This is a genomic window from Xylophilus sp., from assembly GCA_009914555.1.
Lineage (GTDB): Bacteria > Pseudomonadota > Gammaproteobacteria > Burkholderiales > Burkholderiaceae_C > WNDY01.
In genome coordinates this window covers 1-56,306 of sequence record WNDY01000001.1, presented here as the reverse complement: position 1 = coordinate 56,306, position 56,306 = coordinate 1, and the positions used below count along the sequence as shown (strand labels likewise).

Below are 56,306 nucleotides of genomic sequence, written 5' to 3'. Positions count from 1 at the left end.
CCAGCCTCGCGTTCGACACGCTCTATGCCGAGGGCCAGCGCCGCTACGTCGAGAGCCTGTCGGCCTATGCGCGGCAGTTCCTCCAGTTGATGGACAAGCCCGACGTCGACGTGATCGAGGGCCTGTCGCCGGCGATCAGCATCGAGCAGAAGGCCACCAGCCACAACCCGCGCTCCACCGTCGGCACGGTCACCGAGATCCACGACTACCTGCGCCTGCTCTACGCCCGCGCCGGCACGCCGCACTGCCCCGAGCACGGCGTGCCGCTGGCGGCGCAGACCGTCAGCCAGATGGTGGACGCCGTGCTCGCGCTGCCCGAGGACACGCGCCTCATGGTGCTGTGCCCGCTGGCGCGCGAGCGCAAGGGCGAGTTCGTCGACACCTTCGCCGACATGCAGGCGCGCGGCTACGTGCGCTTCCGCGTCGACGGCCAGACCTATGCGTTCGACGAACTGCCCGCGCTGAAGAAGAACGAGAAGCACGACATCGACGTGGTGATCGACCGTGTGAAGGTGCGGCCCGACCTGCAGCAGCGCTTGGCCGAGAGCTTCGAGGCGGCGCTGCGCCTGGGCGGCGACGAGTCTGGCGGCCGCGTGATCGCGCTGGAGATGGACACCGGCGTCGAGCATGCGTTCAACGCCCGCTTCGCCTGCCCGGTCTGCGGCTGGTCGATCAGCGAGCTGGAGCCGCGCCTCTTTTCGTTCAACTCGCCCGTAGGCGCCTGCCCGACCTGCGACGGCCTCGGCGTGCAGGAGGTGTTCGACCCCGAGCGCGTCGTCGCCTTCCCCACGCTGAGCCTCGCGGCCGGCGCCATTCCCGGCTGGGACCGGCGCAACGCGACCGCCTTCGCGCTGGTCGAGAGCCTGGCGAAGCACTATGGCTTCGACGCCGACACGCCGTTCGAATCGCTGCCAGCCAAGGTGCGCGACGTGCTGCTGCGCGGCTCGGGCGACGAGGAGATCGCCTTCCGCTACGCGCTCGACGGCAAGGGCCGCAAGCCGGTCGTCAAGCAGCATCCGTTCGAGGGCATCCTGCCGAACCTGGAGCGCCGCTGGCGCGACACCGACTCGCCCGCGGTGCGCGAGGAACTGTCGCGGCTGCGCGCCACCCATGTCTGCCCCGATTGCGGCGGCGCCCGGCTGCGGGCCGAGGCGCGCGCGGTGCTGGTGGGCGAGGGCGCGCAGGCCCGCTCCATCCATGCGGTCAGTCATGCCACGCTGCGCGAGAGCCGCGCGTACTTCGACGGCCTGCAGCTGCGCGGCGCCAAGGCCGAGATTGCCAGCAAGATCGTGCGCGAGATCGGGCTGCGGCTGAAGTTCCTCAACGACGTGGGGCTCGACAACCTGAGCCTCGACCGCAGCGCCGAGACGCTCTCGGGCGGCGAGGCCCAGCGCATCCGGCTCGCGAGCCAGATCGGCTCGGGGCTGACGGGCGTGATGTACGTGCTCGACGAGCCCAGCATCGGCCTGCACCAGCGCGACAACGACCGCCTCATCGGCACCCTGCAGCACCTGCGCGACCTCGGCAACAGCGTGCTCGTCGTGGAGCACGACGAGGACATGATCCGCGCGGCCGACCACGTGATCGACATGGGCCCGGGCGCCGGCGTGCACGGCGGGCAGGTGATGGCCCAGGGTACCTGCGACGAGGTGGCCGCCACGCCCGGCTCACCGACCGGCCGCTACCTCAGCGGGGTGGAGAGTATCACCGTGCCGCGCATGCGCCATGCGCGTTCGGAGAACATACTCCGCATCGTCGGTGCGCGCGGCAACAACCTGAAGAACGTCACGGTCGAGATCCCGGTCGGCCTGCTGACCTGCGTGACCGGCGTCTCCGGCTCGGGCAAGAGCACGCTGGTCAACGACACGCTGCATGCCGCCGCGGCCCGCCAGATCCACCGCGCCCATGCCGAGCCCGCGCCGTTCGACGCGATCGAGGGGCTGGAGCAGTTCGACAAGGTCATCAACGTCGACCAGTCGCCGATCGGCCGCACGCCGCGCAGCAATCCGGCGACCTACACGGGCCTGTTCACGCCGATCCGCGAGCTGATGGCCGAGGTGCCGATGGCGCGCGAGCGCGGCTATGGCCCCGGCCGCTTCTCGTTCAACGTGGCCGGCGGGCGCTGCGAGGCCTGCCAGGGCGATGGCGTGGTCAAGGTCGAGATGCACTTCCTGCCCGACGTCTACGTGCCCTGCGACGTCTGCCGCGGCCAGCGCTACAACCGCGAGACGCTCGAAGTGCAGTGGAAGGGCCGCAACATCGCCGAGATCCTCGACATGACGGTCGAGGACGCCGCCGCCTTCTTCGCGCCGGTGCCGGCGATCGCGCGCAAGCTGCAGACGCTGCTGGACGTGGGGCTGTCCTACATCCGCCTCGGCCAGGCCGCGACCACGCTGTCGGGCGGCGAGGCGCAGCGCGTCAAGCTCGCGCTGGAGTTGAGCAAGCGCGACACCGGCCGCACGCTCTACATCCTCGACGAACCGACGACCGGCCTGCACTTCGCCGACATCGCGCTGCTGCTCGACGTGCTGGCGCAGCTGCGCGAGGCCGGCAACACCATCGTCGTGATCGAGCACAACCTCGACGTCATCAAGACCGCCGACTGGCTCATCGACATGGGCCCCGAGGGCGGCGCCGGCGGCGGCACCGTGGTGGGGGCGGGCACGCCCGAGCAGCTGGCCGCCAACCCGGCGAGCCACACCGGGCGCTACCTGCGCAGGTACCTGGCGGCAACGGCGCAGGAGGAAGACGCTCAGGCCGCCAGCGCGGCCGGCGCGAACACCGAGTCATCGGTGCGCAGCAGGTCCAGCGGGAAGCGGCGGTCGGCGCGGTAGTCGTCGATGCCGCGCAGCAGCAGCGGGCTGCGGTGGCGCTCCACGCTGGCGCGGATCTCGTCGTAGCTCATCCAGAGCGTGCGCACGATGCCCTCGTCGAGCACGCGCGCGCCATGGAACCGGCCCACGCTGCCCGCGAAGCTGAAGCGCACATACGTCGTGTCGTGGCCGGTGCGGGTCTGGGTGAAGCGCGTCATGTACACGCCCACCAGCGACTGCGGCGCGAAGTCGTGGGCTGTTTCCTCCAGCACCTCGCGCACGCAGGCCTGCTCCAGCGACTCGCCCGGGTCGAGATGGCCGGCCGGGTTGTTCAGGCGCAGGCCGTCGGACGTGGCCTCCTCGACCAGCAGGAAGCGCCCGTCGCGCTCGATGATGGCCACCACGGTGACGTTGGGTTGCCAGCGGTTTGGCATGGCGCGCATTATCGCCATGCGCGGTGACGATGTGCAGGCGTGGTGTTTGCCCAGGGGTACATGCCCCAAACGACCGAAAGTGAAGCGTCTAACGAGCCTGTCTGCCGGGGTATGCGCATGCGCCGTCGGCCGCAGCCTGTGCATGGCTGGCATCGCGCGCCAGCCGCCCGGGCGCCGCCGGCTCCAAAACGTTGCCGATGTAATCGAAGCCTTCGTTCGCGCACCGCCCGCGGCGGCGGCGATAAGGTGGCTGCTTTCTCCCCCGCCGCCAGCAGCACCTTCGCCCACCGCACCGAGGCCGGCCAGCGCCTTGCCCGGCTGCTGCGTGCCTGGCGCGGCGCGCCCGGCGCCCTCGTGCTCGCGCTGCCGCGCGGCGGCGTGCCGGTGGCCGCCGAGGTGGCGCGCGCGCTCGGGCTGCCGCTCGACGTGCTCGTCGTGCGCAAGCTCGGCTTTCCGCAGCAGGAAGAGGTGGCCATGGGTGCCATCGCCAGCGGCGGCGTGAGCCTGCTGCTGGACGACGAGATCGCCGCCGCCGGCGTGCCGCCCGCCGCCGTCGAGGCCGTGGCGCGGCGCGAGGAGGCCGAACTCGCGCGCCGCGAGGCCGCCTACCGCGGCGGCCTGCCGCCGCTGGACCTGGCCGGGCGCACGGTGATCGTGGTGGACGACGGCCTGGCCACCGGCGCCACGCTGCGCGCCGCGGTGGCTGCCATCCGGCGGCGCGGCGCGGCGCGCATCGTCGCGGCCGTGCCGGTCGGCGACCCGGCCACCTGCGCGGCGCTGGAGCGCGAGGCCGACGAGGTGGTCTGCACCATCGCGCCGCGCCAGCTCATCGCCGTCGGCGCCTGGTACGACGACTTCCCCCAGCTCGACGACGACGAGGTCCGGCGCCTGCTGGCCGAGGCCCCGCGCCCTGTGCAGCAGGAGACCCTGCCATGACCCTCACGCTGCCCGGCGTGCCCGGCGCCGGATCCGCCACGGACGACGCCGAGGCGCTGGCCGCCATCGCCCGCCATGGCCGGCCGCTGGCCGCGCCCGAGGACGCGCTCGACGCGCTGGCCGCGCGGATCGGCGGCGCCGGCACCCGCTTCGCGCTGCTCGGCGAAGCCTCGCACGGCACGCACGAGTTCTACGCGCTGCGCGCCGACCTCACGCGCCGCCTGATCGAGGACGGCGCCCTGGATGCCGTCGCCATCGAGGGCGACTGGCCCGACGCCTGGCGCGTCAACCGCTACGTGCGCGGCCTCGGCGGCGACACCAGCGCCACCGCCGCGCTCGGCGGCTTCGAGCGCTTTCCGACCTGGATGTGGCGCAACACCGTGGTGCTCGAATTCGTCGAATGGCTGCGTGCGTTCAACGCCGCGCGGCCGCCGGGCACGCGCGTCGGCTTCTACGGGCTCGACCTCTACAGCCTGTTCGGCTTCATCGCCGCGGTGCTGCGCTACCTCGACCGCAGCGACCCGCAGGCGGCCGCCCGCGCGCGCGATCGCTATGCCTGCTTCGACCGCTTCCGCGACGACAGCCACGCCTACGGCCAGGCCGCGGCCTACGGCTGGCTCGACCCGCACTGCGAGGACGCCGTCGTGGCCCAGCTCGTGGAGCTGCAGCGCCAGGGCGAAGGCGCGCCCGCGGCCGGCGAGGACGACCCCGACGCCCATTTCCAGGCCGCGCAGAACGCGCGCCTGGTGCGCAACGCCGAGCGCTACTACCGTTCCATGTTCCGCGGCCGCGTCTCGTCATGGAACCTGCGCGACGGACACATGGCCGAAACGCTCGAGGCGCTCGACGGCCACCTGCGCCAGCGCCTGGGCCGCCCGCCGCGCTTCGCCGTCTGGGCCCACAACTCGCACCTCGGCGACGCGCGCGCCACCGAGATGGGCACGGGCCAGGGCGAGCTCAACCTCGGCCAGTTGGTGCGCGAGCGCCACGACGGCGAGGCGTTCGCACTGGGCTTCTCGACCTACACCGGCCACGTGACCGCCGCGTCCGCCTGGGACGCGCCGGGCGCCACCGAGCGCGTGCGCCCCGGCCTGCCCGACAGCTGGGAGGCGCTGCTGCACGAGGCCCTGCGCCGCCAGGGCGGCGCGCCCGCGCTGTGGCTGCCGCTGCGCGACGCGCCCGCGCTGGCCGAGGCGCTGGCCGAAGCCCGGCTCCAGCGCGCCATCGGCGTAGTCTACGCACCGCAGACCGAACGCTGGAGCCACTACTACCACGCGCGGCTGCCCGCGCAGTTCGACGCGCTCTGGCACATCGATGCCACCCATGCGCTGCAGCCGCTGGCCGATCCGCCGGGCGCGCAACCCGCCGGCGCGTCGCCGGAGCCACCGGCCACCTTCCCCGAGGCGGTATAGAAAAGAAAAGAGAAAAAGGCCCGCGCGCCTCTGCACTTTTGCTCCCTTCCAAGCGAAGAATTCTCGCTTCGCGCCCGCGTAACCCGTCGATACGATCCGCGCCTGTTTTCTCCCAACAGGCACTGGACGACGACGATGGCGCCACGACCACCGCATGACGACGATGCTCCCGCACGGCCCGGGCCGCGCCGCCGCGCCTTCGTGGCTGCCGCGGGCGGCGGCGCGGCGCTCGCGCTGGCCTGGCCGGGCGTGCCGCACGCGCAGGCCGCCGCCGGGGCGCGGCAACTGGTCATCGCGCAGGAGCGCGAGCCCACGGGCCTGGCCGGCGCGCTGATCGTCTCAGGCGCCACAGCCTCGATCTCGTCGAAGATCTTCGACACCCTGGTCGGCTACGACGCCGAGCTGCGCCCCGTGCCGCGGCTGGCACAGCGCTGGCAGGCCAGCCGTGACGGCCTCGCGGTCACCTTCTGGCTCCAGCCGGCCGCGCGCTGGCACGACGGCCGGCCGGTGCAGGCGCAGGACGTGGCCTTCTCGGCGCTGGAGATCTGGCGCAAGTACCACGCCCGCGGCCGCGTGGTCTTCGCGGACCTGGCCGCCGCCGACACGCCCGACGCGCAGACCGTGCGGCTGCGCTTTGCGCGGCCCGTGCCCTACCTGCTGGCCGCGCTGGCCGATGCCGAGGTGCTGCCGCGCCATCGCTACGAAAAGGCCGGCGACCCGCTTGCCAACCCGGCCAACAGCCAGCCCGTCGGATCGGGCCCGTGGCGCTTTGTGCGCTGGGACCGCGGCAGCCACGTGCTGCTGGAGCGCAACCCGGCCTACTGGGCCGCCGGCCGGCCCCGGCTCGACAAGCTGTTCTTCCGCTTCTTCCCCGACCCGGCCGCGGCGGCCGCCGCGCTGGAGACCCGCGGCGTGCAGCTGAGCTACGCGAGCCTCTCGCCCACCGACGTGACGCGGCTCCAGCAGGTGCCGGCGCTGGAGGTCGAGAAGACGGCCGACCTGTTCAACACCGTGGTCGCGTTCGAGTTCAACCTCGACCGGCCGGCGCTGCGCGACCTGCGGGTGCGCCAGGCGTTCGCGCATGCGATCGACCGGAGCTTCCTGCACAGGCACGTCTGGCAGGGCTGGGCCGACCTGGCCGAGGCGCCGGTGCCGCCGGCGCTCGCCGCCTTCCAGGCCGACGCAGTGCCGCGCTATGCCTTCGATCTCCAACGCGCCGAGGCGCTGCTGGAGGCGGCCGGCCTCCAGCGCGATGCCCGGGGCGTGCGGCTGTCGCTCGTCCATGTGGTGCACCCGGCGCGGGAGTTCGTGCAAGCGTCGGAGTACCTGCGCGGCGTGCTCGCGCGCATCGGCGTGCGGCTGAAGCTGCGCTCGCCCGAATGGGGCGCCTACATCCACCAGCTCTACACGCGCCGCGACTTCGACACCGCCACCATCATGACCAGCGTCGGGCCCGACCCGGCCATCGGGCTGCAGCGGCTCTACTGGTCGAAGAACTTCCAGCCCGGCGTGGCCTTTTCCAACGCCACCCACTACGCGAGCCCCGAGGCCGACGCGCTGCTGGAGCAGGCCCAGGCCGAAGCCGACACGGCGAAGCGCCGCGCGCTCTACGCGCGCTTCCAGGTGCTGGCCATGACCGACCTGCCGCGCATCCCGCTGGTCGCGCCGCGCATGCCGGTGGTGCACGCCCGCAGCCTGCGCGACGCGGCGCCCGGCCCCGAAAGCCTGCCGGCCAACCTCGCCAGCGCGGGTTTTGCGGCCGCCGGCTGACTTTCGCTGCTTCTGCCCCCATCAGAACACCGTCCCCGCGAGGAACCCTGTCCATGACCCGCCGCTTTCGGCCGTGCCACGCGCTGGCACCGCTCACCCTTGCCCTGCTCGCAGCCCACGCCGCCGCGCAGCAGCCGCCCACCGCCGCCGGCGACCCGGCGGTGACGCTCGACCGGCTGGTGGTCACCGGCGTGCGCGGCACCGCGCGCTCGGCCACCGAGACGCTGGCGCCGGTCGAGGTCATCGGTGCCGACGAGATCGCGCGCACCGGCCAGCAAAACCTGCGCGAGGCGCTGTCGGCGCTGATGCCTTCGTACACCGACTATGCAGGCTTCCAGAACCAGCACGGCCTAGCGGTCAAGACCGCGGGCCTGCGCGGGCTCAGCGGCACCAAGGTGCTGGTGCTGGTCAACGGCCGCAGGCGCCATGCCTCGGCGCTGATCAACTCGCGCACCGGCCCGGTCGGCGCCGACCTCGACCTGATCCCCACGAGCGCGGTCAAGCGCATCGAAGTGCTGCGCGACGGCGCGGCCGCGCAGTACGGCTCCGATGCCATCGCCGGCGTCATTAACATCATCCTCAAGGACGCCGGCGACGGCGGCAGCGCCAGCCTGGTCTACGGCCAGCAGGGCTCGCGCGTGGGCGATATCGGCAACTACCGCCGCACCTGGCAGGGCTTCTTCAACAAGGGCCTGAAGCTCGGCGAGGACGGCGGCTTCCTCAACCTCAGCGCCGACCTCTCGGACCGCGGCTGGACGGCGGTGACCGGCGCGATCCCGCTGTCCACGCGCCTGTATCCGCTGTTCAACGGCCAGCCCGATGCGCGCGAGACCAGCCTTAGCCGCTACCGCTACAAGTCCACCGGCCTGCCCGAGTCGACCACCTACAACCTCGGCTACAACGCCGAGCTGCCGCTGGGTGGCGGCACCGTGCTGTATTCGCACGGCACGGTCAGCAACCGCTTCTCGCAGGGCTGGGGCGGCTTCCGCTCGGCGATCTCGTCGGCCAACAACCCGGCGGTCTATCCGGACGGCTATTCGATCGGCTACGTCGTCAAGGAGGACGACTGGCAGCTCGTCGGCGGCGCGCGCGGCGAGGACCTGGCGGGCTGGAAGTGGGACGCGAGCGCGAGCTGGGGCCGCAACACCGCCGAGATCCAGAACCGCAATTCGCTGAACCTGTCGCTGGGCCCGACGACGCCGCGCGACTTCGTGATCGGCCACCAGGTCTACGACGAGGCCGCGGTCAACCTCGACCTGACGCGCGAAGTGCAGACGGGCTGGTTTTCTACGCCGCTGCGCATCGCCGCCGGCGCCGAGCTGCGCAGCAGCACCTGGAAGCAGACGCCGGGCGATCCGGCGGCCTATGCCGACGGCGGCTACATCCTCAACGGATCGCCCGCCACGCCCGGCGCCCAGGGCACCTACGGGTATTCGCCCGACGTGACCGGCAGCTACTCGCGCCGCAGCCAGGCGCTCTATGGCGAGCTTGGCCAGCTGGTCACCGACCGGCTCGAACTCAGCGCCGCCGCGCGCTACGAGCATTACGACGATGTCAGCAGCGTCTGGAGCGGCAAGCTCGCCGGCCGCTACGAGCTGTCGTCCACGCTGGCGCTGCGCGGCGCGGTCAACAACGGCTTCGCCGCGCCGGCGCTCTCGCAGCAGCATTACAAGCTCATCACCCGCGCCTACGGCGTCAATCCGCTCACGGGTGTCACCGGCTCGTCCGTGCAGGTGAGCGCCCCCGCCAACGATCCGGCGGCCATCGCGCTCGGCGCCACGGCGCTGCGGCCCGAGAAGTCCCGCAACGTCAGCGCCGGCATCGTGTTCACGCCTGCGCGCGACACCACGCTGACGGTGGACGCCTACCGCATCGACATCCGCGACCGCATCCTGCAGTCCACCACGCTGCAGGGCGCGGCGGTGTCCCGCATCCTCGCGGCCGCCGGGCTGGACTCCAACCAGACAGTCAACTACTACACCAACGCCGGCCGGACCCAGACCACCGGCCTCGACCTGGTGGCCGAGCACCGCAGCAACTACGGAGAATACGGCAACGTGCGCTGGCGCCTGGCCAGCAACCAGCGCCTGGACAGGATCAAGCAGCTCTACGCGGCGCCCAAGGTGCTGGCGGACGCGGGCGTGGCGCTCATCGGCCGCGACGTGATCGGCGACCTGACCGACGCCTATCCGAAGAATGTGACCTCGCTGGCCGCGCAGTGGACCCGCGGCGCCTGGGAGGTCAATGCCAAGGCCACGCGCTATTCGTCGGTCGTCGGCCGCAACGCCCAGTCGGCCGCGCGCGACCAGTACGTCAAGCCCGCGGTCATCTTCGACCTGGCGGTGACCTATGCCCTCACGCCCAAGGCGCGCTTCACCGTCGGCGCCCAGAATCTGTTCGACAAGAAGCCGGACAGCCTGACCGGCGACGCGCTCACCTATGCCACCAACAGCAGCGGCGGCGGGCCGTACTACAGCGTCTACACGCCCTATGGCGTCAACGGCGGCTACTACTTCGCCCGCCTGGACGTCCAGTGGTGAGCCCGCGATGACCGACAAGACCACTCCCGAGACGCCGGCCGAGGTCTTCGCCCGCGCCCGCCCGCTGCTGGCCGGGATCGCCGCCGGCGCCGCCCGGCGCGAGGCCGAGCGCACCATGCCCTACGCCGAGATCCGCCGCCTGGCCGAGGCCGGCCTCATGGCGGTGCGCGTGCCGCGCGAGCACGGTGGGCCGGGCTTCTCGCTGCGCGAGGCCTACCAGCTCGTGATCGACACGGCCGCGGCCGACTCCAACATCGCGCAGGCGCTGCGCTCGCACTTCGGCTTCGTCGAAGGCGTGGTCGCCAGCCGCGATCCGGCCTACCGCGCACGCTGGTTCCCGCGGATCCTCGCGGGCGAGATCGCCGGTCTTGCCCGCGGCGAGCTCGGCGCGCCCAACGGCGTGCACCGCACCCGGCTCACGCGCGATGGCGAGAACTGGCGCATCAACGGCCGCAAGTTCTACACCACCGGCACGCTGTTCGCGCAGTGGGTCACGGTGTCGGTGCGCGACGCGCGCGACGAGGAATATTCCGCCTTCATTCCCACCGACCGTGAAGGCGTGCAGGTGCTCGACGACTGGGACGGCGCCGGCCAGCGGCTCACCGCCAGCGGCACCGCGATCTTCGACAACGTGCTGGTCCATCCGCACGAACTGTCCTGGGTGGACCTCAAGGCACCCCGCAGGGCGCCGGGGCTGCTGCAGCTGATCCTCGCGGCCACGCAAGCCGGCATCGTGCGCAATGCGCTGGCCGATGCGGTCGACTATGCGAAGACCCGCGCGCGCCCCATCAAGCATGCGCTGGCGCAGCAGTCGGTGGACGACCCGTTCATCCAGCGCACCGTGGGCGAGCTCTCGTCGCTGGCCTGGGTGAGCGAGCAGACGGTGCTCGCCACCGCCGACGCGGTGGACCGCGCGCTGCAGGCCGAGGACGACGGCCGCCAGGACCTCGTGACCGAGGGCACGCTGGCCATCGCCCGCACCCAGTTCTTCACCACCGACGCCGCGCTGCGCGCCGGCCAGATCCTGTTCGACGTGGCCGGCGCCAGCGCCACCCAGCGCCAGTTCAACCTGGACCGCCACTGGCGCAACGCCCGCACGCTCGCGAGCCACAACCCGATGGACTACAAGGCCCAGGTGCTGGGTGCGAACCTGCTCACCGGCGCGGAACCCCCGCGGAACTTTTTCTGACAACCCCCCGAGCGGCATTGCCGCTCCCCCCTTCTCTCTTCGCGCTGCGGGCAGGGGGGCGACGCCGACGCTGCGGGGCGGCCCTTGCGCGGCGTCCGCTGGGCTGGGCCATGCTGACTCGCACGCCGTCGGCAATGCGCAACGCCATGAGAGAACCGATATGACCTCCTCTTCGTTTGTCACTTCCTCAGAACTGCACGCGCGGCTCACCGGCTGCGGCGAGTTCGCCCTGCTCGACGTGCGCGACACCACCGACCTGGTGGACGAGGGCGCGCTGCTGCTGGCCATCCACGTGCCGCTGTCCGAGCTGCCGCGCCAGGCGCCGCTGCTGGTGCCGCGCCGCGGCACGCCGGTGGCCGTGCTCGACCGCGACGGCGGCGCGCTGGCCGAGCGCGGGCGCCGCATCCTCGTGCGGCTGGGCTACGGCGACGTGCGGGTCGTGCAGGGCGGCGTGCGCGCCTGGCAGGCCGCGGGCCATGCCACCTATGCCAGCTCCTACATCTTCGGCCTCGCGTTCGCCACGTTCCTGGAGCGGGTCCGCCCCACGCCCCACGTGAACGCGCCGGAACTCGACGCCTGGCTGAAGCGCGCCGATGCGCCGCTCGTCCTCGACACCCGCGCGCCGTCCGAGGCCGCGGTGCGCAGCCTGCCCGGCGCGGTGCAGGCCACCGGCGCCGACACGGTGCGGCTGGCCCTGGCCCATGTGGCCGACCCGCAGCGCGCCATCGTCGTGCACTGCGCCGGCTACACCCGCAGCATCACCGCGGCGCAGGGCCTGCGCGACGCCGGCCTGCCCAACCCGGTCCACCTCCTGCGCGACGGCACCAAGGCCTGGCAGCTCGCCGGCCTGCCGTTCGTGCAGGGCGGCCACGAGCCGCTGCCCGCCGCGCATCCGCGCCTGCCGCAGGCCGACGCGCAGGAGGCCGCCGCGGCCCGGGCGCTGCGCGCGCGCTTCGGCGTGGAGGCCGTCGACACCGAAGCGCTCGCCCGCCTGGACGCCGAGGCGCCGCAGCGCAGCACCTTCTTCCTCGACATCCGCTCGGCGGAGGAGGCCGCCATCGCGCCGCTCGCGGGCTTCCGCAGCGTGCCGCACGAGGGCATCTGGCCCTGGACGCCGCGCCACGTCGGCGTGCTGCGCGCGCGCATCGTGCTCGGCGACAGCGCGCCGGGCCTGCGCGCCGCCTCCATCGCGGCCTGGCTGCGCCGCCAGGGCTGGGACGAGGTGTTCGTCCACCTGCGCGGCCCGGCGCCGGCGGCGTCGGTGCGGGCGGCACCGGCAGAGGCTGCGTATACTCCAGGGACCACCGTCGTAGTGCGCAATGAAGACCTGCGCTCTGACGATGTACTGGCTGATGTATCCCCCAGCGCCCAGTACGCGCGCGGCCATGTGCCGGGCGCGCGGCTGGTGACGCAGGCCCGCCTGCCCGAGCTGGCGGCGGCCTTCCCGGGCCGGCGCCTCGTGCTCACCGCGCCGACGCAGCGGCAGGCCGAGGAGGCGGTGCTCGACTTCGGCGCGACCGCCGGCGCGCCGCCGCTGGCCGTGCTGGCCGGCGGCAACGCCGGCTGGGCGGCCGCGGGCCGGCTGCAGGAGCGCGGCACGCTCGGCGCCTTCGGCCCGGTGCGCGATGCCGTGGCCGAGAAATGGGACGCGCCGGACTGGCGCGAGCGCTTCCTCGCGCTCATGGCATGGGAGCACACGCTGCCGCAGCAGATCGCGGCCGACGACACGCTGCCCTTCCGCGACTTCCCATGACGCAGCGCCAGCTCCACCTGCTGCTCAACGTCCAGAGCGCCGGCATCCATCCGGCCGCCTGGCGCATGCCCGAAGGCCGGCCGCACGGCTTCCTCGACCCGGCCTACTACCGCGAGATCGGCGCGCTGGCCGAGCGCGGGCTGTTCGACGCCGTCTTCCTGGCCGACCATTCCACGCTCTGGCAGAACCCGGCGGCCGGCCCGGGCTGGGCGCTCGACCCGCTGGTCACGCTGGCCGGGCTCGCGGCGCACACCACGCGCATCGGGCTGGTGGCCAGCATCTCCACCACCTTCTCGCAGCCCTACCCGGTGGCCCGCGCGATCGCCTCGCTCGACCATGCGAGCGCGGGCCGCGCCGGCTGGAACGTGGTCACCTCGTGGGACGAGCGCGCCGCGCGCAACTTCGACATCCAGGCCCTGCCCCCGCGCGAAGACCGCTACCGCCGCGCCGCCGAGTTCGTCGGCGTGGTGCGGCGCCTGTGGGACAGCTGGGAGCCCGGCGCACTGGTGGCCGATGCCGCCTGCGGCCTGTTCGCCGACCCGGCGCGCATCCATGCGATCGACCATGCGGGCGCGTTCCACACGGTGCGCGGGCCGCTGCAGCTGCCGCGCACGCCGCAGGGCCGCCCGGCGATCTTCCAAGCCGGCGGCTCCGAAGGCGGCCGCGACCTCGCGGCCCGCCATGCCGATGCGGTCTTCACCGCCCAGGCCGACCGCGAGGCGTCGCGCGCCTACCGGGCCGACCTGCAGTCGCGCGCCGCGGCGCTGGGCCGCACCGACGGCGGGCCGCGCGTCTTCCCCGGCGTCATCGTCGTCACCGGCCGTACCGAGGCCGAGGCCCGGGGCAAGCGCGCCCGGCTCGACGCGCTGCTCGGCGGCGAGCCGGCGCTGCTCGCGCGCTTCGCCCGCGCGCTCGGCGTGCCGGTGCAACGGCTCGCGCTGGAGCGGCCCTTCCCCGAGGACCTGATCGCCCCGGCCGTCGCCGCCAACCCGCGCCAGGGATTCGCCGACGCGCTCGCCGCCCAGCTGGCCGACCGCGGGCGCACCGTGCGCGACCACCTGGAGCAGGGCGCCATCGGCCAGCGCTCGCTGGTCGGCAGCGCCGACGCGGTGGCCGATGCGCTGCAGCAGTGGTTCGAGGGCGGCGCGGCCGACGGCTTCGTCGTCATGTGCGACATCCTGCCCGGCGGGCTGGCCGACGTGGTCGAGCTGGTCGTGCCGCGGCTGCAGGAGCGCGGGATCTACCCGCGCGAATACGCCGCGGCGACGCTGCGCGAACGGCTGGCGCATTAGTTTCGACGAAATGCGTCGTTGCCGGCCGCCCGGGGCCGGCATAGCCTCGCAGGCTGGCCCGAGGTGTGCGGGCCCCACAGCCCCCGTCCCGCCAATGAACTTCCAGCAGCTGCGCATCCTCCGCGAGACCACCCGGTGGTCGTTCAACCTCACCGAGGTGTCGGAGGCGCTGCACACGTCGCCCTCGGGCGTGAGCAAGCACATCCGCGACCTGGAGGACGAGCTGGGCATCCAGCTCTTCGTGCGCCACGGCAAGCGGCTGCTGGGGCTGACCGAGCCGGGCCGCGAGATGCTGCGCATCGTCGAGCGCATCCTGCGCGACCTCGACAACGTCAAGCAGCTCGCGCGCGACTTCACCGGCCGCGACAGCGGCGCGATCTGCATCGCCACCACCCACACGCTGGCGCGCTACCGGCTGTCGGACACCACCGGCCGTTTCAACGCGCTGTTCCCGCAGGTGCAGATCGACCTGTTTCCCACCAGCCCGACCGACATCGTCGAGCGCCTGCGCGCCGGCACCGCCGACGTGGCCGTGGGCGGGCTGGAAACGCTCGAAGGCCACGACGACCTCGCCGCCTTCGTGCTGGAGCGCTGGCACCATGCCGTGGTCGTGCCGCACGGCCATCCGCTGCTCGCGCGCCAGCTGGTCACGCTGGCCGACCTGGCGGCCTACCCGCTCATCATCGGCACCTTCGCCCGCCACAAGATCAGCCAGGCCTTCGAGGCCGCGCGCCTGGCGCCCAACATCGCCCTCACGGCCATCGACTCCGACATCATCAAGGCCTACACCGAACGCGGCATGGGCGTGGGCATCGTCGCGCCCCATGCGGTCGACCCGCAGCGCGACGCGGCGCTCACCGTGATTCCGGGCGAGACGCTGTTCCCCGAATACCGCACGCTGATCGCGGTGAAGAAGGGCCGCCACCTGCGCTCCTTCGACTACCGCTTCATCGAACTCTGCCAGCCGCTGCTCGACGAGGCGCAGGTGCGCCGGCATGCCTTCGCGACAGCGGGCTGAACGAAACTCCCTGTCCATCCTCTGCGAAATCCACCCATGACCACCCTCAACGACTACCTGGCCGAGAAGCGCCAGGCCGTGCTCGCCCGCGACGCACGCGTGGCCGACGGCAGCGCCGGGCCTGCCCGGCTGCAGGCCCATGTGCGGGCCGAAGGCCGCAGCGGCATCCGGCGCATCCGCATCCGCGGACACGAAGTCATCAGCGACAGCCCGCCCGACTTCGCCGGCTACGACCTCGGCCCCAGCTCGCCCGAGCTGCAGCTCGGCGTGCTCGGCAGCTGCGTGACCCACATCTTCCTGATCCAGGCCGCCACGCTGCAGGTGCCGCTCACCAGCCTGGAGGTCGAGGTCAACGGCGTGATCGACCCGCGCGCCGGCAAGCCGGGTCACGAATCCACGCCGATCTGGCCGCACGACATCGGCTACGTGGTGCACATCGATTCGCCCGCGCCGCAGGCCGAGATCGACGCACTGTTCGAGGCGGTGGAGCGCACCTGCCCGATCCTCAACCTGCTGTGCAATCCGCAGCAGATCCGGTCGGAAGTGCGGCTGACCGACTCGCATGCGGCTGGCTGACGGCTGGCACATACTCCCCCACTGATGCCGCGAAGGCGACCGCACATCGTGCGCTACACAATGGTACCCAATGGAGTATTTGGCCGCTGCTGCCTTGCCGCCGGTCTCCTGCTGGCCGCCCTGGCGCCGGTCGTACAGGCGGCCGACTGGACCGCCGTCACCTCCGACCGCGCCGCGGTCGCCGGCAGCCCGGTCCGCGAAACCGCCTGGACACTGCCCCGCCCGCCCGGCGGCCCGTTCGACCGCATCGGCCTGCACCGCTACCGCGGCCCGGGCGCGCCCATCGCCACCCTGCTCTACCTGCCGGGCACCAACATGAACGGCGAAGTCGCGCTGGCCGACGAGCGGCACAACCTCTGGCTCTACCTGGCCGCGCGCGGCGTGGAAGTCTTCACGCTCGACTACCGCACCCATGCCGTGCCGGCCGATGCTCCGCCCGCCGCGCTCGCAGCCCTGCGCGGCTGGGACACGCCGGCCTTCCTCGGCGACATCGCCGCCGCGTCGGCCGAGGCGCGGCGGCTCGCCGGGCGCGAGCGGCTCTTCGTCGCCGGCTTCAGCCGCGGCGGCGTGCTGGCCTACGCGCATGCGCTGACGTCGCCCGAGGCGGTCGCCGGCGTGGTCGTGCTCGATGCGCCGTTCAAGAACCGCGTGCCCGGCGAGAAGTTCGACGCCGCGGCGGCGCTGGCCCGGCTCGACGCCTCGGGCGCCTGGGCGAGCGACGTGGCCGGCTCGCGCGGCTGGGAATGGCGCCAGCGGCTGATGCAGGCCGTGGTGCGCGACCCCGCCGCGCCCTCGTCCGACGCGCGCTTCGCCACGGTCGGCGAGGAACTGGCCGAGGTGCTGCAGACCGCCTGGACGCCCGGCGGCCTGGCCAACCTGCACGGCGGCTTCTCGCAGGCGCGGGTGCTGGCCCGGCTGCTGGCGGACTACGACCGCTGGTACCCGGCGGTGCAGGACGTGGACCAGCGCTCCATCGCCGACCATGCCGACGATCCGCGCACGCCCATCGACGACCGCTGGGGCCGGCTCGACGCGCCGGTGCTGGCCTTCGTCTCCACCGGCCTGGGGCCGGACTGGGTGGCCAACGCGCGCCATTCGGCCGAGGCCAGCGGCTCGCGCGACGTGACGGTGCAGGTGCTCGACGGCTGGGGCCACCTCGACGTGGTGGCCGGCGAACAGGCGGCCGAGCGGGTCTATGCGCCGGTGCTCGCCTGGCTGCGCGAGCGCGCCAGGTAGGTCGTCGGAAAACAGCTTCTCACAACCGGCCCGGCCGGCGCGCGCAAGCTCGCCGCCATGACGGCCACCCCCGCTTCCATCCGCATCGGCATCTCGGGCTGGCGCTATGCGCCCTGGCGCGGCGGCGCCTTCTACCCCCAGGGGTTGACGCAGGCGCGCGAGCTGGCCTATGCCTCGCGGCAGTTCCGCGCGATCGAGCTCAACGGCTCGTTCTACGCGCTGCAAAAGCCCGAGAGCTATGCGCGCTGGGCGTCGGAGACGCCGGACGGCTTCGCCTTCACCGTCAAGGCACCGCGCTACATCACCCACATCCTGCGGCTGGAGAAGCCGGAGCTGCCGATCGCCAACTTCCTGGCCTCTGGCCTGTTCGCGCTCGGACCCAAGCTCGGGCCGATCCTCTGGCAGTTCCCGCCCAGCATGGCCTTCGATGCCGACCGCTTCGAAGCCTTCCTCGCGCTGCTGCCGCACGATGCGGACGCCGCCGTGCGGCTGGCCCGCCGGCACGAGCCGCGCATGAAGGGCCGGGCGCTGGTCGTAGCCGGCGGCGTGGGCGCCGTGCGCCATGCGGTCGAGGTGCGGCACGCCAGCTTCGCCGACGCTGCCTTCGTGCGCCTGCTGCGCCGGTACAAGGTGGCCTGGGTGATCGCCGACACCGGCGGCCGCTGGCCGGAGTTCGAGGACATCACGGCCGACTTCGCCTACCTGCGGCTGCACGGCGCCGACCAGCTCTATGCGACCGGCTATTCCGACGCGCAGATCGACCGCTGGGCCGACCGCATCCGCCACTGGTCGCAGGGCGGCGAGCCTGCGGATGCGAAGCGCATCGCCGACCTGCGGCCGCCGCGGCGCGCCCACCGCGACGTGTTCTGCTTCTTCGACAACACGATGAAGACCGAGGCGCCGACCAATGCACGGCGGCTCGCCAGCCTGCTCGGCGCGGCGCCCACCGATAATGCGGGGCTCTTCTGAAGCCCTTGCCCCATGCCCATCGACGAAGCCGCCATCGACCGCGCCGCGCTCGCGCTGCTCTATCTCACGCTGCACGACGGCGACCGCGCCTGGAAGGCGATCTGCTGGGACGTGATGGACCGTCTGCATGCCCAGGGCTTCATCGACAACCCGGTCAACCGCGGCAAGTCGGTCGTTTTCACGCCCGAGGGCCTGGCGCGGGCGCGCGAACTGTTCGCCCAGCAGTTCGGCACCGACGGCCCCGAAGACGGCAAATAAACTAATCCGGATTCCGCATGAGGCCGTGCGGAACCCGCGCCCTACCATTGTCGGGCGCCGCCTGCGGCGAGAGTGAAAGAGAACCACCACATCTTCCAGGGGAACACACACCATGATCCGATTCCAGCGCAACGCGCTGCTGCTCGCCGGCCTCGCACTCGTCTCCACCCTGTCGTGGGCCGACCGGCTCGACGACATCAAGAAGGCCGGCGTCGTGCGCGTCGCGGCCTTCGACGCCAACCCGCCGTTCGGCTTCGTCGACGCCAAGACCAAGAAGATCACCGGCCTCGACGTCGACTACGCCAGCGCGCTCGCCAGGAAGCTCGGCGTGAAGCTGGAACTGGTGCCGACCAACCCGGCCAACCGCATCCCGCTGCTGACCTCGGGCAAGGTGGACCTGGTGTTCGCCAACTTCACGATCACCGAGGAGCGCAGGCAGGTCGTCAACTTCAGCATTCCGTACTTCGCCTCGGGCACGCAGTTCATCGCGAAGAAGGGCTTCCTGAAGTCGCCGGAGCAGCTGAACAGCCTGCGCATCGGCGTGGACAAGGGCACGACCAACGAGATCCAGCTGCGCGAGAAGTACCCCAAGGCCACGCTCGTGGCCTACGACGACACGCCGTTCGCCTTCACCGCGCTGCGCAACGGCCAGGTGCAGGCCATCTCGCAGGACGGCCCCAAGCTCATCGGCCTGCTGGCCGAGCTGCCGGCCGCCGAGCGCGCCAAGTGGGAGGTGCCGCCCTTCGCCATCTCGCAGGACTACATCGGCGTGGGCGCGCCCAAGGGCGAGACGGCGCTGACCGAGTTCGTCAACACCACGCTGCGCGAGCTCGAAGCCGACGGCAGCGCGCAGAAGATCTACGACGCTTGGTTCGGCCCGAAGACGAAGACCCCGCTCAAGCGCATCTTCAAGATCGGAGACCAGACCTGAGCCTCGGCACGCGCCGACCCTGACGCACCCGCCTGACGGCGGGTGTCGCGTTTCATGAGCCCCCCTTCGCTGCTGTCCTCCCTGCTGCCGGAGCCGTTCCTCGCGCCCAAGTACCTCGGCTGGCTGGCCGACGGCTTTCTCACCACGCTCTGGGCGTCGCTGCTGGTGGTCGCCGCGTCGACCGCGCTGGGCATCGTCTTCGCCGCCGCGCGCGAGAGCGGGCGGCCCGCGCTGGTGCGGGCCACCGGCGCCTATCTCTCGGCATTGCGCAACACGCCGCTGCTGGTGCAGCTGTTCTTCTGGTACTTCGGCCTGCCGGCGCTGCTGCCCGATGCGCTGCTCGAATGGCTCAACACGGTGCATGCGCTCGCCATCGGGGGCGTGGAGCTGGCGCGCTGGCCGTCGTTCGAATTCCTCGCGGCCGTCGTCGGTCTCGTGTTCTATTCGACCGCCTACGTGGGCGAGGACATCCGCTCGGGCCTGCGCGGCGTGCCGGCCAGCCAGCGCGCGGCGGCCACGGCGCTGGGCCTGACGACAGCGCAGGCGCTGCGCCACGTGGTGCTGCCGCAGGCGCTGCGCATCGCCACGCCGCCGCTGCTGGGCCAGTACATGAACATCCTCAAGAACACCTCGCTCGGCATGGCAGTGGGGCTCATGGAGCTGTCGTACCGCGCCCGCCAGGCCGAGGCCGAGAGCTGGCGCACCTTCCAGGTCTACGGCGTGGCGACGCTGCTCTACATCCTGGCGATCGCGGCCATCGAGGTCGCGGGCCAGCTTCTCGAGCGCCGCCGGGCCCGGCAGCCGTTCTGACATGGATTTCTCCTTCCTCCGGGACGACCTCGGCTACCTGCTCTGGGGCACCTTCCCCGACGGCCCGCCGGGCGGCGCGCTGCTCACGCTGCTGCTGTCGGCGGGCTCCGGCGGCGCCTCGGCCGCGCTCGGCCTGGGCCTGGGCGTGCTGCTGGTGCTGCTGCGCGGCCCGGCGCTCGCGCTGCTGACGGCGGTGCTCGGCTTCCTGCGCGCGATTCCCGTGCTGATGCTGATCTTCTGGACCTACTTCCTGCTGCCCATCGTCGCCGGCGTGGCCGTGCCCGGCGTGGTGTCGGTGATGGCCGCGCTGGCGCTGGTGGGCGGCGCCTACTTGGCCCACGGCGTGGCTGCCGGCATCCGCGGCGTGAGCGCACAGCAGTGGGCGACCGCGCTCGCGCTGGGCTTCACGCGCTGGGGCGCGCTGCGCCACGTGGTGCTGCCGCAGGCGCTGCGCATGATGCTGCCCTCGTTCGTCAACCAGTGGGTCACGCTGGTCAAGGACAGCGCGCTGGCCTACATCGTCGGCGTGCAGGAGCTGTCGTTCCTGGCCACCCAGGTCAATGCGCGGGTCATGGTGCATCCGACCGAGGTGTTCCTCTTCGTCGGCGCGCTCTACTGGCTGCTGTGCAGCGCCCTCGACCTCGCCGCGCGTACGGCGGCGCGCCCACGACCGCTGACCGGCTGAGGCCATCGCGGGCCCGGCCGCGCAGGTGTCTTCATGTAAGCTATCCGTCAGTTACAACATCCCAAAAAGGGGGGAGACACCATGCTGATCGGAGTTCCATCCGAGACGGCTGCGGGCGAAACACGGGTGGCCGTGACGCCCGAGACGGCGCGCAAGCTCGTGGCGCAGGGCCACGTGCTGCAGATCGAGTCAGGCGCCGGCCGGGCCGCGAGCGCGACGGACGAAGCCTATGCGGCCGCTGGCGCGCAGCTCACCGACGCCGCCGGCGCCTGGGCCGCGGGCCTGGTGCTCAAGGTGCGCGGGCCCACCGCGGCCGAGGCCGCGCGCCTGCGACCGGGCCAGGCCGTGGCCGGCATGCTCGACCCGTTCGACGCCGCCGGCCTGCGACGCATCGCCGATGCCGGCGCCACCGGCTTCGCGCTGGAGGCCGCGCCGCGCACGACACGCGCGCAGAGCATGGACGTGCTTTCCTCCCAGGCCAACATCGCCGGCTACAAGGCGGTGATCGTCGCGGCCGACCGCTACCGGCGCTTCTTCCCGATGCTGATGACGGCCGCCGGCACGGTCAAGGCTGCGCGCGTGGTCGTGCTCGGCGTGGGCGTGGCCGGCCTGCAGGCCATCGCCACGGCCAAGCGGCTTGGCGCGGTGATCGAAGCCAGCGACGTGCGGCCCGCGGTGAAGGAACAGGTCGAGTCCCTGGGCGGCAGGTTCATCGACGTGCCCTACGAGACCGACGAGGAGCGCGAGGCCGCCGCCGGCACCGGCGGCTATGCCCGCCCCATGCCCGCGGGCTGGCTCGCGCGCCAGCAGGTGGAGGTCGCCAAGCGCGTGGCCCAGGCCGACGTGGTCATCGGCACCGCGCTGATCCCGGGCCGCCCGGCGCCCACGCTCGTCACCGAGGACATGGTGAAGTCGATGAAGCCGGGCTCGGTCATCGTCGACATCGCCGCCGGCAAGGGGCCGGGCGGCGAGGGCGGCAACTGCCCGCTGACGGTGGCCGGCCGGACGGTGGAGCGCCACGGCGTGACCCTCGTGGGCGAGACCAACCTGCCCGCTCTCGTTGCGGCCGATGCCTCGGCGCTCTATGCGCGCAACGTGCTCGACTTCCTCAAGCTGGTGCTGGACAAGGGCGCGGACGCCCTGCGCATCGACCTCGACGACGACATCGTCGCCGCCTGCCTCGTGGTGCACGAAGGCCAACTCCGGAGGGCCTGAGCATGGATGCGGTATCCCCCACCCTCGTCAACCTGACCATCTTCGTGCTGGCCATCTACGTGGGCTACCACGTGGTGTGGACGGTCACGCCCGCGCTGCACACGCCGCTGATGGCGGTGACCAACGCCATCTCGGCCATCGTCATCGTCGGCGCCATGCTGGCCGCCGCGCTCACCGAAACCGCGCTCGGCCGCACCATGGGCGTGCTGACCGTGGCGCTGGCGGCGGTCAACGTGTTCGGCGGCTTCCTCGTCACCCGGCGCATGCTGGAGATGTTCAGGAAGAAGGACAACAAGAAGGCCGGAGGCACCCGGCCATGAGCATGAACCTCGTCACGCTGCTCTACCTGGTCGCCAGCGTCTGCTTCATCCAGGCGCTGAAGGGCCTGAGCCATCCCACCACCTCGATCCGCGGCAACCTGTTCGGCATGGCCGGCATGGCGATCGCGGTGGCCACCACCGCGGCGCTGATCGTCACGCTGGACAGCGGCGCGCTCGGCCTGGGCTGGGTGCTGCTGGGCCTGCTGGCCGGCGGCACGGCCGGCGCCGTGATGGCGCAGCGGGTGGAGATGACCAAGATGCCCGAGCTGGTCGCCTTCATGCACAGCATGATCGGCCTGGCCGCGGTGTTCATCGCCGTGGCCGCCGTGGCCGAGCCCTGGGCCTTCGGCATCGCGGCGCACGGCCAGCCGATCCCGGGCGGCAACCGCATCGAGCTGGCGCTCGGCGCCTTCATCGGCGCGGTCACTTTCACCGGCTCGGTCATCGCGTTCGGCAAGCTCTCGGGCAAGTACAAATTCCGCCTGTTTCAGGGCGCGCCGGTGCGCTTTGCCCGCCAGCACACGCTCAACCTGCTGCTCGGGCTGGCCGCGGTGTTCTTCGTGTTCGGCTTCTGGCATTCGCAGAGCTGGGTCGACGTGCTGCTGGTGATCGCGCTGGGCCTGGCGCTGGGCGTGCTGCTCATCATCCCGATCGGCGGGGCCGACATGCCGGTGGTGGTGTCGATGCTCAACAGCTATTCGGGCTGGGCGGCCGCGGGCATCGGCTTCAGCCTGAACAACAGCATGCTGATCATCGCAGGCTCGCTGGTGGGCAGCTCGGGCGCGATCCTGAGCTACATCATGTGCAAAGCCATGAACCGCTCGTTCTTCAATGTGATTCTGGGCGGTTTTGGAGGCGACGCCGCGGCCGCGGCGTCGGGCGGCGGCGCTCAACGTTCGGTCAAGAGCGGCAGCGCCGACGACGCAGCCTTCGTGCTCGGCAACGCCGAGACGGTGGTCATCGTGCCCGGCTACGGCCTGGCCGTGGCGCGCGCGCAGCATGCGGTCAAGGAGCTGGCGGCCAAGCTGGTGGAGAAGGGCGTGACCGTCAAGTACGCCATCCACCCGGTGGCCGGCCGCATGCCCGGCCACATGAACGTGCTGCTGGCCGAGGCCGAGGTGCCCTACGACCAGGTGTTCGAGATGGAGGACATCAACGGCGAGTTCGGCCAGGCCGACGTGGCCATCGTCCTCGGCGCCAACGACGTGGTGAATCCGGCCGCACACACCAGGGGCAGCCCGATCTACGGCATGCCGATCCTGGAGGCGTACAAGGCCAAGACGGTGATCGTCAACAAGCGTTCGATGGCCGCCGGCTACGCGGGGCTGGACAACGAGCTGTTCTACCTCGACAAGACCATGATGGTCTTCGGCGACGCCAAGAAGGTCGTCGAGGACATGGCCAAGGCCATCGAGTAGCGGCCGGCACCCGCGGCGCGGGCGGGAAACCCCGCTCGTGCCGGTGTCCCCGCGGCCGCGACAATGCGCGTCCGCCTTCCCGTCGTGTACTCCCCAGGAGATGCCCCGACATGACCGACCGCCCCTGGCTCGGCAGCTATCCCGCCGGCGTGCCGGCCGACATCGACCCCACCGCCTATCCCTCGCTCGTGGCGCTGATGGAGGAGAGCTTCGCGCGCTATGCCGACCAGCCGGCCTTCAGCTTCATGGGGCGCGACCTGCGCTATGCCGAGGTGGACCGCGACAGCCGCGCCTTCGCGGCCTACCTCCAGGGGCTGGGCCTGGCGCGCGGCGACCGCGTGGCCATCATGATGCCCAACGTGCCGCAGTACCCGGTGGCGGTCGCGGCCATCCTGCGGGCCGGCTTCGTCGTGGTCAACGTCAACCCGCTCTACACCCCGCGCGAGCTGGAGCACCAGCTCAGGGACGCCGGCGCCAGGGCCATCGTCATCATCGAGAACTTTGCCGCCACGCTGGAGCAGTGCCTGGCTTCCACGCCGGTGAAGCACGTGGTGCTGGCCTCGCTGGGCGACCGGCTCGGCTGGCTCCAGGGCTCCCTCGTCAACGCGGCGGTGCGCCACGTGAAGAAGCTGGTGCCGCCCTACCGCCTGCCGGGCGCGGTCCGCTTCAACGACGCGCTGGCCGCCGGCGCGCGCCGCGCGCTGGCGCCCGCAGCCATCGGCCCCGACGACATTGCGCTGCTGCAATACACCGGCGGCACCACCGGCGTGAGCAAGGGCGCCGTGCTGCTGCACCGCAACGTGATCGCCAACGTCCTGCAGTCCGAGGCCTGGTACGAGCCGGCGCTGGCCAAGGTGCCGGCTGGTGAGCAACGCACCTGCATCTGCGCGCTGCCGCTTTACCACATCTTCGCGTTCACCGTGAACATGATGCTGTCCCTGCGCGTCGGCGCGAAGACCGTCCTCATCCCCAACCCGCGCGACCTCAAGGCCACGCTGGCCGAGCTGGCCCGGCACCGATTCCACAGCCTGCCCGCGGTCAACACGCTCTTCAACGGCCTGGTCAACCACCCGGACTTCGATACGGTGGACTGGAGCCACCTGAAGATCGCCGTCGGCGGCGGCATGGCGGTGCAGGCCGCCGTCGCCCAGCGCTGGCTGGAGAAGACCGGCTGCCCCATCGTCGAAGGCTACGGCCTGTCGGAGACCAGCCCCTCGGCCAGCTGCAACCCGACCGACAGCACCACCTTCACCGGCACCATCGGCCTGCCGCTGCCCTCCACCTGGATGAAGCTGGTGGACGACGAGGGCCGCGACGTCGCCCTGCCCGGCGAGCGCGGCGAGATCGTCATCAAGGGCCCGCAGGTCATGGCCGGCTACTGGCAGCGCCCCGACGAGACCGCGCGCGCCATGACGCCCGACGGCTACTTCCGCACCGGCGACATCGGCACCATGGACGCGCGCGGCTACTTCCGCATCGTCGACCGCAAGAAGGACATGATCCTCGTCAGCGGCTTCAACGTGTACCCCAACGAGGTCGAGGACGTGGTCGCCGCCCTGCCCGGCGTGCTCGAATGCGCGGCCGTCGGCGTGCCGGACGACAAGACCGGCGAGGCGGTCAAGCTGGTCATCGTGAAGAAGGACCCGGCGCTGACCGAGACCCAGGTCCATGCCTGGTGCAAGGAGGAACTTACCGGCTACAAGCGGCCGCGCACCATCGAGTTCCGCGACAGCCTGCCCAAGACGCCGGTCGGCAAGATCCTGCGGCGCGAACTGCGCGGGAAGGCCGCGGGTAGGTGAATATACCCCAGCCAGGTAGGGTGTTCAGGCGGGCAGCCAGTAACCGCATTCGGCCTATACCCCGGCCATGATAAGGGCGATGAGCGGATCGCAGGGCGGAAGATGCGTACCATTCTCATCCTTTCCCGTTGCCCGCCGTGCCCGCCATGCCTTCTGCTTCGCCGCTCCTGCGCCGCCGCCCGGTGCTGGTCGCTCCGCTCTCCCTGGCCTCCCTCGCCCTTGGCGCCGGCTGTGCCCAGACCGCGCCGGCGGCCGATGGCGCGCCCTGGCGCCTCGACGCATTCCATCTCGCCTCGGCCGACGGCCGGCGGCGCTACCGCATCCAGCTCGCCATCCCCCCCGGCGCTGCGCCTGCCGCCGGCCGGCCGGTCATCTACCTGCTCGACGGCGACGCGACCTTCGCCGAGATCACGCCGGCCGAGCGGGCCCGCCTGGCCGCTCTGCCGGACGGCGACGCGCCGGTCATCGCCGCCATCGGCTACGACACGGCCGCGCCGCTGCCGACCGACGGCGCCGCGCCCGCGCTGTCGCCGGTGCGCGCCTCCGGCATCGACGTGGCGGCCCGCGCCTACGACTACACACCGCGCGCCGTGGCCGACGGCCCGACGGCCGACGAGGCCGGCCGGCCCGGCGGCGGCGCCGATGCCTTCCTCGACCTCATCGAGCAGCGCATCCGCCCCGAGGTCGCGCGCCGCGTGCCCGCTGCGCTCGACCCGGCGCGGCAGACGTTCTGGGGCCACTCCTACGGCGGGCTGCTGACGGTCTATGCCTTCCTGACGCGCCCGGCGATGTTCACGCGCTTCGCCGCGGCCGACCCGTCGCTCTGGTGGCACGGCGGCTACGTGCTCCAGGTCGAGCGCCGGGCCGCGCCCCCGCCGGCCGGCCGCACGACCGAGCTGCTGGTGATGGCCGGCACCGGCGCAGCCGGTGGCGCCGCGCGGCCTGGCGTGGATGCCACGGCCGCCAGCCGCGCCCGCGCCGCCCGCGGCAGCCTGCCGCCGGACGCGGTTGCGCAGTTCGCCGCCCGCCAGGCGCAGCGCGGCGGTGTGCGGGGGAGCTTCCGCAGCTTCCCCGGCGTCAGCCACGGGCCGCTGCGGGCGGCGTCGCTGCCGCTGGCGCTGGAACTCGCGGCGAAAAGGTAAGGATCAGCGGACGGACCCGAGCGCCATGCACAGATCCGCCCAGGCCCGCCCCTTGTCGGCCGGGTTGCGCAGCAGATAGGGGGCATCGAAGGTGGCCACCGCCGGCACGCCGCCCACCTGGTGCACCTGCGCCCGCAGCCGGCCCAGCGGCTCGGTGCTGCGCAGCGCGGCCTGGGCGGCCACGCGGCCCATCAGCAGCACCATCGACGGCCGGAGCTGCGCGACCTGGGCTTGCAGTGCGGCATCGATGCCGCTGCCCGCTCCACCGGCGCCCGCCGCGGCCTCGCGGTGGATGCGCGCCAGGTGCACCCGCGGATGGCGGTGCAGCCGCAGCGCGCGCAGCATGTTGTCGAGCAGCCTGCCGGCGTCGCCGGCGAAGGCGCCGTCGGCCGCGCCCGGCAGCGCCTCGGCCACCACCAGCCAGCCGGCGCCCAGGTCGGCCGGCGCGGCGGCCGGGTCGACGTTCGCGTAGAGCAGCACGGGCTCGTGCAGCACCAGGCCGGGCGTGGCACCCGCGGGGGCGGCAGCGGGTGCAGCGGGGCGCTCCACCACGGCCGGCACAGCCGGTGCGCGGGCTGTCACGGCGGCCGACTCCGCTGCCACCCCAGGCGCTGGAGCCGGCGTAGCCATACCCTCGCGCGGCTGTGGCAGCCAGACGGTCACGCCCATCTCGCGCAGCATCGCGCGGTGGCGCCGGTCGAGGGAAAGCGAAGGGGAAGTCATCGGGCGATTGTCCACGCTCTAGAGCTTCAGGCTCATCACCACCGCATCCTCGCGCTGCCCCTCCAGCGAGGGGTAGTAGCGCTTCCTCTCGCCCACGCGGCGGTAGCCATGGGCCAGGTACACCTTCTGGGCGCGCAGGTTGCTCCTGCGCACCTCCAGCCACAGCCACTGCGCGCCCTCGCTGCGCGACCACAGCGCCAGCGCGTCGAGCCAGGCCTCGGTCAGCGGCTCGAAGCGGGCGTCGTCGGGGGAGTGGAAAAGGGCGCTCATGGCAAAGCTCCTGGCAGAGCGGTCGAGTGTGCCACCGGCGCGACTCTTTGCCCCTGGTCTCAGCCCAGCAGCCGTTCCGTATAGAAGCGCCCGCCGTGGTAGAGCAGCGGCGCGGCGCCGGCGCGGTGGCTGCAGCGCTCCACCTCGCCGACGAAGATCACATGGTCGCCCTCGTCGTAGCGGCTGCGGCTGAAGCATTCGAAGGTGGCCGCGGCGCCGGCCAGCAGCGGCGCGCCGGCCACGCCTTCGGTGAACGCGACGCCGGCGAAGCGGTCCACGCCGCGCGCGGCGAACTGCAGTGCCAGTTCGCGCTGGTCGGCCGCCAGCACGTTGATCGCGTAGTGGCTGCCGGCCTGGAGCGCCGGCATCGACGACGAGCTGTGCGCCAGGCTCCAGAGCACCAGCGGCGGATCGAGCGAGACCGAGTTGAACGAGCTGGCCGTCAGCCCGACCAGGCGGCCGTCGGCCGCGCGCAGCGTGACCACGGTGATGCCGGTGACGAACATGCCGAGGGCGTCGCGGAATTCGCGCGGGGAAAAGCCCGGCGGGCGGGCCTGCGAAGGCGTTGGAGGGACGGAAGGCACAGGAAGCGGGCTCGGATGCTGCGATGGATCATCGCCGGGTTCCGCGCGCGCCGGCGTCGGACCGGGACGGGCGGATCGGTCGGATATTATGGGCGGCCCGTTTCTCCCCGGCCGGCACGGGCCGCATTGCCCCCGTTGCGCCCCGGCGCGGCGGCTGCGCCGCCCGCCTTCCATGACCGCGCTCCCCACCTTCACCATCCTCGGCTCCGGCCCCACCGTGCTGCTGCTGCACGACGCCGATGGCGGCCACCTCACGTTCGCCCCCCAGGTCGAGACCCTGGCTGCCGCCGGCTACCGCGCCGTGGCCTGGAACATGCCGGGCTACGGCGCCAGCCCGCCGATCGAGCCCTATGGCTTCAAGGGCCTGGCCGAGCGCTGCACCACGCTGGTCCGGGCGCTGGCCGCGGCGCAGGGCGGCCCGGGCGGGCTCGCCGTCGTCGGCCACGGCATGGGCGCCATGGTGGCGCTGGAGCTGGCCGTGCGGCAGCCGGCGCTGGTCGAGCGCATGGTGTTCTGCGGCGGCCTGCCGGCCTGGTCGGCCGATGCGGCGCGCGACTGGGCCGGCCCGCGGCTGGCCGCGCTCGACAGCGGCATCGGCATGACCGCCCTGGCCGAGCGCCTGGTGCCGCAGCAGATCGGCCCCGGCGCGCTGCCCGAGGGCGTGCGCCTGGCCCAGCACGCGCTGGCCCAGGCGCACGAGGCGACCTACCGGCGCGCGCTGGCCGCGCTCGCGTCCTTCGACCGCCGCGCCGTGCTGCCGCAGCTGCACCTGCCGGCGCTGTTCGTCGCCGGCGGCCACGACCGCTGCGCGCCACCGGTCGTGCTGCGCGAGGCCGCGGCCGCCCTGCCGGGCGCGCGCTTGCACGCGCTGCCGGGCGTGGGCCACTGGCCGCAGCTGGAGGCGCCGGAAGAGTTCGACGCGCTGGTCCTCGACTTCCTCGCCGAGAAGCCGGTATGGCACTGACGGTGCGGAGTATGGTCTTGTAGCACTCGTCAGCCAAGCACCATGGAGGTGTAGAGCGGGGTGTATCCAGGCCGCTGCGGCCGCCGGCGGCGCTGCTACGATCCTGCGCGGCGCCGGCTCCTTCGGCGCGCCACGGAGACACGCCGCCATGCCCTCGAACCTTCTTCTGTCCGCCCGCCGCCGCCAGCTGCTGTTGGGTGCCCTCGCCGCCTCTGCCGTCGGCGGCGCAGCCCGCGCCCAGCCGGCCGCCTACCCGGCGCACCCGGTCACCGTCGTCGTGCCCCAGGGCGCCGGCGGCGCCAACGACGCGATCGCCCGCATCGTGCTGCAGCGCGTCTCGGAGCTGCTGGGCCAGCCCTTCGTGGTCGACAACCGCGTGGGCGCCGGCGGCAACATCGGCACCGCCTACACGGCCAAGGCCCGGCCCGACGGCCACACGCTGCTGCTCACCAGCGACAGCGCCCAGGTCATCGCGCCGGCGCTCTACAAGGCCCCGGGCTTCGACCCGGTGAAGGATTTCGTGCCGGTCGCGGCCATCGCCACCGCGGGCTACGTGCTGGTGGCCAACCCCTCGTTCCCGCCCAACAACGTGGCCGAACTCATCGCGCTGGCGAAACAGCGCCCCGGCGGGATCAGCTACGCCTCGGCCGGCAACGGCACGCTCAACCATCTGATCGTCGAGGTGCTGCGCAAGCAGGCCGGCATCGCGCTGCAGCACGTGCCCTACAAGTCCTCCGCCGCCGCCGCAGCGACCGACGTGGTCAGCGGCCAGGTTCCGCTGTCGGTGCAGAGCCTGCCGTCGTGCATCGGCTTCATCCACGCCGGCAAGCTCAAGGTGCTCGGCGTGGTCAACCCGCAGCGCGTGGCCGCGCTGCCGCAGTCGCCCACCATCGCCGAGACGCTGCCGGGCTTCGGCTTCACGCCGTGGTACGGTCTGTTCGCGCCCGCCGGCACGCCGGGCGACGTGGTCGCCAAACTGCACACGGCCGTCGGCCGGACGCTCGACGCGCGCGACGTGCAGGAGCGCCTGGCCCAGCAGGGCGCGCAGCCGTGGAAGCTCTCCTCGGCCGACTTCGGCGACGCGGTGGCGGCCGACCTGCCGCGCTGGGTCCGGATCGTCAAGGACTCCGGCGCCAAGGTGGAGTGATCTGAATACACTGTACTGTACCTGCCTGAGGCGTTCGTGGATCGGGCGCTGTACGAGGTTCCTCCCACCTGTATGAGTCCATTGCCATGACCGACCCGCTCGCTCCCTTCGCCCGCTTCCCCCTGGCCCACCAACCCACGCCGCTGGAGCCGCTGCCGCGCCTGTCGGCCCTGCTCGGCGGCCCGCGGCTGCACGTCAAGCGCGACGACTGCACCGGCCTCGCCTTCGGCGGCAACAAGGCGCGCAAGCTCGAATTCCTCGTGGCCGATGCGCTGGCGCAAGGCGCCGACATGCTCGTGACCGTCGGCGCGCTGCAGTCCAACCATGCCCGCATGACGGCCGCCGCCGCGGCCCGGGCCGGCCTGCGCTGCGGCCTGGTGCTGGAGGACCGCCAGCCGGACGCGCCCGAAGACTACCGCGCCTCGGGCAATGCCTGGCTCAACGGCTTCTTCGGTGCCGAGGTGGTCGCCTGGCGCGCGCCGCAGGCCGGCGACGCGGTGCTCGGCGCGTACCTCGACGGCCAGCGCGCGCAGGGCCGCAAGCCGTATGCGATCCCGGGCGGCGGCTCCTCGCCGCTGGGCGCGCTGGGCTATGCGGTGGCCGGGCGCGAACTGGCAACGCAGGCGCGCGACGTGGGGCTGGACCTGCGCGCCGTGGCGCTCGCCACCGGCAGCGGCGGCACCCAGGCCGGCCTGCTGGCGGGGCTCGCGCTGGCGGGTGCGCTGCCCCGGGTGGCGGTCACCGGCCACTGCGTGAGTCGCGCGGCCGATGTGCAGGCCGCCAAGGTGCGTGCGCTCGTGCGCGAGACATGCGGCCTGCTCGGCCTCGACGCGGCGGCCGCCGAGGCGGCTGTCCGCGCTGACGACCGCCAGGTTGGCCCCGGCTACGCCGCGCCTACCGACGCGATGCGCGAGGCCGTGCGCCTGCTCGCCGAGACCGAGGGCATCCTGCTCGACCCGGTCTACACCGGCAAGGCCTTCGCCGGCCTCGTGGCCGACGTGCGCGCGGGCCGCTGGCCGCGCGATGCCGACGTGGTGTTCCTGCACACCGGCGGCGCGCCAGGGCTGTTCGGGCATCGGTGGGTGTTCGGCCAAGCCCATTGAGGGCGGCCGGCGCTCGGGCGCTGTTCCTACGTACCGGCGCCGGGCCGTCGGGGTAAAGTGGTCCGTCCAACCCATCCAAGGAAAGGACCCCAACCATGCGCGTGGACATCTACCGCCGAGCCGAAGCCGATGGCAAGTTCTCCCACCTCGCCGTGCCCGAAGGCAAGCCGATTCCGCAGGAGGCGATCAACACCGACTGGGAAAGCGAGGCTCGCGGCAAGGAACTGGATGACGAGGCCGCGCGCTGGCCCGACTACGGCATCGAGCAGCCCGGCGCGCAGTTGCGCGAGAAGGGCTATGCCATCACCTCGCTGAAGGAACAGACGCCCGAGTAAGCAGGCAGGCGCCGGGGCGCAGCGCCCCTTGCGATCGCATGCGACGGCCTGCACAAGGAATACGCCATGCGTCCTCGCCATCTCCTGCGCTTCCGATCCGTCGCCGCCGCCCTGTTGGCCGGCGGTGCCAGGCCTACCTCGTGTGGGAGCACCTGCATAGCTATGGCGCGCCGTCGCACCTGGCGGACATCGACCTGGCCTACTTCGATGCATTGGAGCCGCTGGGGATGGAGCAGGGGTACCAGCAGCGGATCGTGCGGGCATGCCCGCAACGGCCCTGGAAGGTGACCAACCAGGCACATGTGCACCGGTGGTTCGAACGCCATTTCGGCCATGCGGTGCGCCCCCTGCGGTCGTTGGAAGACGCGGTCGCCTCCTGGTCCGAATTATTTCGCCACGTCCGTGGGGGTCAGGCTGTCGGACGCCGATGCGCTCGAGGTCATCGAACCGCTGGGGCTGGACGATTTGTTCGGCGTGCGCGTCCGGCGCAACCCGGCGCGGGTGAGCGTCGAGACCTTTCGCAGCCGTATCGCCCAGAAGAGGTATGCAGAGCGCCGTCCGAACGTCAAGGTCCAGTAAGCGTGACGGGCGCGGGTGGTCGAACCCTCATCCCGCCGATACGAGAGGTACCGATTCGAGCGTATGGGGCCAATAGGCTGGCGGTCGCCGAAAGTCGCATATCGCAGCAGCTCTTTCTGCGATCGCGGTCAATGCGGGGTTGAAAGGATCCGGCCACCAAATCGCGCTGAACCCCATCGTCGGCGGAGAGGGATCGCTCTCGATGACCCGGATCAAGCCGGCAGCAATATCTTCCAGGACATAGGCGAGAGGCAACTGCGTCACCCCCATACCGGCAATCGTCAGATCTCTGAGGACGGTTAGGCTATTGGTCTCCAAAGTGGTTTTGAAATTGAAGCCATTTTCCGCGCGCCAAGCAGCATAAAAAAGGCTCTTTGCCGAGCCGGCAGACTGCTCCAGCGCGGTCAGTCCCGCGAACTCGCCGGGTTTGAGCGGGCGCGATGGGATATCCAGCCGCGGGCTGGCCATCCAGGGGTCTTCGACGCGACCCACCTCGATGATACAGAAGCCTTCGCCCCATCCTCCGCCAGGTAGCAAGGCCATGTCGATGCGGTGTGCCCGCAGCGCATCGAAGAGCCTGAGGCCCGCATCAATAACCGGTTCTACCCGCAACTCCGGATGGTCGGCCTGGAGCAATTGGAGAAGTCGGGTAAGCCATGTCAGCGCGGTCAACTCGGTCGCTCCAAGCTTGACAGTTCCACGCAACTGCCGTGTGGGCCGAAGCTCATGCGCGATCCGTTCGCGCAGGTTCAGCGTTTGCTTGGCCAGTGGCAGCAGGTGCTGGCCGGCGGCAGTGGGCACTAGGCCCTGTGGCACGCGGTGCAGCAACCGCTCGGCCAGGTCGGATTCCAGTTCGGCTACGCGCTTGGAAATGGCCGACTGCGTGGTGTGCAGGCGCAGTGCCGCTGCGCTGAAGCTGCCGAGCGTGGCCGCGAAGTAAAAAGCTTCGAGTTGCTTGAAAGTGAAGTTCATGCCCAGGCTCGATTGATCCAGAGAGGAAACGCGGCAAGTTGGATGCCAGGAAATTTCGGAATGGAGCGGCACGCGGATTAATCGTTTTCAGAAGTTTGGGGTGCGCCGGACACTGCGCTGCACAGCCCCTTTCAACACCAGAACGAAGGCACCGCTCGCAATGCCACACGCTATCCAGATCGCCGACCGCCTCCAACGGATCAAACCCTCACCCAGTTCCATGGCAGGGCAGCGCGCCCGTGCTTTGCGCGCCCAAGGCCGAGACATCATCTCGCTAACCACGGGTGAGCCCGACTTTCCCACCCCGCCACACATCATCGAGGCTGCCTACCGAGCCATGCTGGCCGGCCAGACGCGCTACACCGACGTGGGCGGCACGCCTGCACTGCGGGAGGCCGTTGCAGGGAAGTTTCGGCGCGAGAACGGTTTGGACTGCAGTCCTGGGGAGACCATCGTCAGCACGGGAGCCAAGCAGGTGGTCTTCAGTGCGCTACTGTGTACTGTGCAGTCTGGCGACGAGGTCATCGTGCCGACGCCTTATTGGGTGTCCTACCCGGACATCGTGCTGCTGGCCGAAGGCCGGCCGGTCTTCGTGAACTGCCCGGCCGCGCGTGGCTTCAAGCTGCAGCCCGAAGACCTGGAGCAGGCCATCACGCCGCGCACCAAATGGCTGGTGCTGAACTCGCCCAACAATCCCAGCGGCGCCGCTTATACCACCCAGGAACTGGTCGCTCTGGCCCAGGTGCTGAAGCGCCATCCTCATGTATGGGTGATGACCGACGACATCTACGAGCACCTGATCTACGACGGTCAGGTCTTCGCCACTATGGCGCAGGCCGCACCCTTCATGCGCGACCGCACGCTCACCATCAACGGTACTTCCAAGGCCTATGCCATGACCGGCTGGCGTATCGGCTATGCCGCAGCCCCTCAGGCACTCATCAAGGCCATGGTGAAGCTGCAGTCGCAAAGCACTTCCAATCCCAGTTCGGTGGGGCAGGCCGCGGCGCTGGCAGCGCTGACCGGGCCGCAGGAGTTCATCGGAGTCCACTGCCAGCTGTTCGAGCGCCGGCGCAACCTAGTCGCCGATGGGCTGGATGCCATCGATGGCATCGCATGTCCCCGTCCGAACGGCGCCTTCTACACCTTTGCTTCCTGCGAAGGGCTGTTTGGCCGTCGTACGCCGCAGGGCAAGGCGATTACCTCCAGCGAGGAATTCACCGAATATCTGCTGCCAAGCCAGAACGTAGCCACCCTGCATGGAGGAGCCTATGGCATGCCAAGCCACTTCCGCATTTCCTTCGCCACCACCAAGGAATGTTTGGCCGAGAGTATTCGCCGCATCGCCGTAGCGGTCGCCTCGCTGGACGCTTGAGGTCGGCGCACGGTTTCCCCCCCTGTTTCCTCCTGCCCCTGTACTGCCGAGAACCACCATGAGCTACTCACCTCTCCTGTCCCGGCTGCGTCTGGCCGCGGCCGCCATGCTCCTGTCGGCCCTGGTTGCGCCGCCGATCCTGGCCCAGGTCCACTTCCCCAGTCGCCAGGTGCGCATGCTGGTCGGCTTCTCGCCAGGCGGCTCCAATGACATCATCGCGCGCTTGGTGGCTCCAGGCATGGCCGAGGTACTGGGTCAGTCGGTGGTGATCGAAAATCGGCCCGGTGCAGGCGGCAACATCGCGGCGGACCAGATGGTAAAGTCGACCGACGGCCATACGGTGTTGATTTGTACGACAGGCTCGCTGTCCATCCTCCCGCACCTGCAGCCTTACCCCACCTTCAACCCCGAGACCGATATCCAGCCGGTTTCGCTGATAGCCAATACGCCGCTGTTCCTGGCTATCAATCCCAAGATTCCAGCCACCAATGTTACCGAGTTGATCGCCTACGCCAAAGCCAATCCGGGCAAGATTAATTTCGCCTCCTCGGGCAACGGCACCACTGGCCACCTGGCTGGCGAGATGTTCAAGAGCCAGACTGGCATCGACATCGTGCATGTGCCCTACAAGGGTACCGGCCAGGTGATTGCGGACATCCTGGCCGGTGAGGTTTCGATGATGTTCGACCAGCCGGTCAGCTCCTACCAGTACGTGAAGGCCGGCAAGCTCAGGGCGCTGGCCATTGCCAGCATGAAACGGCTCCCTGCCTTACCCGACCTGCCTACCATGGCCGAATCCGGCTTGCTAGGTTTCGACCCCTTGCCCTGGACTGGACTGTGCGCGCCCAGGAGCATGCCTGCAGCCCATGTCGCAGTACTGCAGCGTGCCTTGGTCAAGGCACTGCGTCAGCCCGAAATCATCCAGCGTCTGCAGCAGGACGGCGTGGAACCAGTGGGCAACACACCTGAAGAATTTCGTCGCTTCCTGGTAGGCGACAAGCGCAAATGGGGAAACGTCATCAAGTCGGCTGGTATCAGGCTGGAATGAAGCCTTCGTCAGCTTTGGCCACTCCATATCCTGCACATGCCGGCCCGCGCTAGAAGTGAATGCTTGGCTTGCCGACCTCGAAAAACCAGTTTTCCGATCAAGCCCGCTGCGGCGACGAGTCGGCCGGGTCGACGCCTGCGTCGGCCAATCCTGTTGGCAGCGCTTCGCCCAGCAGCAGTGCACGCGCCAGCTGCGCGGCGCCGGCCGCGCTCTGGATGCCGTAGCCGCCCTGTGCCGTCAGCCAGAAGGAGCCTTCGACCCGCGACTCCCAGCCGATCACCATGTCGCCCACGAAGAAGCGCAGCCCCCGCCCAGGTGCGCAGCGGCCGGCGGATCTGCATCATCGTCGCCTCGCCGATGCAGTGGATGCCCAGGGCCACGTCCGGTTCCTCGGGCACCACGTCGTGCGGCGCCACGTCGATCCCAGCAGCACGCCAGCGTCGGGCTTGAAGTAGCAGCTCTCGCCGATGCCGAGCACGGCCGGCCAGCCGTGCACCCCGCGCCGTCGGGCGGCGCGAGGGTGAAGGCGCTGCGACGGCGCGGCTCGATACCGAGCGGCGGCACGCCGGCCAGCGTGACGGTCCATATGCCGCCGGCACGCGGGGGTGGTGACCTCGGCGTCGGTCCACAGCGCGCCGCCGCGACGGCGCAGGTCGCGCAGGTAGCCCACGCGGGCCACCACGGCCTGACGGTAGCGCCAGACCGTTCAGCCCGACGTGCAGGCCGCGATCCGCAGCGCCATCGATGCCACGCGCACCGCTATGCCGACTGGGGCTGCAGCTTCATCGCCGCGGGCATCAACATCAGCCTGCTGCGCCATGCCGCACGGGCCAATCTCGCGCGCTACCGGGCCCCAACCGCCGAGGTGCCGGCAGCCGCCGGCCCGTACTGACTAACGCACCGCACCGAACCCTCACCCCCAAGGAGATGCCATGAGCTCGGTGCCGGTCCTGCGCAACTACATCCACGGCGAATTTGCAGCCAGCGCCGAGGTGCACGACGTGCTGAACCCCGCGACCGGCGCCGTGCTGGCGCGCTCGCCGCTCTCGTCGCAGCAGGAGGTCGACCGCGCCATCGCAGCGGCCCGTGCGGCACAGAAGGGCTGGGCGCGCAAGCCGGCCATAGAGCGCGCGGGCCACCTGCGCCGCATCGCCGCCAAGCTGCGCGAGAACGTGCCGGGCCTGGCGCACACCATCACCGAGGAGCAGGGCAAGATCGCCGGCCTGGCCGAGGTCGAGGTGAACTTCACCGCCGACTACCTCGACTACATGGCCGAATGGGTGCGCCGGCTCGAAGGCGAGATCATCACCAGCGACCGCCCCGACGAGAACATCTTCCTGTTCCGCAAGCCGCTCGGCGTGGTGGCCGGCAACACCATCGTCATCAAGCCGAGCGAAGAGACGCCAATCAACTGCCACCTGTTCACAAAACTGCTGGCGCAGACCGATCTGCCGCCGGGCGTGTTCAACGTGGTCTACGGCACCGGCGCGACCGGTGGCGCGCTGTCGGGTGCATGCCGGCGTGGACATGGTCAGCTTCACCGGCAGCGTGGTCACCGGCAGCCGCATTATGGCCGCGGCGGCCGACAACATCACCAAGCTCAACCTCGAGCTCGGCGGCAAGGGGCCGCCGACATAAAGATCATGCGCAAAGAGATCTTCGGCCCGGTACTGCCGGTCCAGGTGGTGGACGGCCTTGATGAAGCCATCGCGCTGACCAACGACTGCGAGTACGGCCTGACCTCGTCGATCTACACGCGCGACCTGTCGAAGGCGCTGCACGCGATCCGCGAGATCGACTTCGGCGAGACTACTGGGGTATAGGTCTGCTGCGCACAGACGATGGGCGCTATGAGTGCATACCCCTGCCTTTTCAGGGCGATGCCGTGGTGCCGGCCTGGGCCGTGCGCCAGCCGCCGCCCAGCACCTTGTAGAGCGTGATGCGGTTGGCCTGCTCGGCCAGCTGCAGCGTGATCAGCGCCTGCCCCGCGGTGTAGAGCGCGCGCTGGTTGACCTGCACATCGAGGTAGCTGTCCACCCCCGTGCGCCAGCGCGACTGCGACAGCGAGAACGCCGTGACATCGGCTGCGAGCAGCGCGCGCTGGGCGTCGAGCTGCTCGCCGAGCGTGGCGCGGGCGGCCAGCGCGTCGGCCACTTCGCGGAAGGCGGTCTGCAGCGTCTTCTCGTACTGCGCGACGTTGATGTCGCGCGTGATGCGGGCCACGTCGAGGCTGGCCTGCAGCTGGCCGGCGGTGAAGATCGGCAGCACGATCTGCGGCGCAAAGCTCCAGGCGCGGTTGTCGCCGGCGAACAGGCGGTCGAGGTCGCGGCTGGCGCCGCCGGCCTGCGTGGTCAGCGTGATGCGCGGGAAGAAGGCCGCGCGCGCCGCGCCGATGCTGGCGAAGGCGCCGCGCAGCGTGTGCTCGGCGGCCAGCACGTCCGGACGGTTGACCAGCACGTCCGAGGGCAGGCCGTCCGGCACGCCGACCAGAGCCGCGGCCTCGGGCAGTGGCGCGGCCGGGTCGCCGTTGGCCGCCGGCGCCACCGGCAGCAGGGCGTCCGGCACCTGCGCGCCGACCAGCAGCGCGAGCGCGTTGCGGTCCTGCGCCACCGCGCGGCTGTACGAGGCCACGTCGGCGCGCGCCGATTCGGCCGTGGCGCGGGTCTGCGCGAGCGTCAGGCCCGACTCGGCGCCGACCGCGTGGGCGCGCGAGGTCAGGTCGTAGGTCGCCTGCTGGCTCTTGAGCGTGTCGCGCGCGAGCTGCAGCCGGCGCTGGTCGGCCGCGAGCGTGAGCCAGGCGGTGGCGGTGTCGGCCACCAGCGCGAGCCGCGTGCTGCGCTGCGTGTCGGCAGTGGAGAAGTATGTCTCCAGCGCGGCGTCGGTGAGGTTGCCGACGCGGTTGAAGAAGTCGATCTCCCAGCTGGAGAAGCCGACGCCAGCGCTGAAGGTGTTGGTAGTGGTCGAGCGGCCGGTGGTCGTGGTGTCGGCTGCGGTGCGCGCACGTGTGACCGCGCCGGTGGCGCTGACGGCCGGGAACAGCGCCGCGCGCTGGATGCCGTACTGGGCGCGGGCGCGGTCGATGTTGAACGCGGCCACGCGCAGGTCGCGGTTGTTGTCGAGCGCGAGCCGCACGGTGCCGCGCAGGCGCTCGTCGCGCAGGAAGTCGTCGACGGCGAGGTCGGCCACGGCCGGAGTGGCCGATGCGGGCGCCGGCGCGCTGCCGGCGGGCCACGCGGCGGGCAGCGGCACGGCCGGGCGGGCGTAGTCGGGCGCGAGGTTGGTGCAGCCGGCCAGGGCCAGCAGGGCCGCCAGCGCGGCCAGGGCAAGGGCGGAGTGGCGCATCAGGCGGCACCTCCGTGATGGGCGCCGGAGGCCACGGGTGCCTGCACGCGGGCGCGGAAGAAGCTGCGGATCAGCGTGAAGAACACCGGCACGAAGAAGATGCCCAGCACCGTGGCCGAGACCATGCCGCCGAACACCGCCGTGCCGATGGCCTGGCGGCCGGCGGCGCCGGCGCCCACGCCGACCACGAGCGGCAGCACGCCGAAGCCGAAGGCCAGCGAGGTCATGAGAATCGGCCGCAACCGCAGGCGCACCGCTTCGAGCGTGGCGTCGAACAGGTCGCGGCCCTGCTCCTGGAGCTGCTTGGCGAACTCCACGATCAGGATGGCGTTCTTGCAGCTCAGACCCACGGTGGTCAGCAGGCCGACCTGGAAGTACACGTCGTTGGACATGCCGCGCAGCGTGGTGAAGGCCACCGCGCCGACGACGCCCAGCGGCACGACCAGAATCACCGAGAACGGCACCGACCAGCTCTCGTAGAGCGCAGCCAGGCACAGGAACACGAACAGGATCGACACCGCATAGAGCAGCGGCGCCTGCGCGCCCGAGCGGCGCTCCTCGAACGAGGCGCCGGCCCAGGCATGGCCGGTGCCTGCGGGCAGCTTGCCGGCGATCTCCTCGATGCGCCGCATGGCGGCGCCCGAACTCACGCCGGCGGCCGAGTTGCCCTGGATCTCGAACGCGGGCACGCCGTTGAAGCGCTGCAGCTGCGTCGGGCCGAAGGTCCACCGCTGGGAGGTGAAGGCCGAGAACGGCACCATTTGGCCGCCGCTGTTGCGCACGGTCCAGATGCCGATGTCCTGCGGCAGCATGCGGAAGGGCGCGTCGCCCTGGATGTAGACCTTCTTGACGCGGCCGCGGTCGATGAAGTCGTTCACGTAGGTACCGCCGAGCGCGGCCGAGAGCGTGCTGTTGATGTCGGCCGTCGCGAGTCCGAGCGCACCGGCGCGCCGGTCGTCGATGTCGAGCGCGAACTGGGCCGTGTCGTCCAGCGTGTTGTTGCGCACGCTGGTGAGCCCCGGATCCTTGCCCGCGGCCGTGAGGAACTGGCCCAGCGCCCGCACGAACTCCGCGCGCGTCAGGCTGCCGGTGTTCTGCAGGTAGACCAGGAAGCCCGCGGCCGAGCCGAGCCCGCGCACGGCCGGCGGCTGCTGCACGAACACCCGTGCGTCGCGGATCCTGGCGAAGGCCGCATTGGCGCGCCGCGCGAAGGCCTCGGCTGTGTGCTCGGCGCCGGGACGCTCCTCCCAGGGCTGGAGCTTGATGAAGGCGCGTCCCCCGTGCCTTGATCGCCCGAGAGGCCGGTCGTCACGCTGTAGGTGACCACCTCGGGCTGTTGACCCACGTAGTCCTCGAACTGGCGTGCCACCTGCTGGATGCGCGCGTCGGCGGCGCCCGACGGCAGGCAGATGTCGGCGGTCAGCAGGCCCTGGTCCTCGATCGGCAGGAACGAGGTGGGCAGGCGGCCGAAGGCGAAGGCCAATCCCGCCGCGAGCGCGGCATAGACCAGCATCATGCGCCAGCCGCGGCGCACCATGCGCAGCACCACACCCTGGGTGCCGGAGGCCGTGCGGTCGAAGCCGGCGTTGAACTTCAGGAAGAACCGGTCCAGCCAGCCCAGCGGGCCGCGCCGGACGCGCCGGCGGCCGTGTTCGTCATGCTCGATGTGCTTGAGGATGGTGCCGCACAGCGCCGGCGTCAGCGTCAGCGCCACCAGCACCGACAGGATCATGGCCGAGACGATGGTGATGGAGAACTGCCGGAGATGATGCCGGTGGAGCCGCCGAAGAAGGCCATCGGCACGAACACGGCCGACAGCACCAGCGTGATCTCGTCCATCGACTTGCGCGTGGCCTCCTTCGGGTCCAGGCCTTCCTCGGTCATCACGCGCTCGACGTTCTCGACCACGACAATCGCGTCGTCCACCAGCAGGCCGATGGCCAGCACCATGCCGAACATGGTCAGCGTGTTGATCGAATAGCCCAGGATCGACAGCACGCCGAAGGTGCCCAGCAGCACCACCGGCACCGCGATCGTGGGGATCAGCGTGGCGCGGAAGTTCTGCAGGAACAGGTACATGATGAGGACCACCAGCACCATCGCCTCGACCAACGCCTTGACCACCTCGTGGATCGATGCCTCGACAAACGGCGTGGTGTCGTAGTTGACGATGGCCTTCATCTGGTTCGGGAAGCCCGGCTCCAGCTCCCGGACCTTGGCCACCACCTCCTCGGCCACCTTCAGCGCGTTGGCGCCGTTGGCGAGCATGACGCCCATGCCGGCCGCGGCGCGGCCGGCCAGGCGCTGCTGGACCGTCAGGCTCTCGGCGCCGAGTTCGACGCGGGCCACGTCGCGCAGCAGCACGATCGAACCGTCCGTGGCGGTCTTGAGCACCACGTTCTCGAACTGCTCGACCGTCTGCAGCTTGCTGCGCGCCGTCACCGTCGCGTTGAGCAGCTGCTGGGCCGTGGACGGCAGGCCGCCGAGCTGCCCGGCGGAGACCTGTGCGTTCTGCGCCGTCAGCGCGGTGTTCACGTCGGAAGGTTGCAGCGCGTATTTCTCGAGCTTGCGCGGGTCCAGCCAGATGCGCATGGCGTAGCCAGAGCCCAGCACCTGCACCTCGGCCACGCCGTCGATGCGGCTGATCACGTCCTGCAGGTTGCTTGCGATGTAGTCGCCCACGTCGGTGCGCGAGAGCGCCGGGTTCTCCGAATAGAGCGAGACGATCATCAGGTAGTCGTTGCCGGCCTTGGTGACGGTCACGCCCTGGCTCTGCACCGAGGTCGGCAGCCGCGGCATGGCCTGCTGGAGCTTGTTTTGCACCTTCATCTGGGCCACGTCGGGGTTGGTTCCGGCGTTGAAGGTCAGTGTGATGCGCGACTGGCCGGAGGAGCTGCTGGTGCCGCCCATGTAGATCAGGTTGTCCAGGCCCTTCAACTGCTGCTCGATGACCTGGGTAACCGAGTCCTCGACGGTCTGGGCCGAGGCGCCGGTGTAGTTGGCCGTGATCGAGATCGCCAGCGGGGCGATGTCGGGGTACTGCTCCAGCGGCAGCGTCTCGATCGAGAGCGCGCCGGCGAGCATGATGACGATGGCGATGACCCAGGCGAAGATGGACCGGTCGATGAAGAAGCGTGCCATGGCGGTAGCGGGCGCGCGACGGTCAGCGGGCGGCGCCCTGGGCGGGCGCGTTCCCAAACGCCTGCTCCGGCGACGGGTCGTCCACCCGGCGGCGGGTCTGGTTGGCCGGGGCGTCGGGCACCTCTACCACGACCGCGTGCACCTTGTCGCCGGGGCGCACCTGCTGCGTGCCATCGACGATGAGCCGGTCACCCGGCACGAGCCCCTCGCGCACCACCCAGCCGTTGCCCACGGCGCGGCTGAGGGTGACGGCGCGGCGCTGCACCTTGTCCTGCGCATCGACGATCAGGGCCGTGGCACGGCCCACCGCGTCGCGGGTGATGCCCTGCTGCGGCGCCAGCAGGGCCGCCTCGTCCACGCCCTCCTTGATCACGGCGCGCACGTACATGCCGGGCAGCAGCAGGGCGTCGGGATTGGGCAGCGTGCCGCGCAGCGTGATCGCGCCGGTGGTCGGGTTCACGGCGATGCCGGTGAACTGGAGCCGGCCGTCGCGGCCATACCGGCTGCCGTCTTCCAGCACGATGCGCATGCGGGCGGCGTCCCCTCCATTCCTGACCAGCCGGCCTGCGGCGAGTTCGCGCTTGAGCCACAGCACCTCGGCGCTGGGCTGGGTCACGCCGATGTAGGGCGGGTCGATCTGCTGCACCGTGGTCAGCGCCGTCGTCTGGTTGGCGGTGACCAGCGCGCCCGGCGTGACCGTGGAGGTGGCCGTGCGGCCGGCGATCGGCGAAGTGATCCTGGTGTAGCCCAGGTTGATGCGCGCCGTCTCGACGGCGGCCTCGGCCGTGGCCACGTCGGCCTTGGCCTGGCCCAGCGCGGCTTGGCCCTGGTCGTTGACCTAGCGGCTCACTGCGTCGATGGCCACCAGCTCGGCATTGCGCTTGGCGGTGGATTCGGCCGCCACGGCGGTGGCGCGGGCGCGCTCCAGCGCGGCACGGGCGCTGGCCAGCGCGGCGGTGTAGGGAGCAGGGTCGATCTCGTAGAGCACCTGACCGGCCCGCACGGTCGCACCTTCGGTGAACAGGCGGGCCTTGACGATGCCGCCGACCTGCGGACGGATATCGGCGCTCAGGAAGGGCTGGACCCGGCCCGGCAGCTCGGTCGTGAAGGTCTGGCGGACGGGTTGCAGCACGAAGACGCCGACTTCGGGCGCCGCCGCGGCGGCCTGCGGCGGCTCTTTGGAGCGCGAGCAGGCGACGAGCAGGCCGGCGATGGCCAGCGGCAACACGCTGCGCATCAGGCCGCGCGCCGCGCGGACCACGGCAGAAGCGGTCGAGGACTTCATGGATGGGAGGCAGGCAGCAGCGAATCCGCCATGGTGCGGCGCGTTCGTAAAGCGAAGATGAAGCCGGGCGTCACCCAGCGGCGAAACGGGCGGCGAGCCCGGAGACAGGGAGGGCACAGTGGGTCCGAGGATGACGTGAAAGGCGTGGAGGGCCGACGATTATGTAAGCATCCTTTGCAAATACGACTGGGCACCTTCCCCACCGCCCGCTTCCGGGCGGCAGCCTCTGTCGATCGGGCGGGCATGGCGGTCATGCGGTGCAGCCCGGCGTACCGCAACCGCGCTCAGCGGCAGGCCGTGTGCGGGCCGGACCCTGCCGCCTGCGCTCCCAACAGACCGGATATCTTTGCCGCAGCGTCCTTCAGCGCCTCGACGCTGGCGGGATCGGCCTGCGTTGGCAGGAAGTGGATGGACCCAACGATGGCCAGCGTGCCGAAAAGCGTGCCCCCGTGCTGGAACAGCGGTGCGGCCAGGGCATTGACGCCCATGAAGACCTCTTCCGGGGCTTCGGCCCAGCCCCGTTTGTGCACAATGCCGATTTCGGCGCGCAGGCGGTCCGGATCGACGATGGTCTTGGGCGTGCAGGCTGCCAGCGGAGCGGCCAGCAGGTGGTCGAGCAGCGCCGGGTCCCCGAATGCAAGCACGATCTTGCCTTGCGCCACCGTGTGCAGGGCGTACTGGGTGCCGGGCGTCAGCAGGATCTCGAGCGGGCTGCGGCCCCGCACCAAGTCCAGCACGACGACGTGGTTGTCGGTGAAGGTGGATATGACAATGGTCTGTCCCACCTTGTCGCGGAGTTCTTCCATGGTCGGGCGCGCCAGGCCGACGGTGTCGAACTGCCGCACCAGCTTCTGCCCGAGCAGGAACAGGCGCCAGCCGGTCTTGTAGCGGCTCGTGCGCGCATTCTGGGTGACATAGCCCTCCAGGCGCAGGGCGGTCAGGTGGCGATGCACCCGTGCCTTGGGCATTCGCAGCATGTCGGCCAGTTGAGTGACGCCGAGTTCGGCATCGCCTTCGGCCAGCAGTTCGAGGATGCGCAATGAGACGACCGAGGTGGAGGAGACGTGTCCCTCTCCGTCTTCGTCGGCCGGCGATTGGGCGACGTCTTCGGGGTCGCCCTGCATGGAAAGGGTGGGATGGTCCAAGACTCGCGGGGGTCGGGCTGGAGGGGCGGGGCAGCCCTGACTTTATCCGAGGTGCACGAATCGCTCGCCGAACACGTGGTACTTCTGCGTATTCGTCTTGCCGGCGTCCTCTGGCAGGACGTGGCGCAACGAGGAGCGCCCCCTGCAGGCCCGTGGAAGGATGAAGCAGCGGATGAACGTGGTTGGCTCTACCTCGGTGGTCGGCGCCAGCACGGGCGCGTAGCCGAGTTCGAACCAGGCATCGCCTGGCCTGTGCACATGGCTTTCTCCGAGCGTCTCGATCGTGATCTCGCCTTCCAGGCAGCAGCGGATGCCCGGGCCCTGGTGGACATGGGTGAGCGCCACGCCGCCTGGAGGGAACTGGACCCGATCGCAGCGCATGAGCCAGCTCGACGCGGTGTCCAGTTCGATGGGCTGGGCCAGCTTGCAGGTAGACGTGCTCCACGGCGCGCTGCGCAGGGCACCGGAGGCACCCGTTACGGCGGTTGGCACGAGTTCCCAGCGCCACAGCACGGCTTCGGCATCGCCCGCGAGGAAAGCCGCTTCGTCGTCGCCCAGCCAGGCGCCTCCGGCGGCGACGTGCTGGGAACCGGTCTGGAATTCGATGGTCAGGTGTCCCTCGACCACATAGACGGCCCGGGCCGCGGCGGGGAGATAGATGGGCGGATGGTGGGGGGGAATGCGGTCTTCGAACAATCGCAAGGTGAACTGCTGCATGAAACCTCCTGGAGTCCAGGAAAGTATCGTTCATCGATACGCAAAGAGCTATTAATGGTTTTTACTAGGTGGTTTTCCTGCCGAATCGCCTGATAGTCCCCTTCATCGAGACAAGTTTTTCCATTTTTGTGCATGCCTCGGCCTGCAGGCATCGAACAACCGGAGGCTTCCATGGGATCTGTGACGATGGCGGGACAGGGCGCGGATGCCGCGAAGTGGTACAGCGGAAGAACGCGTCAGCAGTGGCGGGCTTTCGTTTCCGCCTACATCGGCTGGATGCTGGACATCATGGATCTCATGCTGTTCGCGATGATGATCAGGTACGTCAGCGCGGACCTTGGCTTCGACAAGGGCATTGCGGGCACCATCGCGTCCATGACCCTGCTGGCGACGGCGGTCGGCGGCCTGGTGTTCGGCTTCCTGGCCGACCGCATCGGCCGCACCCGGTCGATGATCCTCAGCATCCTTTGCTATTCGGTGGGCACGGCCCTCTGCGGCTTCTCCCAGACCATCGGCCAACTGATGGTGTTCCGCTTCATCCTGGGGCTAGGCGTGGGTGGCGAGTGGTCGGCCGGCGCAGCGCTTATCACCGAAAGCTGGCCGGCACAGCACCGCGGCAAGGTCATGGCCTGGGTGCAGAGCGCCTTCGCGGCGGGCTACGCGCTGGCGGCGCTGGTGGCTGCGCTCGTGTTGCCCACGCTGGGCTGGCGCTGGGCGTTCGCGGTCGGACTGGTGCCGGTGGTGTTTGCCTTCTGGGTGCGCCGGCACACGGAGGAGTCCGCCATCTGGGCGCAGCAGAAGACACGCCTGACGCTGCGCGAGGCGCTGGCGGCGCTGTTCGGCCAGCACCTGCGGCCCACACTGGTCGGCTTGGCGTTCACGTCAGCCGCGATGTGCGGCTACTGGGGACTGTTCACCTGGATTCCTTCGTACCTGGCGACACCGGTTGCGCAAGGCGGGCCGGGTTTCGACCTGACGCGATCGACAACCTGGATCGTCGTCATGCAGGTCGGCGCGGCGCTGGGCTTCATCGTGTTCGGCTACATCGCCGACCGGATCGGCCGCCGCCGTGCCTTCATGCTGTTCTTCGTGGCGTCGGCCGTGGCCGTGCCGCTGTACGTCGCCATCAAGTCGGCTGCGGTCCTGCTTGCCTTCGGCCCGGTCGTTGCCTTCTTCGGCACGGGTTTCTACAGCGGCTTCGCCCCGACCTTCGCCGAGCTGTTCCCGACGGCGATCCGCGCCACGGCGCAGGGTTTCATCTACAACACCGGCCGCGCCGCCAGCGCGCTGGCGCCGGCAGCCGTCGGCTTCCTCTCCCAGGGCAACGGCGTGGCCAGCGCCCTCGGCGCTACCGCCGGATTCTTCGCGCTGGCGGCCGTGATCGTCTATTTCTTCCTTCCCGAGACCCGCGACGGCGAACTCCAGTGACCAGCCGGCGCACGAACACAGAAGCCTGAGATGCCCATCATCCAAGTGACCCTTGTCGCCGGACGCAGCGAGACCGACGTCCAGACCTTCATCCGCGAGGTGGCCCGGCTGGCCAGCCGTACCCTGCACGCACCGCTGGAATCCGTGCGGGTGATGGTCAGCGAGGTCCCGCCGTCGCGCTTTGCGGTCGGGGACGCGCTCAAGAGCGACTCGGCCGTGCTCCGGGAGGCCGGGGCATGACGCCCGAGGACATCCGCGCTGCGGCCGACGAGCTGTACGAGGCTTCGCGGACAGGCAGGTTTATCGCGCCGTTGCGCGAGCGCCATGCTGGCCTGGACGCCCGTTCGGCCTATGCCATCCAGCAGTTGAACACCGAACGGCGCATGGCCGCCGGGCGGCGCGTGGTCGGCTGCAAGATCGGCCTTACCTCCGCAGCCGTGCAGGCGCAGCTTGGCGTCGATCGGCCCGACTTCGGCAGGTTGTTCGACGACATGGCCTATGGCGATGCCGAGCCGATACCGCTGGCCGTGTTGCACCAGCCGAAGATCGAGGCCGAGGTCGCCTTCGTGCTGGGCCGCGACCTGGGTATGCGCCATCCCTGCCATGCCGATGCCCTCAACGCGATCGACTATGTCCTGCCGGCGCTGGAGATCGTGGGCAGCCGCATCGCGGGATGGGACATCGGCTACGCGGACACGGTCGCCGACAACGCATCCTCCGGAGTCTTCGTGCTGGGCACGACGCCACGCAAGCTCTCGCAGGTCGATCTGCGTCTGTGCGGCATGGCGTTGACGCGTTTCGGCGAACCGGTCTCAGTGGGGGCAGGCGCGGCTTGTCTCGGCAATCCGGTGAACGCACTCGTCTGGCTGGCGCGCACGATGGCATCGCTGGGACAGCCGCTGCGCGCCGGCGATGTGGTGCTGTCCGGCGCACTCGGCCCGATGGTTGCGGTGCGTCCGGGCGACGTCTTCGACCTGCGGATCAACGGACTGGGCCGGGTCCAGGCGTTCTTCGAACGTGGCGATGCAAAGGACGCGGCATGAGCAACGATATCCAGCATTACGCAGAACTGCTCGACGAGGCTGCGCGTACGGGCCGCGCTGTCGATTAGATCGACCCCGATGGCCGGCTGGCGCTCGATGCGGCCTATGCCATCCAGGCTGCCTCCATCCGGCGCCGCATCGCACGGGGCGAGCGGCGGATCGGCGTCAAGATGGGCTTCACCAGCCGTGCAAAGATGCTCCAGATGGGCATCGACGACCTGATCTGGGGTCGGCTCACCAGCGGCATGGCTATCGAGGAGGGCGGATCGATCGCCCATTCCGCCTATGTACATCCGCGGGTCGAGCCCGAACTGGCCTTCCTGCTGCGCCGCCCCCTGGCCGGCGACGTGACGGCCGCCGAGGCACTTCCGGCAGTCGAGGCGGTGGCGCCGGCGCTGGAGATCATCGACTCGCGCTACCGGGACTTCAGGTTCAGCCTGCCTGCCGTGATAGCGGACAACGCATCCTCCTCCGGCTTCGTGGTCGGGGCCTGGCACAGCCCGTACGACGACTTCAGCAACCTCGGCATGGTCATGAGCATCGACGGCCATGCGGTGCAGATCGGCTCCAGCGCCGCCATCCTCGGCCATCCATTGCGCTCGCTGGTGGCGGCTGCACGCCTGTCGGCGGCGGCCGGCGAGCCGCTACAGGCCGGCTGGACCATCATGGCCGGCGGTGCCACGCCGGCCGTGTGGCTGAAGTCGGGCCAGCATCTCTCGGTGGAAGTCGAGCGCCTGGGCCGCGCAGAATTCCACGTACAGAGCTGAGCGGCTGCGATTCAGCGGTCCGGGGCGGTGCGCAGCCGGTCGAAGTCGCGGTCCAGCCGCGCCAGCGAGGCGTCGATGAAGCCGCGCTTTTCGCTCACCCAGTCCTGCTGACGGACGAGGCGGCCGCGGGCCTCGGCCAGCATGCGCTGCATCTCGGCCGGCTGCGGGCCGCCGGCCGTCGCGCGGTTGCGCGGTTGCGCACGATGGTCACCGGGTCGAGCGTGCTGCGGAATTCCTTCTCGTTCATCGGCAGCTCGGGCGGGTAGTGCGTGCCCTGCACCGCCTGGGCATAGATGCGGCGCGCCTCGGCGTAGGGAAAATCGAGCGGGCGGAGGTCGTGCGCCTTGGCATGGTCCACGATCTCGGAGGCGAAATGGTGGCCGATGCGAAACGGCAGCCGGTACTTGCGCATCAGCACGTCGGCCAGCTCCTGGCTCGCGGTCCAGTCGCTGTTGAGCTCCTCCAGCGCTCGCTCGGGGCTGATGACCAGCGCGTCGAGGATGCGCTGCCAGTCGCGCAGCACCGTGATGCCGCTCTTTCACCATGGCGCTGTTGGCCGGCACGCTCTTGGGGTCGTCCATGCCCGGCGGGATGTTGTGGGCCTGGATGACGGTTCCCTGCGCCAGCGTGATGGCGGTCGACGCCTCGCGCCGCGTGGCGTTGAGCAGGCCGGGGTTGCGCTTTTGCGGCATGGCACTCGACACGTAGGTGTTGCCGCCGCCTTCCTGCAGCAGGATCCAGGGGCGCGGCTGGGCGTACTGCGTCATCACGTCCTCGATAAACGCGCCCGCATGCAGCGCGATGCTGGCGACGATGGAGCCGACCTCCACCGCGCGCTCGCCGGTGAAGATCTGCGCGGCGTCGTAGGCGTTGTCCACCGTCGCGCCGAAGCCCAGGTAGGCGGCCATGCGGTTGCGGTCGAGCGGCCAGCTGGTGCCGTTGAGCACGGTGGTGCCCATGGGCGAGCGGTCGGTGCGCACATAGGCCTCGCGGATGCGGTCGGCGTCGCGCGCCAGCCCGGCCGCATGGCCCAGCAGGTAGTGGCCGTAGCTGTTGGGCTGGGCAGCCACGCCGTTGGTGTAGTTGGGCACGATGGTGCCGGCATGGCGCTCGGCCAGCGCTACGAGGGTGGCCGTGGTCTTGTCGAGCTGGTCGGCCAGCGCCAGCAGGTCGTCGCGCAGGATGGCGGCGCGGAAGGTCGCGTGCATGTCCTGGCTGCTGCGGCCGGCGTGCAGCAGCGTTACCTCGGGCCCGGCGGCTTCGATCAGCAGGGGCTCGAAGGTGATGACGGTCCCGGGCCGCCTGCCGCCGGGGCGGTTGCCGGCGTCGATCACCTGGGCCACGCCGGCGGCCAGGCGCGGCGCCAGCGCACGGTCGAGCAGGCCGGCCTCGGTGTTGATGACGGCCGTGGCCTTGTTGATCTGGCCGAGCCAGAAGAATTCGTCGCGCGGGGCCGGTGCCGGCTGCTGTGCCGCGGCGCCCAGACCGGCGAGCAGGCAGGCGGCGGCCGAGGCCGTGCGGAAGAGGGAAATGCGCATGGGATGTTGTCTCCGGCTGTCGTTATGGTCCGCGCAAGGATAGCGGCGGCGCGCCGCCCGGGGTCAGTTCGCCACGTAGGGGTTGCTGCGCCGCTCGCGGCCGATGGTGCTCTCGGGGCCGTGGCCCGGGATGAAGACGGTCGCGTCGCCCATCGGCCAGAGCTTGCCGCGGATGCTGGCGATCAGCGCGCCGTGGTCGCCGCGCGGGAAGTCGGTGCGCCCGATGCTGCCGGCGAACAGCACGTCGCCGACAAAGGCGCGCCCGATCTGCGGCGCGTGGAACACCACGTGGCCCGGCGTGTGGCCCGGGCAGTGGCGCACCTGCAGGGTTTCATTGCCGATCTGCACCGTGTCGCCGTCGTGCAGCCAGCGCGTGGGCGTGAACGGCTCGGCCGGTGCGAAGCCGAACATGGCAGCCTGCTGCGGCAGGCCGTCGATCCAGAACTGGTCTTCCTCCTGCGGGCCGACGATGGGCAACCCCAGGCGGCGGGCCAATTCGCCGGCGCCGCCGGCATGGTCGATGTGGGCGTGGGTGAGCCAGATCTGCTCCAGCAGCAGCCCACGGCGCTGCGCCTCGGCCTCGATGCGCGGCAGGTCGCCGCCGGGGTCGATGACGGCGGCGCGGAGCGTGGCGTCGCACCAGACGAGGGAGCAGTTCTGCTGGAACGGCGTGACGGGAAGGGTGTGGTAGTGCAAAGGCATGCAGGCGATTGTCGGCCGTCTGCGCCCGTGCAGCCTGCGAGTGGAGGTTTTACAAGCGAGCCTGCCCGCTTCCGTGCCGATCTTCGCGGGCTGCCGGCAACGACCAGGTATTCCAGCCGCTGCGGTGCATGGACGCCGAGCCACAGGCCGGCGAGGCCGCCCATCGAAATGCCCGCGAAGCTTACAGATCGAAGAACACTGTCTCTTGCGGCCCCTGCATGTGGATGTCGAACCGGTAGACCACCTCGCCGCCACGTTCGCTGCGTCGGGCAATGAGTGTCGAGCGGCGCTCGGCAGGGACGGCAGCGAGCACCGGGTCCGCCGCGTTGGCCTCGGTCTCGTCGTCGAAGTAGATGCGGGTGAACACGTGCAGCAGCAGGCCTCGCATGGTCACGATCGCGTTGATGTGCGGCGCATGCCCCGGTTCCTCGGCGCCGGGTTTGACCGTGAGGAAGTGGAAACGTCGCTGCGCGTCGGTACCCGTGCCGCTGCGGCCAAAGGCGCGAAAGCCGCGTGCCTGCGCGTCTTCAGGCGATTGCGGATAGCTGCCTGTACCGTCTGGCTGGCTGATCTCGACGAGCGCGTCGGGAATGGGCGTGCCCTCGCCGTCGAGCACGCGGCCTTCGATACGGATGCGCTCGCCACGCGCTGCGTCAAGGGCGACAACGGCATCGAAGACCTGGCCAAAGTCGTGTGCCAGGCTGTAGCCGTACTGCGCGGCTGCAAGGCTGTAGGCGAAATAGGGGCCGACGATCTGCGAAGGTGTCTGGCCGTAGTTGTCTGCGTGTTGCTGCGTCATGGTATGCGGCTTTCCTGTGGCTGTGCCTGGCGATGGAGCTACCGGTTCTCGAAAGGAGTCTCGCCTGCACCGCGCAGCACGATGTCGAAGCGGTACCCGAGCGCATAGCCTTCCTGGGTGATGTCCAGGTCGAAGTCCGAAATCAGCCGGCTGCGCGCGTGCTCAGGCGTGCTCAGTGCGATCGGGTCGTAGGCCAGCAACGGATCGCCGGGGAAATACATCTGCGTGACAAGCCGGCTGCCGAAGTGCGGCCCGAACAGCGAGAAGTGGATGTGCTGCGGCCGCCATGCGTTCGGATGGTTGCCCCACGGATAGGCACCGGGCTTGATGGTGAGGAAGCGGTATCGGCCTTTGTCATCGGTGAGACAGCGGCCCGCGCCGAGGAAGTTCGCGTCGAGCGGTGCGTCGTGCTGATCGACCTTGTGCACATAGCGGCCCGCGGCGTTGGCCTGCCAGATTTCCACGAGCGTATGGCGCACCGGGCGGCGGCGTTCGTCGAGCACCCGGCCCGTGACGATGATGCGCTCGCCCAGCGGCTCGCCGTTGCGCCGGGCATTGCGCGTGAGGTCGTGGTCCAGCGCGCCGATGGCCCCGTGCCCATAGACCGGCTGCTGCAACTCGCCCAGGCGGGCCTTGAGCGGCACCAGCGGCTGCGTGGGGCCGCGCAGCGCGGTCGATGTGTAGCCAGGGTAGCGGTAGGCGGGGTGGCTGTTCCAGTCGCGCGGATCGAGCGCGAGGTTTGCCGATGTGTGGGGTGCGTGCGTGGGGTGGTTCATGGGAGGCGACGATAGGCGCGCGGGATCATGCTGTAAATTGAGCAATCGTCTTTCTTCAATCACCATTGCTCATTGATGGAATCTTCGCGAATCTCCGCCGATGCCCTGGCCCGTGGTCTGCAATTGCGCCACCTGCGCTGCCTCGTCGCGGTGGCGCAGGAGCGTCACCTCGCGCGCGCCGCCGCGCGGCTCGCGGTGAGCCAGCCGGCGGTATCCAAAACGCTGGCCGAGCTGGAGTCGCTCGCGGGCGAGCCGCTGGTGGAGCGCGCGGCCACCGGGCGGCGCGGCATTCGCGGGCTGACGGTGGCGGGCGAGCGGCTGCTTTCGCATGCGCGCGCCGCGCTCGTCGCGGTGCAGGCAGGCGCGTCGGCGCTGCGGCCCCACGAGGCCGTCCACGCCGAGCGGCTGCGCCTGGGCGTGCTGCCGAGCGCGGCGCGCAGCCTGGTCGCGCAGGCGCTCGTGGGGCTGCGCGCGCAGCGCCCGCTGTGCGTGCTCGACGTGCGTACCGCTGCCAACGACGTGCTGCTGGACGACCTGCGCGCGGGCGCGGTGGACATGGTGGTGGGCCGCATGAGCGACCCGCGCCTGATGGACGGGCTGGCGTTCGAGTTGCTGCGCATCGAGCCGCTGGTGCTCGCGGTGGCCCAGGGACATGCGCTCGCGCGGCGGCGCGTGGGCCTCGCGGCGCTCGCGGCCTTGCCGTGGGTGGTCTATCCCGAAGGCACGGTGCCGCGCCACCACACCGAAAGCCTGTTCGCGGCCCACGGCCTGCCGCTGCCCGGCGCGCTGATGCAGACGCTGGACGCGGCGCTGGCGCGCGGCGTGGTGCAGGCATCGGACGCGGTATGGGCCGCGCCGCTCGGCGCGGTGCAGGACGAGGTGCGCGCGGGCCGCCTCGTGCGGCTGCGCTTCGACACGGCGGGCACCGACGAGCCGCTGGGCCTGCTCACGCGGCGTGATGCGGGAGGGACTTCGGCGCCGGTCTCACCGGCGGCGGCGCTGCTGGCCGATCTGCTGCGCAAGACGCTGGCCGCAGGGCGGCGCTGAATACCAAAAAGGGTGAATGTCGCTCATGCGCTCTGGTCAAGTGCAGACGGCATGTACGCGTCAATGGATGCATCACTCCGCAGGCAGAAGCCCTTTTTCGCGCAGGATATCCGTCGCGATGCCGAACGCATGGTTGGCCACCGGCACGCCGCAGTAGATCGCGGCCATGAGGATGACTTCCTTGATCTCCTCGGGCGTCAGGCGCGAATCCGGCTGGCCGTCGAGCGCGGCGCGCACGTGCATGGCGAACTCCTCCCAGGCATGCGTGCCCAGCATCATCGACAGCACCATGAAGCGCCGCGTGCGGTCGCCGAGCGCGGGGCGGCCCCAGATGTCCTGCCAGGCGTGGCGAGTGATGAGTTCTTGAAACTCGCTGTTGAACGGCGTGCGCTTGGCGAGGGATCGATCGACCCAGGCCTCGCCCAGGATGCGACGCCGGTTGAGCAGCCCGGCTTCGTAGTCATCTGCGCGCGTGGGGCTGCTGTTGTGCGGGGAAATGTCAGTGGTCATGGGTGTCTTTGTGGGTGAATCGGCCAGTCGCAAGTGCGGTGCGCAGCCGCGCGACCTGCGTATGCGTGAGCGCGGCGGCGTTGCCTGCCAGGCTGCTGGCGAACCACTCGTCGGCCGCCTGAGGCGGCAGTGCGCGCCGTACGGCCTCGACGTTGGCCCGCATGCGCTCGCCCTGCACGGTGAGCCCCGCGAGCACCTGGGCCATCGCATGTACGCTGCCGGCGACGCAGACTACGAGCGCGGGCCAGGCCGCCAGTTCAGCTTGCCATGCGCCGAGCGCGCGTTCGTGCTCCTGCGGCATGGCGGAAAGCAGCGTGGCGACCAGTTGCGGTGCGCTGGTCGCCGCGGCGATGGCGACCATCGATCCCACGGGATTGCGCTTGTGCGGCATGGCCGACGAACCGCCGCGCCCCGGCTCGGCGGGCTCGGCCACTTCGCCTAGCTCGAACTGGCCCATGAGCGCGACGTCGCGTGCGATCTTGCCCAGGCTGCCGGCGAGGATGCCGAGTTCGCAGCCGAGCGCCACCCAGCGGTCGCGCTGGGTGTGCCAGGGCGCCTGCGGGGCGGCGAGGCCGAGCGACTGCGCCATGCGTCGCGCTACCGCCGGGCCTTTGTTGCGTCCGTGCTCTTGCATCTGCGCGAGCGTGCCCACCGCGCCGCCCAGCTGCACCTGCAGGGCCGCGTCCCCTGCCGCGCGCAGGCCGCACCACGAGCGCACCAGCGGCGCGGCCCAGCCCGCGCACTTCCAGCCGAAGCTCGTGACCGAACCCGGTTGCAGCAGCGTGCGGCCCAGCATGGGCTGGCCGGCATGCCGCTCGGACAGATCCAATGTGGAGGTGGCGGCGGCCTGCAGATCGGCGAGCAAGCCGTCGAGTGCGGCGCGGCTTACGAGCGCCATCGCGCTGTCGATTACGTCCTGGCTGGTGCTGCCCCAATGCACGTAAGGCTGCGCGGCGGGCTCCTCGGCGGCCACCGCGGCCTTGAGCGCCTGCACGAGTGGGATGGCGACACTGCCCGCCCGTGAGCTTGCGCGGGCGATAGCGGTGGGGTCGAAGCGTGAAGTGTCCGAACAGACGCGCGCGATCACGTCGGCAGCCGCGCCCGGCACCAGACCTTCGGCCGCCTGTGCCTGCGCAAGCGCAGACTCGAAGCGCAGCATGGCGGCGACGAAGGCATGGTCATCGAAGAGATCGCGCGCCGGCGCATCGCAGAGAAAGGCGTCGAATATGCTCATGCGGCGATTGTGCTGCGATTCGACGGCTGGCTCGCGCAAACGGTGCTCACGTCAGCGGCGAGCCCACATAATTCTCCGCCAGCGTGGCTGGCCACAGCCTGCGATTCCACGAGGTAGTCCAGCTCGGCTTCCTGCATCTTGTGACCGAAGGCGCCGTGCCGATAGGGCCCGGCGAGCGCCTCGAAAAGGAAGCCCACGTCCGATGCCGCCAGGTTCAAGCCCTTGGCGCTGGTCGGCGGCACGATATGGGCCGCATCCCCCGCGAGGAACAGGCGGCCAAAGCGCATCGGCTCGGCCACGAAGCTGCGCGACGCCCATCTCCAGCGCAGGCGCGGTCACAAGGCGCGCCCGGGCAGAGACAGCCGCCATGACGATCGTCGCATGGCAGGAGGCGGTGCCCGCGCGACATGCGCTGTCGCCGCTCGTCGGCGCCTTCACGGCGGTCGACGGCGAGCAGCCGCGCTTCCTCGACATCTGGGCCTACGCGAGCCTGGAACAGCGCGCGGCGGTGCGTGCGCAGGCCGTGCGAAGGAATTTGGCCGCCCAAGGGCGGCCCGGGGGCTGTCAGTATTTCTGTGTGTGAGGCGGTTGGTGAACTGGTTTCTGGCTGTTGATCTATCAGGCCCCTGCCAGGCCGCCGGAGGCCCCCCCGGTTGGCCCATGGACCCATGGCTCAGCCCCTCACAGGCTGCCATGCGCGTGCCTCGTGAAGCGTTCATCGTAGAGCACGGCGAACTGATTCATCGCCTCGCGCCATTCCTTGGCTGCGCGGCCCCAGTCCGCAGTGATGTTGCGCAGGGCCAACCAGATCAGCTTGGTGGCGGCATCGTCGCTGGGGAAGTGCCCGCGCGTCTTGATGATCTTGCGCAGTTGGCTGTGCACGCTCTCGATGGCGTTGGTCGTGTAGACCACGCGGCGCACCGCTGGCGGGAACGCAAAGAAGGGGATCACGCGGTCCCAGGCTCGGCGCCAGGAGGCCGCCACGGTGGCGTACTTCTGGCCCCATGGGCCGATCTCGAACTCGTCCAGGGCCTGGGCCGCGGCCTCTGCGCTGGCGGCCGTGTAGACCGGCCTGAGCGCCGCTGCCAGCAGCTTGCGGTCTTTCCAGCTCGCATAGTCCAGGCTGTTCCTGATCAGGTGCACGGTGCAGGTCTGCAGCGCGGTGGCCGGGAACACGACCGCTAGGGCCTCGCCGATGCCCTTGAGCCCGTCGGTG

49 protein-coding genes and 7 pseudogenes (1 of these 56 running past the window's edge) are annotated in these 56,306 nt (G+C 70.7%); 36 read left to right on the top strand and 20 right to left on the bottom strand.

The window, feature by feature from the left end; all coding sequences use genetic code 11:
* Positions 1-2,834: the 3' portion of an excinuclease ABC subunit UvrA gene (gene uvrA, locus GAK38_RS00280; RefSeq protein ID WP_325340407.1), read on the top strand. The gene continues 172 nt to the left of window position 1, outside the view; 2,834 of the gene's 3,006 nt are visible here — the last part of the coding sequence; its start codon lies beyond the left edge, outside the window; it ends in the stop codon at positions 2,832-2,834.
* On the opposite strand, the gene GAK38_RS00275 is transcribed toward uvrA, so the two are convergent.
* Positions 2,753-3,247, bottom strand: a complete 495-nt coding sequence (locus tag GAK38_RS00275) for an NUDIX hydrolase (protein WP_325340406.1) — start codon at positions 3,245-3,247, stop codon at positions 2,753-2,755. The genes uvrA and GAK38_RS00275 overlap by 82 nt on opposite strands.
* Before the next feature lie 246 nt (positions 3,248-3,493).
* Here GAK38_RS00275 and GAK38_RS00270 point away from each other — a divergent pair, with 246 nt between their 5' ends.
* The 20 genes from GAK38_RS00270 (at position 3,494) to GAK38_RS00175 (ending at position 26,516) form a co-directional block, all read left to right on the top strand.
* On the top strand, positions 3,494-4,183 hold the full coding sequence (locus GAK38_RS00270; RefSeq protein ID WP_325340404.1) for a phosphoribosyltransferase: 690 nt from the start codon (positions 3,494-3,496) through the stop codon (positions 4,181-4,183).
* Complete coding sequence (locus tag GAK38_RS00265; RefSeq protein ID WP_325340403.1) at positions 4,180-5,595, top strand: erythromycin esterase family protein; 1,416 nt, start codon at positions 4,180-4,182, stop codon at positions 5,593-5,595. The genes GAK38_RS00270 and GAK38_RS00265 overlap by 4 nt, the downstream gene beginning before the upstream one ends.
* Positions 5,596-5,730: 135 nt before the next feature.
* On the top strand, positions 5,731-7,365 hold the full coding sequence (locus GAK38_RS00260; RefSeq protein ID WP_325340402.1) for an ABC transporter substrate-binding protein: 1,635 nt from the start codon (positions 5,731-5,733) through the stop codon (positions 7,363-7,365).
* A 53-nt stretch (positions 7,366-7,418) separates the two neighbouring features.
* Positions 7,419-9,905: a TonB-dependent receptor plug domain-containing protein gene (locus tag GAK38_RS00255; protein WP_325340400.1), complete on the top strand. Its 2,487-nt coding sequence runs from the start codon at positions 7,419-7,421 to the stop codon at positions 9,903-9,905.
* Between the two features lie 7 nt (positions 9,906-9,912).
* Positions 9,913-11,094: an acyl-CoA dehydrogenase family protein gene (locus GAK38_RS00250; RefSeq protein ID WP_325340399.1), complete on the top strand. Its 1,182-nt coding sequence runs from the start codon at positions 9,913-9,915 to the stop codon at positions 11,092-11,094.
* A gap of 160 nt (positions 11,095-11,254) precedes the next feature.
* The gene (locus GAK38_RS00245) at positions 11,255-12,847 is read left to right on the top strand and encodes a rhodanese-like domain-containing protein (RefSeq protein WP_325340398.1); all 1,593 of its coding nucleotides are present in this window, start codon (positions 11,255-11,257) and stop codon (positions 12,845-12,847) included.
* Entirely contained in the window at positions 12,844-14,139 is a 1,296-nt protein-coding gene (locus GAK38_RS00240) for an NtaA/DmoA family FMN-dependent monooxygenase (protein WP_325340397.1), read from the top strand. Before GAK38_RS00245 ends, GAK38_RS00240 begins: the two co-directional genes overlap by 4 nt.
* Before the next feature lie 94 nt (positions 14,140-14,233).
* The gene (locus tag GAK38_RS00235) at positions 14,234-15,157 is read left to right on the top strand and encodes a LysR substrate-binding domain-containing protein (RefSeq protein ID WP_325340395.1); all 924 of its coding nucleotides are present in this window, start codon (positions 14,234-14,236) and stop codon (positions 15,155-15,157) included.
* A gap of 36 nt (positions 15,158-15,193) precedes the next feature.
* Positions 15,194-15,733: an OsmC family protein gene (locus GAK38_RS00230; RefSeq protein WP_325340393.1), complete on the top strand. Its 540-nt coding sequence runs from the start codon at positions 15,194-15,196 to the stop codon at positions 15,731-15,733.
* A 48-nt stretch (positions 15,734-15,781) separates the two neighbouring features.
* Positions 15,782-16,969, top strand: coding sequence for an alpha/beta hydrolase (locus tag GAK38_RS00225; RefSeq protein WP_443089135.1), 1,188 nt, complete (start codon positions 15,782-15,784; stop codon positions 16,967-16,969).
* A gap of 57 nt (positions 16,970-17,026) precedes the next feature.
* Positions 17,027-17,938, top strand: coding sequence for a DUF72 domain-containing protein (locus tag GAK38_RS00220; RefSeq protein WP_325340390.1), 912 nt, complete (start codon positions 17,027-17,029; stop codon positions 17,936-17,938).
* Between the two features lie 12 nt (positions 17,939-17,950).
* Complete coding sequence (locus tag GAK38_RS00215; RefSeq protein ID WP_325340389.1) at positions 17,951-18,196, top strand: DUF6429 family protein; 246 nt, start codon at positions 17,951-17,953, stop codon at positions 18,194-18,196.
* Positions 18,197-18,308: 112 nt separating this feature from the next.
* On the top strand, positions 18,309-19,127 hold the full coding sequence (locus GAK38_RS00210; RefSeq protein WP_325340387.1) for an ABC transporter substrate-binding protein: 819 nt from the start codon (positions 18,309-18,311) through the stop codon (positions 19,125-19,127).
* A 54-nt stretch (positions 19,128-19,181) separates the two neighbouring features.
* Entirely contained in the window at positions 19,182-19,937 is a 756-nt protein-coding gene (locus GAK38_RS00205) for an amino acid ABC transporter permease (protein ID WP_325340386.1), read from the top strand.
* Position 19,938: 1 nt separating this feature from the next.
* Positions 19,939-20,622: an amino acid ABC transporter permease gene (locus GAK38_RS00200; protein WP_325340385.1), complete on the top strand. Its 684-nt coding sequence runs from the start codon at positions 19,939-19,941 to the stop codon at positions 20,620-20,622.
* An 81-nt stretch (positions 20,623-20,703) separates the two neighbouring features.
* Positions 20,704-21,837: a Re/Si-specific NAD(P)(+) transhydrogenase subunit alpha gene (locus GAK38_RS00195; RefSeq protein WP_325340383.1), complete on the top strand. Its 1,134-nt coding sequence runs from the start codon at positions 20,704-20,706 to the stop codon at positions 21,835-21,837.
* A gap of 2 nt (positions 21,838-21,839) precedes the next feature.
* A complete protein-coding gene (locus GAK38_RS00190; RefSeq protein ID WP_325340382.1) occupies positions 21,840-22,157 on the top strand; it encodes an NAD(P) transhydrogenase subunit alpha in 318 nt (105 codons plus the stop codon).
* Positions 22,154-23,575: an NAD(P)(+) transhydrogenase (Re/Si-specific) subunit beta gene (locus tag GAK38_RS00185; RefSeq protein ID WP_325340380.1), complete on the top strand. Its 1,422-nt coding sequence runs from the start codon at positions 22,154-22,156 to the stop codon at positions 23,573-23,575. The genes GAK38_RS00190 and GAK38_RS00185 overlap by 4 nt, the downstream gene beginning before the upstream one ends.
* A gap of 110 nt (positions 23,576-23,685) precedes the next feature.
* Complete coding sequence (locus tag GAK38_RS00180) at positions 23,686-25,374, top strand: long-chain-fatty-acid--CoA ligase (RefSeq protein WP_325340378.1); 1,689 nt, start codon at positions 23,686-23,688, stop codon at positions 25,372-25,374.
* Between the two features lie 146 nt (positions 25,375-25,520).
* Positions 25,521-26,516 (top strand): alpha/beta hydrolase, encoded by a 996-nt coding sequence (locus tag GAK38_RS00175; RefSeq protein ID WP_325340377.1) that lies wholly within the window; start codon positions 25,521-25,523, stop codon positions 26,514-26,516.
* A gap of 3 nt (positions 26,517-26,519) precedes the next feature.
* Here the strand turns inward: GAK38_RS00175 and GAK38_RS00170 are convergent, their stop codons facing one another.
* From GAK38_RS00170 to GAK38_RS00160, 3 genes and pseudogenes are all read right to left on the bottom strand, one after another.
* Positions 26,520-27,239, bottom strand: a complete 720-nt coding sequence (locus GAK38_RS00170) for a uracil-DNA glycosylase family protein (protein WP_325340376.1) — start codon at positions 27,237-27,239, stop codon at positions 26,520-26,522.
* Positions 27,240-27,257: 18 nt separating this feature from the next.
* Positions 27,258-27,449 (bottom strand): annotated as a pseudogene (locus tag GAK38_RS00165) (ribosomal protein S18-alanine N-acetyltransferase); the annotation flags it as partial.
* A gap of 119 nt (positions 27,450-27,568) precedes the next feature.
* Positions 27,569-28,093, bottom strand: coding sequence for a flavin reductase family protein (locus GAK38_RS00160; protein ID WP_325340375.1), 525 nt, complete (start codon positions 28,091-28,093; stop codon positions 27,569-27,571).
* 172 nt (positions 28,094-28,265) lie between these two features.
* Between GAK38_RS00160 and GAK38_RS00155 the strand changes: the two genes are divergently transcribed.
* The 6 genes and pseudogenes from GAK38_RS00155 (at position 28,266) to GAK38_RS00130 (ending at position 32,221) form a co-directional block, all read left to right on the top strand.
* Positions 28,266-29,057: an alpha/beta fold hydrolase gene (locus GAK38_RS00155; protein ID WP_325340373.1), complete on the top strand. Its 792-nt coding sequence runs from the start codon at positions 28,266-28,268 to the stop codon at positions 29,055-29,057.
* A gap of 148 nt (positions 29,058-29,205) precedes the next feature.
* A complete protein-coding gene (locus GAK38_RS00150; RefSeq protein WP_325340372.1) occupies positions 29,206-30,204 on the top strand; it encodes a Bug family tripartite tricarboxylate transporter substrate binding protein in 999 nt (332 codons plus the stop codon).
* An 86-nt stretch (positions 30,205-30,290) separates the two neighbouring features.
* Positions 30,291-31,307, top strand: coding sequence for a D-cysteine desulfhydrase family protein (locus tag GAK38_RS00145; RefSeq protein WP_325340370.1), 1,017 nt, complete (start codon positions 30,291-30,293; stop codon positions 31,305-31,307).
* Between the two features lie 95 nt (positions 31,308-31,402).
* Positions 31,403-31,642, top strand: coding sequence for a DUF6139 family protein (locus tag GAK38_RS00140; RefSeq protein WP_325340369.1), 240 nt, complete (start codon positions 31,403-31,405; stop codon positions 31,640-31,642).
* A 38-nt stretch (positions 31,643-31,680) separates the two neighbouring features.
* Positions 31,681-32,019 (top strand): annotated as a pseudogene (locus GAK38_RS00135) (nucleotidyltransferase family protein); the annotation flags it as partial.
* A gap of 25 nt (positions 32,020-32,044) precedes the next feature.
* Positions 32,045-32,221 carry a nucleotidyltransferase family protein gene (locus tag GAK38_RS00130; RefSeq protein WP_325340368.1) on the top strand — a complete coding sequence of 59 codons (177 nt, stop codon included), beginning with the start codon at positions 32,045-32,047 and terminating at the stop codon, positions 32,219-32,221.
* Positions 32,222-32,248: 27 nt separating this feature from the next.
* On the opposite strand, the gene GAK38_RS00125 is transcribed toward GAK38_RS00130, so the two are convergent.
* A complete protein-coding gene (locus GAK38_RS00125) occupies positions 32,249-33,193 on the bottom strand; it encodes a LysR family transcriptional regulator (RefSeq protein ID WP_325340367.1) in 945 nt (314 codons plus the stop codon).
* 160 nt (positions 33,194-33,353) lie between these two features.
* On the opposite strand from GAK38_RS00125, the gene GAK38_RS00120 reads away from it, so the two are divergent.
* Both GAK38_RS00120 and GAK38_RS00115 read left to right on the top strand, forming a co-directional pair.
* A complete protein-coding gene (locus GAK38_RS00120) occupies positions 33,354-34,568 on the top strand; it encodes a pyridoxal phosphate-dependent aminotransferase (RefSeq protein ID WP_325340365.1) in 1,215 nt (404 codons plus the stop codon).
* 58 nt (positions 34,569-34,626) lie between these two features.
* Positions 34,627-35,616, top strand: coding sequence for a Bug family tripartite tricarboxylate transporter substrate binding protein (locus GAK38_RS00115; RefSeq protein WP_325340364.1), 990 nt, complete (start codon positions 34,627-34,629; stop codon positions 35,614-35,616).
* Positions 35,617-35,713: 97 nt separating this feature from the next.
* Here GAK38_RS00115 and GAK38_RS00110 read toward each other — a convergent pair.
* A pseudogene (locus GAK38_RS00110) lies at positions 35,714-36,283 on the bottom strand (FAD-dependent oxidoreductase); the annotation flags it as partial.
* Between the two features lie 265 nt (positions 36,284-36,548).
* Between GAK38_RS00110 and GAK38_RS00105 the strand changes: the two are divergent.
* Positions 36,549-37,439, top strand: a complete 891-nt coding sequence (locus GAK38_RS00105) for an aldehyde dehydrogenase family protein (protein ID WP_325340362.1) — start codon at positions 36,549-36,551, stop codon at positions 37,437-37,439.
* Positions 37,440-37,488: 49 nt separating this feature from the next.
* Here the strand turns inward: GAK38_RS00105 and GAK38_RS00100 are convergent, their stop codons facing one another.
* From GAK38_RS00100 to GAK38_RS00075, 6 genes and pseudogenes are all read right to left on the bottom strand, one after another.
* Positions 37,489-38,958: an efflux transporter outer membrane subunit gene (locus GAK38_RS00100; RefSeq protein WP_325340361.1), complete on the bottom strand. Its 1,470-nt coding sequence runs from the start codon at positions 38,956-38,958 to the stop codon at positions 37,489-37,491.
* Positions 38,958-42,099: pseudogene (locus GAK38_RS00095) on the bottom strand (efflux RND transporter permease subunit). The gene GAK38_RS00100 and the pseudogene GAK38_RS00095 overlap by 1 nt, the downstream one beginning before the upstream one ends.
* 22 nt (positions 42,100-42,121) lie before the next feature.
* Positions 42,122-42,919 (bottom strand): annotated as a pseudogene (locus GAK38_RS00090) (efflux RND transporter periplasmic adaptor subunit); the annotation flags it as partial.
* Positions 42,920-42,937: 18 nt separating this feature from the next.
* Complete coding sequence (locus GAK38_RS00085) at positions 42,938-43,384, bottom strand: biotin/lipoyl-binding protein (protein ID WP_325340360.1); 447 nt, start codon at positions 43,382-43,384, stop codon at positions 42,938-42,940.
* A 284-nt stretch (positions 43,385-43,668) separates the two neighbouring features.
* Positions 43,669-44,508, bottom strand: coding sequence for an IclR family transcriptional regulator (locus tag GAK38_RS00080; RefSeq protein WP_325340359.1), 840 nt, complete (start codon positions 44,506-44,508; stop codon positions 43,669-43,671).
* A 63-nt stretch (positions 44,509-44,571) separates the two neighbouring features.
* Complete coding sequence (locus GAK38_RS00075; protein WP_325340358.1) at positions 44,572-45,246, bottom strand: cupin domain-containing protein; 675 nt, start codon at positions 45,244-45,246, stop codon at positions 44,572-44,574.
* 171 nt (positions 45,247-45,417) lie between these two features.
* Here GAK38_RS00075 and GAK38_RS00070 point away from each other — a divergent pair, with 171 nt between their 5' ends.
* From GAK38_RS00070 to GAK38_RS00055, 4 genes are all read left to right on the top strand, one after another.
* The gene (locus tag GAK38_RS00070; RefSeq protein WP_325340357.1) at positions 45,418-46,674 is read left to right on the top strand and encodes an MFS transporter; all 1,257 of its coding nucleotides are present in this window, start codon (positions 45,418-45,420) and stop codon (positions 46,672-46,674) included.
* A 30-nt stretch (positions 46,675-46,704) separates the two neighbouring features.
* Positions 46,705-46,914 (top strand): tautomerase family protein, encoded by a 210-nt coding sequence (locus tag GAK38_RS00065; RefSeq protein WP_325340355.1) that lies wholly within the window; start codon positions 46,705-46,707, stop codon positions 46,912-46,914.
* Complete coding sequence (locus GAK38_RS00060) at positions 46,911-47,717, top strand: 2-keto-4-pentenoate hydratase (RefSeq protein WP_325340353.1); 807 nt, start codon at positions 46,911-46,913, stop codon at positions 47,715-47,717. The genes GAK38_RS00065 and GAK38_RS00060 overlap by 4 nt, the downstream gene beginning before the upstream one ends.
* Positions 47,718-47,785: 68 nt before the next feature.
* Positions 47,786-48,484 carry a 2-keto-4-pentenoate hydratase gene (locus GAK38_RS00055; RefSeq protein WP_325340871.1) on the top strand — a complete coding sequence of 233 codons (699 nt, stop codon included), beginning with the start codon at positions 47,786-47,788 and terminating at the stop codon, positions 48,482-48,484.
* Between the two features lie 11 nt (positions 48,485-48,495).
* On the opposite strand, the pseudogene GAK38_RS00050 reads toward GAK38_RS00055, so the two are convergent.
* The 4 genes and pseudogenes from GAK38_RS00050 to pcaH all read right to left on the bottom strand — a co-directional run bounded on the left by GAK38_RS00050 (position 48,496) and on the right by pcaH (position 52,299).
* A pseudogene (locus tag GAK38_RS00050) lies at positions 48,496-50,022 on the bottom strand (lyase family protein).
* Positions 50,023-50,085: 63 nt separating this feature from the next.
* Positions 50,086-50,724: an MBL fold metallo-hydrolase gene (locus tag GAK38_RS00045; RefSeq protein WP_325340352.1), complete on the bottom strand. Its 639-nt coding sequence runs from the start codon at positions 50,722-50,724 to the stop codon at positions 50,086-50,088.
* 181 nt (positions 50,725-50,905) lie between these two features.
* Positions 50,906-51,523, bottom strand: coding sequence for a protocatechuate 3,4-dioxygenase subunit alpha (gene pcaG, locus GAK38_RS00040; RefSeq protein ID WP_325340350.1), 618 nt, complete (start codon positions 51,521-51,523; stop codon positions 50,906-50,908).
* A 38-nt stretch (positions 51,524-51,561) separates the two neighbouring features.
* Positions 51,562-52,299, bottom strand: coding sequence for a protocatechuate 3,4-dioxygenase subunit beta (gene pcaH / locus GAK38_RS00035; RefSeq protein ID WP_325340348.1), 738 nt, complete (start codon positions 52,297-52,299; stop codon positions 51,562-51,564).
* A gap of 75 nt (positions 52,300-52,374) precedes the next feature.
* Here pcaH and GAK38_RS00030 point away from each other — a divergent pair, with 75 nt between their 5' ends.
* A complete protein-coding gene (locus tag GAK38_RS00030) occupies positions 52,375-53,346 on the top strand; it encodes a LysR substrate-binding domain-containing protein (RefSeq protein WP_325340347.1) in 972 nt (323 codons plus the stop codon).
* A 72-nt stretch (positions 53,347-53,418) separates the two neighbouring features.
* Here the strand turns inward: GAK38_RS00030 and GAK38_RS00025 are convergent, their stop codons facing one another.
* The 3 genes and pseudogenes from GAK38_RS00025 to GAK38_RS00015 all read right to left on the bottom strand — a co-directional run.
* The gene (locus tag GAK38_RS00025) at positions 53,419-53,856 is read right to left on the bottom strand and encodes a carboxymuconolactone decarboxylase family protein (protein ID WP_325340345.1); all 438 of its coding nucleotides are present in this window, start codon (positions 53,854-53,856) and stop codon (positions 53,419-53,421) included.
* Complete coding sequence (locus tag GAK38_RS00020; protein WP_325340344.1) at positions 53,846-55,090, bottom strand: lyase family protein; 1,245 nt, start codon at positions 55,088-55,090, stop codon at positions 53,846-53,848. Before GAK38_RS00020 ends, GAK38_RS00025 begins: the two co-directional genes overlap by 11 nt.
* Positions 55,091-55,136: 46 nt before the next feature.
* Positions 55,137-55,444, bottom strand: a pseudogene (locus GAK38_RS00015) (FAD-dependent monooxygenase); the annotation flags it as partial.
* A gap of 13 nt (positions 55,445-55,457) precedes the next feature.
* Between GAK38_RS00015 and GAK38_RS00010 the strand changes: the two are divergent.
* On the top strand, positions 55,458-55,673 hold the full coding sequence (locus tag GAK38_RS00010) for an NIPSNAP family protein (RefSeq protein WP_325340342.1): 216 nt from the start codon (positions 55,458-55,460) through the stop codon (positions 55,671-55,673).
* 98 nt (positions 55,674-55,771) lie between these two features.
* Here the strand turns inward: GAK38_RS00010 and GAK38_RS00005 are convergent.
* Positions 55,772-56,306 (bottom strand): IS256 family transposase (locus GAK38_RS00005; protein WP_325340341.1); only part of this gene is annotated, 535 nt, incomplete at its 5' end.

Coding starts and splice junctions, on each gene's coding strand:
- GAK38_RS00275 (WP_325340406.1), bottom strand. CDS start 3,247: ATGCCAAACCGCTGGCAACCCAACGTCACCGTGGTGGCCATCATCGAG.
- GAK38_RS00265 (WP_325340403.1), top strand. CDS start 4,180: ATGACCCTCACGCTGCCCGGCGTGCCCGGCGCCGGATCCGCCACGGAC.
- GAK38_RS00260 (WP_325340402.1), top strand. CDS start 5,731: ATGGCGCCACGACCACCGCATGACGACGATGCTCCCGCACGGCCCGGG.
- GAK38_RS00255 (WP_325340400.1), top strand. CDS start 7,419: ATGACCCGCCGCTTTCGGCCGTGCCACGCGCTGGCACCGCTCACCCTT.
- GAK38_RS00250 (WP_325340399.1), top strand. CDS start 9,913: ATGACCGACAAGACCACTCCCGAGACGCCGGCCGAGGTCTTCGCCCGC.
- GAK38_RS00245 (WP_325340398.1), top strand. CDS start 11,255: ATGACCTCCTCTTCGTTTGTCACTTCCTCAGAACTGCACGCGCGGCTC.
- GAK38_RS00240 (WP_325340397.1), top strand. CDS start 12,844: ATGACGCAGCGCCAGCTCCACCTGCTGCTCAACGTCCAGAGCGCCGGC.
- GAK38_RS00235 (WP_325340395.1), top strand. CDS start 14,234: ATGAACTTCCAGCAGCTGCGCATCCTCCGCGAGACCACCCGGTGGTCG.
- GAK38_RS00230 (WP_325340393.1), top strand. CDS start 15,194: ATGACCACCCTCAACGACTACCTGGCCGAGAAGCGCCAGGCCGTGCTC.
- GAK38_RS00220 (WP_325340390.1), top strand. CDS start 17,027: ATGACGGCCACCCCCGCTTCCATCCGCATCGGCATCTCGGGCTGGCGC.
- GAK38_RS00215 (WP_325340389.1), top strand. CDS start 17,951: ATGCCCATCGACGAAGCCGCCATCGACCGCGCCGCGCTCGCGCTGCTC.
- GAK38_RS00210 (WP_325340387.1), top strand. CDS start 18,309: ATGATCCGATTCCAGCGCAACGCGCTGCTGCTCGCCGGCCTCGCACTC.
- GAK38_RS00205 (WP_325340386.1), top strand. CDS start 19,182: ATGAGCCCCCCTTCGCTGCTGTCCTCCCTGCTGCCGGAGCCGTTCCTC.
- GAK38_RS00200 (WP_325340385.1), top strand. CDS start 19,939: ATGGATTTCTCCTTCCTCCGGGACGACCTCGGCTACCTGCTCTGGGGC.
- GAK38_RS00195 (WP_325340383.1), top strand. CDS start 20,704: ATGCTGATCGGAGTTCCATCCGAGACGGCTGCGGGCGAAACACGGGTG.
- GAK38_RS00190 (WP_325340382.1), top strand. CDS start 21,840: ATGGATGCGGTATCCCCCACCCTCGTCAACCTGACCATCTTCGTGCTG.
- GAK38_RS00185 (WP_325340380.1), top strand. CDS start 22,154: ATGAGCATGAACCTCGTCACGCTGCTCTACCTGGTCGCCAGCGTCTGC.
- GAK38_RS00180 (WP_325340378.1), top strand. CDS start 23,686: ATGACCGACCGCCCCTGGCTCGGCAGCTATCCCGCCGGCGTGCCGGCC.
- GAK38_RS00175 (WP_325340377.1), top strand. CDS start 25,521: ATGCCTTCTGCTTCGCCGCTCCTGCGCCGCCGCCCGGTGCTGGTCGCT.
- GAK38_RS00170 (WP_325340376.1), bottom strand. CDS start 27,239: ATGACTTCCCCTTCGCTTTCCCTCGACCGGCGCCACCGCGCGATGCTG.
- GAK38_RS00155 (WP_325340373.1), top strand. CDS start 28,266: ATGACCGCGCTCCCCACCTTCACCATCCTCGGCTCCGGCCCCACCGTG.
- GAK38_RS00150 (WP_325340372.1), top strand. CDS start 29,206: ATGCCCTCGAACCTTCTTCTGTCCGCCCGCCGCCGCCAGCTGCTGTTG.
- GAK38_RS00145 (WP_325340370.1), top strand. CDS start 30,291: ATGACCGACCCGCTCGCTCCCTTCGCCCGCTTCCCCCTGGCCCACCAA.
- GAK38_RS00140 (WP_325340369.1), top strand. CDS start 31,403: ATGCGCGTGGACATCTACCGCCGAGCCGAAGCCGATGGCAAGTTCTCC.
- GAK38_RS00125 (WP_325340367.1), bottom strand. CDS start 33,193: ATGAACTTCACTTTCAAGCAACTCGAAGCTTTTTACTTCGCGGCCACG.
- GAK38_RS00120 (WP_325340365.1), top strand. CDS start 33,354: ATGCCACACGCTATCCAGATCGCCGACCGCCTCCAACGGATCAAACCC.
- GAK38_RS00115 (WP_325340364.1), top strand. CDS start 34,627: ATGAGCTACTCACCTCTCCTGTCCCGGCTGCGTCTGGCCGCGGCCGCC.
- GAK38_RS00105 (WP_325340362.1), top strand. CDS start 36,549: ATGAGCTCGGTGCCGGTCCTGCGCAACTACATCCACGGCGAATTTGCA.
- GAK38_RS00100 (WP_325340361.1), bottom strand. CDS start 38,958: ATGCGCCACTCCGCCCTTGCCCTGGCCGCGCTGGCGGCCCTGCTGGCC.
- GAK38_RS00085 (WP_325340360.1), bottom strand. CDS start 43,384: ATGAAGTCCTCGACCGCTTCTGCCGTGGTCCGCGCGGCGCGCGGCCTG.
- GAK38_RS00080 (WP_325340359.1), bottom strand. CDS start 44,508: ATGCAGGGCGACCCCGAAGACGTCGCCCAATCGCCGGCCGACGAAGAC.
- GAK38_RS00075 (WP_325340358.1), bottom strand. CDS start 45,246: ATGCAGCAGTTCACCTTGCGATTGTTCGAAGACCGCATTCCCCCCCAC.
- GAK38_RS00070 (WP_325340357.1), top strand. CDS start 45,418: ATGGGATCTGTGACGATGGCGGGACAGGGCGCGGATGCCGCGAAGTGG.
- GAK38_RS00065 (WP_325340355.1), top strand. CDS start 46,705: ATGCCCATCATCCAAGTGACCCTTGTCGCCGGACGCAGCGAGACCGAC.
- GAK38_RS00060 (WP_325340353.1), top strand. CDS start 46,911: ATGACGCCCGAGGACATCCGCGCTGCGGCCGACGAGCTGTACGAGGCT.
- GAK38_RS00045 (WP_325340352.1), bottom strand. CDS start 50,724: ATGCCTTTGCACTACCACACCCTTCCCGTCACGCCGTTCCAGCAGAAC.
- pcaG (WP_325340350.1), bottom strand. CDS start 51,523: ATGACGCAGCAACACGCAGACAACTACGGCCAGACACCTTCGCAGATC.
- pcaH (WP_325340348.1), bottom strand. CDS start 52,299: ATGAACCACCCCACGCACGCACCCCACACATCGGCAAACCTCGCGCTC.
- GAK38_RS00030 (WP_325340347.1), top strand. CDS start 52,375: ATGGAATCTTCGCGAATCTCCGCCGATGCCCTGGCCCGTGGTCTGCAA.
- GAK38_RS00025 (WP_325340345.1), bottom strand. CDS start 53,856: ATGACCACTGACATTTCCCCGCACAACAGCAGCCCCACGCGCGCAGAT.
- GAK38_RS00020 (WP_325340344.1), bottom strand. CDS start 55,090: ATGAGCATATTCGACGCCTTTCTCTGCGATGCGCCGGCGCGCGATCTC.
- GAK38_RS00010 (WP_325340342.1), top strand. CDS start 55,458: ATGACGATCGTCGCATGGCAGGAGGCGGTGCCCGCGCGACATGCGCTG.